This window comes from Pseudoalteromonas sp. SWYJZ12, assembly GCF_015864395.1.
Lineage (GTDB): Bacteria > Pseudomonadota > Gammaproteobacteria > Enterobacterales > Alteromonadaceae > Pseudoalteromonas > Pseudoalteromonas arctica.
Genome location: NZ_JADYXH010000001.1, coordinates 173,014 through 230,684 on the forward strand (window position 1 = coordinate 173,014; position 57,671 = coordinate 230,684).

Sequence of the window (57,671 nt, forward strand, 5' to 3'; positions counted from 1 at the left end):
ATCATGCACAGCTACTACTAAGCGAAAACTACAGTGAGTTTGAGCATATTGACCAAATAAGACGTACGGGATTTTCTAACCAAATTAGTTTAATACTAGAACCTGTAAGCTTAGGGCTGGGTTTTACGGTATTACCTGCTCATGCTGTTGGCGCATTCAATAAACCACAACTTATAAAAACGCATCATTTAGAATGTCCGGTTAGTGAATCTATTTATGTGTGCCATCACCGAAATAGGCCGTTGGCAAAACGTATGAATACAGTGATTGAGCTAATAAAGGCGGGGGTAAATAGTTAAAACGTAAACCCCCTTTACACCCACGGCACTTAATACCATAGGCAAAAGGGGGAACAGAAAATTAGTTAACGCTTTCTAATTTTGCTTTTAAATCGAGTAAGTCGGTTGCGATAGTATTTGGCTGTATTTCCCACGGATCGAAGATTGAGTCTTTAGATCGTTGAATCCACGCCGCGCGCATGCCGTGCGATATGGCACCGGTTACATCAAACGGGTTACTTGATACAAGCCACGTGTTTGCGCCTGTTGAATTGGTTTCGCGTAAAAAGTGACTATAAACCCCTGGATTTGGTTTAAAGGTTTTAATGTCGTCGGCACTTACTACCCCTTCAAAAAGTTCACTAATACCTGCGGTTTCTAATAAGGTATGAACTGCGTCGGCAGCGCCGTTTGAAAATGCAAACAAACGGTAATCCTTCGCTTTTAATTGCTCAAGGCCTGCTTTTACATCGTCGAACGCAGGAAGCGTTTTATAAAGCTCTAGCAGTTGCCCCTTTTGATCTTCACTTAGCTCGGTTTTGTGCGCTAAGCAGGCGTAATCGAGTGCGTGTTTTGTACATAGCGAGAAAGGAATATAATTTTGCATTAATCCACGTCTAAATGAATACTCTAATTGCTTTTCGCGCCATGTATTTGAAAATGCTTGGGCGTTATCGCCAATCATGTCGTCGAGTAAGGACAGTACGCCGTGAGTGTTTATTAGCGTACCGTATACGTCAAATGCAAGTGTAGTTGCCATGTTTGCTCCGCAATAAAATAAATTAAGTTGGTTTTAGAGTACTTGCTTACAGCTTAACTTAATTTGAACGAACGCTCAAATTAATAAAACTTATAAGCATCGAGTGCTAAAATATCCATTTCTATACCTTCATGTATTTTTTTGGCTTTACCGTCACTACTTCCAAGCGCTGCAAAAAGAGGTAAAAAGTGCTCCTGGGTAGGGTGATTAAATAAAGCATAGGGTGCTTCATTTAAATAGTTAAGTAACGCTTGGGTGTTTTGCGCTATTAATTTTTGCTCAACCCAATGAGTAAACTCATTAACCATTTGAACACGATTAGGTGTAGCAGGGCTTTTAAATATTTCACGTAGATTGTGACTAATACCGCCGGAGCCAATAATTAATACGTTATCGCTGCGCAGTGGTGCAAGTAACTGTCCGTATTTATACATCGCCTGAGCGCCTAAACGCGTGTTAATAGACACCTGAACAATGGGAATATTAGCTGTTGGGTACATTAAGCGCAGCGGGATCCACACACCATGATCCCACCCTTGATCTGCACTTTGCACCGTTTTAATACCCGCTTTGTAAAAGTACTCACTAATAGTATTAGCAAGCTTAGGGTCTCCTGGTGCTGGGTATTGAATTTCATACAGGGGCTTGGGGAAGTTATAAAAGTCGTGAATAGTATGCGGCGCATCTCCTGATGTAATAACTATATCGTGCGCTTCATCAAAGTGGGCAGAAAAAACCACAATAGCACGTGGTTTACTAAGCGTTTGACCTAATGATGCAAGAAAATCTGACGTAGCCGATTGCTGAACAGCCATCATTGGCGAGCCGTGAGATATAAATAAAGCAGGCTGAGTCATACTAAAACCTTAAATAAATAGACGTGTTATAAACACTATATAAGTTTCTAATTTGACGATAAATATGATACTTATTTATACATTATCAACAAAGCATTGTTAAAAAAATGGATAAGCTCACCACCATGAAGACCTTTTTAGCCGTTGTGCAAGAAGGCTCGTTTTCAAAAGCGGCCGATAAACTCGATATTTCGCCGCAGTTAGTCAGCAAATATATTTCTGCATTGGAAGATAATCTACGCACGCGTTTATTACACCGTACAACGCGAAAAGTAAGTGTTACAGAGGCTGGAAATCAGTATTATCAGCGTTGTCAGCAGGTGGTTATTGATATTGAAGACATGGAAAACTCCCTCAATAACTTAAGCGAAAATGTATCGGGTGTGCTTAGTATTAGTGCGCCTATGTCGTTTGGTACTAAGCATTTAGCAGGTTTGTTGGTTGATTTTCAAAAGCAGTATCCAAATTTAAAGTTAGATTTACGGCTCACAGACCAATATGTAGATATAGTAGAGCAGGGTATTGATATTGCTCTGCGCATTGGTGTATTAAAAAACTCAACGTTGATAGCTAAAAAAATTGCACCTATACACCTAGCGGTGTTTGCATCACCCGACTATTTAGAACGCCATGGCACGCCACAAACGCTTTTAGATTTACAGTCACATAATTATTTACGCTATTCCCACAGCGAACCCACAAAACGATTATTTGGAGTTAATGAGTTAAAAAGCGAGCTAAAGCTTGAAAGTAACTTTGTGGCTAACAATGGTGATTTGCTACTAAATACAGCCATTGCGGGTGGTGGTATTGCTATGCAGCCAACATTTATAGCAGGGGAAGCACTGGCTCAAGGTAAAGTAGTGCGCATTTTAAAAGACTATGAACCCGAGCCGATGGGGCTTTACATGGTGTATGCAAACAGACAGTTTTTACCCAGTAAAGTACGTGCATTTGTTGATTTTACTAGTGGCTATTATGGCGATGTTCCTTATTGGGATTTAGCGTAATAAAAAGTAAACCGCCTAACAGGCATTATATAAAAAGCTAAATTTTTAAAAAATTCCGTAGTAAATTTCTTAGTACTTTAAACACCTCTTGATTACTGTGTTGCTGATGCTGTAATACATCAACATTAGCCAACCAACCCATTTCTTCAAACTCAAGAGGAAGTTTAACCAGCTCACCACTTTGTACTGCATCTACAGCTACATGGTTTGGTAATAAGCACCACCCGTTACCTTGTATTGCTAGCTCGAGTAATACAAAGTAATTATCGGCATACCAAATCTCTGGGCTAATTTTTAGCTGAAAGCTACTTGTTTGCGTATTGCGCGAACGAAGAAGAAGTTGTCGATGTAGCCGAAGGCCATCCATATTTTCACATCTGATCCCCGCTAAAGGGTGCGATTTAGCAACATATAAATCAAATTTTACTGATCCAATACATTCATAGTCTAAGTAACTCGGTATATTTAATTCACTAAAAATAATACCCGTTATAGGCTTTTCGCTGTTTAGCATGTCAATTATGTCATGGCTGGATGCACTTAAAAACTCAAGCGATACGTAAGGATACTTACTTTGCAGCTTGCTAATAATACTCGCGATAGTTTTAAACGGGATCCCTTCGTCAAGTGCGATAGTGATTTCGGTTGGTGTTTTTTCGTTTAGTGCTAATGCAGAGTTTGTTAATCGCTGGTGTTGATTAAGCACGGCCTTAGCCTGGGGTAGTAACTGTTTACCGGCTTCGGTTAATTGTGGATAGCGCCCTGTGCGCTCAAATAATGTCGCATTACAGTCTATTTCTAAATTAATAATATGCTGGCTTATTACCGACTGCGCTTTACTTAAACCGCGCGCAGCAGCTGAAAACGATCCAGCTTCAACGGTAGCCACAAATGCTTGAAGCTGTTCAATACTAAACATATCGCTTTTCCCGATACTAAGTAACTAACACATATCTTTATAATGAATGAAAATACAGCCATCGTCATCAACTTAAGAAGTTATTTATATATGAACACAGTAGAACGTATTTTTCAGGCGCTAATATTTGAGATGATAGCATTATCTTTTGTTGTACCTGCATCAGTTTATTTTGGTGGGTTTGCAACAGGAAAAATGGCAATAGTAGGTATTGGTTTATCAATCTTCGCCATGCTTTGGAATTACATTTACAACATAGTGTTTGATAAAATAGTTGGGCATAACCGAATCGAGCGAGGTTTAGTAACCCGCATTACGCATGCATGTGGCTTTGAGCTGGGTATGTTAGTAATAACGCTGCCAATACTTGCTTGGTATTTAAATATTACATGGCTAGCCGCTACAGCATTAGAAGCTGGCTTTTTAGTTTTTATACTCATATACACGTATATTTTTAATGTGTTGTACGATAAGTACCAACCTTACAAAAGATGGGTTAATAAATCGCAATGTGCTTGATATTTTTAAGTTTATAAAAGCAACGTTGTGGAGTATTGAGATCGTTTTGGCAAAAGCGCAATGGCAATAAATAACGGTAAATGTGGCTTTTAATTAAACCAATTAGCACTGCTCAATTGACTAAGTAGTGCTAATTTACTATTTGTACTATTTACCAGCTAACTGTAATGGGGGTTTACAGTAACTTTTTGCTTTATATATTTAGCTCCTTCAAAATGTTCCACACGCTCTCAGCACTAGGATGAAGTGCAGCATGTAGAGCTTGCTCACGCGAGAAACCGAGCTTTTGACACCTAATAACTAATTTTAAAAGCTAAGTTTAAAAACTTCGTTTTTAAACGCCAGCAAGCTGCGCTTATATAAATGCCCAACAATCAATATACTTACTACTAAGCGCTGCTTAAAAATCAACCACACTGACTATAACTAGGTGTGCCAAGCAAATGGCACACCTATTTTGTTATGCAGGTATGGGGGCGTTTTCTGCAATAAGCTGTTTAGATTTCAATTCACTCCAAAATTCGCTTGGTATGGTAACTTTCATTGAGGCTACATTAGCTTTAATTTGCTCTGCCGTGCGTGCGCCAGGAATAATTGAGGATACCGTTGAAGGCGCCTCTGCGAATTGCAGTGCAGCTGTTTTAATATCAATCCCATGTTTAGATGCAATGTCGCTTATTGCATTAAACTTTTGCTGCATAGGCCCAGGAATTTTAGGTGAATAATTAAAGCGGTTACGACCGGCTAAAAAACCACCATTAAGCGGAGCACCAATGACTGCTGAAACACCTCGTTTATCAAGCATAGGAAAGGTTTTATCAAGTGCCTGCTTATGATCTAAAATTGAATATTGCAGCGCTAGTAAGCAAATATCAGGGTCTGACATATCGAGCGCTTTATAAATAGCATGAGGTGTATTTACTCCAAAACCCCAGCCTTTAATTATTCCTTCATCACGCATTTTAGTTAACTCAGGAATAGCCCCTTTTGCTGCCTGATCAAAATACTTAAGCCAGTCATCTCCCATATCACTATTTTGCGGTGATAAATCGTGAATATAAACAATATCAAGCGAGGCGACACCAATACGATGCAACGTGTCTTCTATTGAACGGCGCGTACCTGATGCAGAGTAATCATATTTATAATGAAAAGGTGAGTGATCAGCCCAATGCCAGCTATTTTCTAGAGGCTCTGCTGAAGGGGTAAGAAGGCGACCTACTTTTGAGGATAAAACATAATCTTCACGCTTTTTGTTTCGAAGTAAATCACCGAAGCGCCTTTCACTTAAACTCAAGCCGTAAAAAGGTGACGTATCAAAATGGCGAATACCAGAATCCCATGCTGCATTTAGCATTGTTAAAATTTCTGCATCGCTTGATATAGTATTAAAGCCATTCCCAGCGGCAAGACCGCCTAAGCCCATTCTGGATTCAGGCCGGTAATGCTTAGCGTTAGTAACATCGTTTGTGGGCAGAGCAGCGCTTTTATCTATTGATCCTTTAGTTTGCATAACACTGCCGTTAGACATTTTTACTTTTAATTGTTCAGCCAAAGCTGAAGCACTAAAAATAGAGCCTAAACTTAAAGCAGCGCCTGCTTTAATAAAATTTCTGCGAGATACCATGTAACTATTCTCCTTGAGTAAGGTTAAATATCTACGCTATAAACTAGTATAAATACCAACCAAACTCAAGCGAGAGGAAAGCAATAAATGTCAATACTTTCAATAAGATGGTTAAATTAACAAACGCTGAACGCGCACTTTAATTAACATTTTAGAATGATTATTTTCTTTACTCGTACAGTACTTTAATATGCACAAAATAGTGCACTTTAATAGCTTGATAAAAAAGCAAACTTCCAAATTGGTGCACGCCTTAATACTCATTTACACAACATAAAAATGGTTACATTTATTCAAGTGTAAAAATTAGTAAACAAAACCGGAATACATAAAAAGAGTGAATACCAAAGCTTAGTTAATCTCACTAGCAAAGCGATTGCGGTAACGCTTAGTTAATTTAACCGAACGTAGCTGGTCGCTAATTAAAGTAAATATTGGTGAAGCGTTTGTTTTTACAGGTTTACCTTGGCCTAAGCGGCGTATTTGCCTTTTTACCAGTGCCATAGTGGCAAGCCCTGCGAGGGTTTTATCTTGCCAAGTAACATTGGGTAATACGGCTAGTTGCAGTGGCTCATTTTGCCATTTGTTTGGTAAATTTGGTTGGTATGCAAGCGCAGTGGCAATACCCACGAGGGGCACTCCACTTTCAATCACGTTGTTGGCAATAGATAAGCGACTAATGCCGCCGGTGGTCATTATTGGGATTGATGAGCGCTGGCTAATCGCTTTTGCGAACTCTAAAAAGCATGCTTCGCGGGCAAGTGTGCGTTCGTCACCTGTTTTACCTTGCATAGCAGGGGCTTCGTAGCTACCACCCGAAAGCTCTACAAAATCAACATTGAGTTCATTCAATAAATCCACTACAACTTGCGCGCCACTGGGTTCGAACCCACCACGTTGAAAATCTGCAGAGTTTAACTTTACCGAAACCGAAAGGGTGGGGGAGCAAGCTGCTTTAATACTGCGGGTTATTTCGAGAAGTAAACGGGCTCTATTTTGTAAACTTCCCCCCCATTTATCGTCGCGCTTATTGGTAAGTGGCGATAAAAACTGGGCAAGTAAATAGCCATGCGCTGCATGTATTTGTACGCCATTAAAACCGGCTTTTTCGGCTTGTAGTGCAGTTTGTGTAAAGCGGGTAATAACATCGTCAATGTCGGTTTGAGTCATTGCCTTTGGTACGCCAAATAAGTGCGAGTGCTTACCCATATTAAGTGCAACACTTGACGCTGATAGAGCCTTTCCACCCATTTTTTTAAATACTTGCCTACCAGGGTGATTGATTTGCATCACCACTTTGCAATTATTTTGCTTTGATAAACGAGCAAGCTCTGCAAAGGCAGTAATATCGGTACTTTGCTCAAGCACAAGGCCACCTGGGCCTGTCATCGCTAAATGATCAACCATTACATTGCCAGTAATAATTAGCCCTGTACCGCCTTTAGCCCATGCGCTATAAACGTTTTTAAGTGCTTGGGAGGGCGTTTGGTCCTCTTGTGCTAGGTTTTCTTCCATAGCGGCTTTGGCAATACGATTTTTTAATACTAAACCACTTGGCAAGGTAAAGGAGGTAAACACAGGGTTGCGCATAATTATTGGCTAATTAAATTGACATTAAAACAACTATAACCTTAAAGTTAGCTTGAAGGTCAACCTACTAAGTTTATGTAAAGTGGAGTTATTATTAGTTATGAAAATAGGCGAACTTGCAAAACTTACCAACATACCTGCCAGCACTATTCGTTTTTACGAAAGCAAAGGGTTATTAGCACCAACCACTCGCAGTGCTAATGGTTATAGGCTGTACACCCAACAAAACTTAGAAAAACTGCAATTAATTAAATTTTCACAAAGCTTGGGGTTTTCACTCAACGAAATACCTTTATTACGTAACGAAAACGGCGAGCTAAACCACACAATAATAATCGAGCGTTTAGAAAAAAAACAAAAAGAAGCTGACATTTTGATTGAGCAAATGCAGAAAAAGTCACAGCGTATTGGCAATTTAACTACGTTACTAAACTCTTATTGGGACAAAGGCGAATGCCTGCCAGAAAGTAAACTAAATGAATTACTAGAAGTAATTGATTACAAATAAACTAATACAGCTTATTCAGGGCCAGTTTATCTTTTGAGGTTAAATTTGCAGCAGACTGTTTGGTATTCAGGCAAGGCAGAGTCTATGTAGTGTGGTTATTCCCCATAAACAGACGATAACGTAGTATAAATGCCAAACATGCGCTGCCCTAAGGGTTCTGCCTAGGGGCAATTTACTCTTTGTAGCTCGGTTTTTACTTATTATTACATGGATGTAAGCCATTAGAATAACGCAGGAGCAGTTATCGAGCCCACTAAATTACAAACCTCGCGCCGCGATTAAATAGCCCCTAGATTGAACAAATTTTATCCTGAAAGGTCAACAAGCCCCAGTAAGCTGTATTTTATTTATGTTACTTAAGCTTTTTAATGCCAATTAACACACAGATGGCACCGCCAATAATACCCGCCCATGCTTCTATTGGTGTATCACCACTAAATGCGCGGCTTAGCTGCGAAGCCGCCGCATCATACACATCATATCCCCACATAATTAAAGCGATACCTATAACGATTAAAACAATACCTATAATCTTATTATTCATAAACACCTCTGGTTTCTAACGTACATTATTTAACATACTTAATTGAAAACACTCAATAAATCTAATCAAGCTCTAGCTGCGCACGTTCAACGCTCTCACTAGGTAACTCTTTTTGTACCGATACACCAAGCTCTTTAAACTCTGATGCTTGTTTAATTAAATTACCTTTACCACGGTATAATTGCGAGAACGCTTTGTCGTAACTTTCTTTCGCTTTATCAAGCTGCTTACCTACGCCTTCCATACTTAATAAAAAACCATTGAGCTTGTTATAAAAACGCTCAGCCCGATTTGCCAGCTCTTTTGAGTATTTGGTTTGCTCTTCAAAACGCCAAAGCTGTTTAACAATATTTAAACTAGTAAGCAGGGTAGTAGGTGTAGCTACCAGTATATTTTTTTCGATTGCTTGTTGGTAAATATCACTTTGATATTTAAGTGCTTCTACAAAAGCTGATTCTATTGGTACAAACATAACCACAACTTCAGGCGAATTAAGCCCTGGTAAACGGTCGTACGATTTACTCGCAAGCTCATTAATACGTGCTGTAACGGCGTTTACATGCTCTTTAATTGCTTGATTAGCATCTAGCTCATTTTCAGCGTTCACATAGCGTGTATAAGCATTTAATGATGTTTTAGCATCAATGACTAAGTGGCGGCCTTGTGGTAAGTAAACAACTACATCAGGGCGTAAGCGGCCATCTTCAGTGTTAAACGACACTTCGCGCTTATAATCAACGCCAGCACGTAAGCCAGCGCTATCTAAGACGTTTTCGAGCATGAGTTCGCCCCAATTACCTTGGGTTTTCTTTTGCCCTTGTAACGCGTTGCTGAGCTTGTCGGCTTGATCTGTTATAGCTTGGCTTTTAGCTTGCAAATGCAATAGCTCGGTTTTAAGCGCGGTTCGTTGTTTTATGTCTTCAACATGTATTGATTCCATTTTTTCTCTAAAGCCTTTTAGCTCGCCTTGAACCGGTTTTAATAATTGTTCAATGCTTTCTTGATTTAAGGTTTTAAAGCTTTGTGATTTTTCTTCTAGAATCTTATTGGCTAGGTTTTCAAATTCTTTTTTGAGCATATTTTTACTTTGCTCAATTTGCGCGAGTTGCTCGGTAAAGCTTTGTTGTTTTTGCTCGAGGGTGGTGCGCATATTATTATATTCAACATCGCGTTGATTATATTGCTCACGAAGCGCTGCAAGCTCGCCTTCGGCTTTACGCCAAAAGTGATTGTATTGAATGCTTTGTTTTTCTTGTTCGCTAAAACGCGTTTTAAAATGCTGGGCTTCATCGCGCTGTTCTTGGTGAGTATGTTCTAGCAGTTCGTGATCTTCTTGCAAGGCACTATATTGCAGCTCTTTATTATCAAATTGATTTTGTAATAGGGAAAGCTGTTGCTGCTGTTCGCTTATTTGTAGATGTAGCTTTTTGCGAAGCTGTGTTGATACAACGCCGTAAAATACAACGCCTAACGCAACACCAGCACCGGCGCTTAGCCAATCAATATTAGTGAGTACTTGAGTGAGCATAAAATAAACTTATAAAATTTAGAGACATGCCATCATAACCAATAACACGCAATAGAAGTAGGGGAGCAAAGAAATTACAGACATAAAAAAACCAGCTCAAAATAAGCTGGTCAAATATTACTAAATTAAGTAATCAAAGGGAAAATCAACATGTGCCCGAGTAAGCTGCAACTTAAATACATAATCACCAAAATAACTAATATTACTGGGTGAGGCTATATAACAACAGGCATTAGAGTAGACCGGAAAACAAAATAATTAATTCAAATTAATTTACGAAAGATCATTTATTTTTATTCGGGTTGATTTAAAAAAATCAAATTATGGGCATAAAAAAAGCCAGTTCAAAATGAACTGGCTTAATCATTACTAAAATTAGTAATCAAATAGGGGGAAATCAACATAAAACCTGTATTAACTGCAATTAATCAACAAGCATAATAGTAGACGCCGCTCTTTGAATTAAGTTCATAAAAAGATCAAAACTTTTAAAATAAAAATGAATGCTAAATTTTGGACATAAAAAAAGCCAACTCAAAATGGGCTGGCTCAATCATTACTAAAATTAGTAACTAAATGGGGGGAATCAACATGAAAACTTGTATTAACTGCAATTAATCAACAAGCATAATAATAGACGCCACTTTTTTAATTAAGTTCATAAAAAAATAAAAACTTTTAAAATAAGTACTGCACACTAAATTTTGGACATAAAAAAAGCCAACTCAAAATGGGCTGGCTCAATCATTACTAAAATTAGTAACTAAATGGGGGGAATCAACATGAAAACTTGTATTAACTGCAATTAATCAACAAGCATAATAGTAGACGTCCGTTTTTTAATTAAGTTCATAAAAAAGTAAAAACGTTTAAAATAAGTGCCGAACGCTAAATTTTAGGCATAAAAAAAGCCAACTCAAAATGGGCTGGCTTAATCATTACTAAAATTAGTAACTAAATGGGGAATCAACATGATGCTTGTGCTAACTGCAATTAACCAACAAGCATAATAGTAGACGTCCGCTTTTTAATTAAGTTCATAAAAAGATCAAAACTTTTTAAATCAATTTAGTTTTTAATTAGCGATAACATTTGTTGTTCATCAAACTTTGTAAAGCTCATTGATTTATCAGTAAATAACGCATCTACAAGGGCTTGTTTGTCTTGTTGCATTTTAAATACTTTTTGCTCTATTGAATTACTCATTATGAGCTTATACACAAATACAGGGTTAGTTTGGCCAATACGGTAAGCTCTATCAGTCGCTTGTTTTTCTACAGCAGGGTTCCACCATGGATCAAAGTGAATAACTGTATCGGCTTGTGTAAGGTTAAGGCCTGTACCGCCAGCTTTTAAGCTAATTAAAAACACTGATGTTTTACCACTGGTAAACTCGTCGATTACTTTATCGCGGTGGCGCGTTTGGCCTGTAAGCATACTAAAGTTAATGTTTATTTCTTCGAGGCGTTGGGCTATTAAATCAAGTGCCGATGTGAACTGACTAAATATAATAATTTTACGACCGAGACTTAACATAAGCGGTAAGTGTGTTGTTAACCATTCAAGCTTAGCAGAGCCTGCTTGAGTGTCTGGATCTATTAATTTAGGGTGGCAACAAATTTGCCTTAACTTTAAAAGTGCCTCTAAAAATGCAAGTTTACTTTTTTGTGCGCCTTGTTCGGCAAATAAGTCTATTAGCTTCTCTTCTAATGAACGTGTAATACCTTGATACATTTCTTTTTGCTTAGGCTCAAACTCAAACTCTTTAGTTAGCTCTGTTTTTTCTGGCAGCTCTTGCGCTACTTGTGCTTTAGTGCGGCGCATTATAAAAGGCATAATTAACGCTTTTAACTGCTCAGCTCTCTCCATATCAGCTTCACGCTCAATAGGCGTTTGAAAGTGCTGCTTAAAGTGGGCTTGAGACCCAAGTAACGATGGCATAGCAAAATCGAGTAACGATTTAAGCTCAAGTAAATTATTCTCGATTGGAGTACCACTTAAACAAAGTTTAAAGTCGGCATTTAAGCGTTTAACTAATCGCGAAACCTGTGCGGTATCGTTTTTAATGTATTGTGCTTCGTCGAGGATTATATTTTCAAAATATAATGGCGAATAATATGCAATATCACGCTTTAAAAGTGGATATGTAGTAAGTATACACTGCGCTTGCGCTAAGTGCTGTAAAGGATCGTTACGATTTGAACCAAAAATAGTGGTGACTTTTAAGCTTTTAGCAAACTTAATAATTTCGTTTTTCCAGTTACTCACCAAACTAGTTGGACACACTATAAGTGTAGGGCCTGCTTGCGGGCGGTTAAATGTACTGGCTAAAAATGCAATAACTTGCAAGGTTTTACCCAGGCCCATGTCATCAGCTAAAATACCACCTAATTGGTGACGTTTTAAAAAGCTAAGCCAGTCAACACCTTGCTGTTGGTACTCACGAAGTGTTACTGAGTCATTTAAGCCATGTAATGAAACCTTAGTAATTGCTTTATCGGGACTATTTAGCTCTTGTAAGTATAGCTCTAATGAGTCGTCGTGAAGCTCTACGTTTATAGCAGTGTGCTTTACTAATTCAGGTAAATACGAAAGCGGAATATTAAATTCGTCTCGTGTTTTTACAAATTCAAAACGCTCTTTAAATTCATTTAATAAGTTAATTGCTGACTTATTGATAACCCCAAATTCACGACCAAGCGGATAGTAGTAAAATAGTTCACTTTGGCGATTTAATGACTGATATAGCGGGTCAGTATTAGTAAACAACAGCGATGCTTTAGCATCACATAGCAATACTTTGCAGTGCATTTGATGCCCTGCTGCGCGGTGTACATGTAAACTAACTTCACACTGCGGATTAGGACTCGTTACTTTACTTACACTTACTTGCCAACCACGTTGCTTAAAGCCAGGGAATACTTCGTATATTAGCCAATGCAAATGGATTGAAGACTGCTTTGTAAATACCAGTTCACTTTGTAAACCCCCTTTACAAAATTCAAATCCTAAGTTAATTAGCTCGTTAGTTACAGTATTTTCAAATGCACTATTAATCGTACTTGCAGGTGCAGCACCTGCTAAATAGTTTTTATTTTTATACTTAAATAACAACGAAAGAGATAAACCTTGATCGCCCATAGTTACTTTTAAAACAGCATTACTAGAGATTTTAGGCAATGTTGGCTGTAAATTAGTAGGGTGGGGTATTACACCTGCACCAAAGTTATCGGCAAGCTGCTTATATATTCTATCAAAGTTAGCGTCATGCAAAGCAGGCATAGTTTGTAAATGTGCTATTTCGTCTGCACTCAATGGGGTGCGAAGACGGCCCGCTTTTAAATGATCTAAATCGAGGTAAGTAGGTGGTGTTGTTTTTAATAAAGCCCAGTTTTGTGTTTGCTCAAGCTTAATAACTAATTGTGAGAGATCTTTATCTTGCTCCCAACTAAAACTTAATGCTTGGCCCGATTGCGCTTTAATTGGCACTCGAGAACGCTGGAAAAACAGGCGTTCTGTAGCTATCAACTGTTGTAAGGCACTAAAACCCCACTGGCCTTTTAGCTCAATACTTCCCACTGCATTTTGTGAGCGTATCCAACTAAATAATCTAAAATCACTTTCGAGTAAGTCACTCGGCGTTACAAAACTATTTAACTGCTGCTCGGTCAGGTTTCGACCTAGCGTGTAATTCTTTTTAGTCTCAACATTCGCTATTTTAGGTGTTAAGAATACTTTGTTATTTTCAATATCTAATACAAATAATAATACTTGCGATGGCGTGTTTTGATCACCACTTTTAAGTGCGCTTAATTCGCTAAACCAGTCATTAATAAAGTAATCTTCGCCATATTCACCAGAGTGCTCTATTTTGAGCTTAAATAAAATAGCAGCTAAGTGTCGGCATTTAGTTTTTGCATTACACGTACAATGCGTATCAACAGAATAACCAGTTGGTACTTTACTGATCTCAATACGTTGGTTAAACGATGATCCATTATCCACTTGTACAGTAGAGTCGACTACAGAAAAATTAGGGGTGTGTTCTAGCCAAGTGATTTGACCTTTCTTGTAATATTCTTTGCCTTTATCTAAAACATTTTCACGGAAAAGTTTTTTAATAAAGCGTTCAGACAGAGGAAACTGGGTAGCCTGCTCATTTTTAATTTCTTCAAAAATAGCCATTAAATCATTTTTTGATAAGTTAGCAGACATGTCACTCTAAGCATTAAATTTTAAAAATAATCCTGCCAGTATATGCCTTATGTGCTCTGAGCTAAAGCACTATTAACAAGATATAAACTGGTTGGAGCTGATAACTTAGTAAAAAATCGGTTTGTAAGTAAAAATAAGCATCCAATTTTACAAAATAATATTTAAAACAACTGCAATGGTAGAAGTTACATATAGTTAGAAACATAAAAGTAAGCATTACAGATCACGATTTTACTAACAATAATAATAAATGAAGGAATGTAGCTAAAAAGAGGAGATTAGTTAGTAAAAAAGTGATCTTGAAGAAGGAATATGATTATTTGAAGAGGAAATAGGCTAGTAAAGATCAGATTTTTACTAACAAAACAATCTGCCAGATCACTATTTAACTAAGTAAATATGCCTGACAGATCATTATTTAACTAACTAATTAAAAGCACTTAATAACTTAGTTAATTGCTCTAAGCGCTTGTCTGTCATTACTTTATTATCAATTTTGATAGAGACATCACCGCTTTTTAAATTGCGTTGTACCGATATGAAGTTATTTTCTAGTACAGCTTCGCGCTTAACAGCTACTTGTGGCTCTGAAGTTAGGCATTTAGTGATCGCCATTGCACGCTTGTCGTCGCTTGTAATCGCATTTAACTCTTCATCACTAGCAAGGGCACTAACAAGTTGATTAAACGCCTCTTCGTCTCGCTCCTTTGCGCTAACAAGCTTTTTAGCGACTTCGCGACCTACGTGATTAGCAGTCGGGTAAAGTGCAATGACATCAGCAGGAATTTGCTCATAAGCTTTAATTGCATCTGCAATTGCAGTATGCGATACACCTTCTATCGCGGCAATCTCTCTATAAGATCCTTTTTTACCTTGCTCAATAAGTTCATTTTTAGTTTGTTGGTATGCTTGGCCAAGCTCCCATAAACTCGGAGCAATGTATTGATCTGAAGATACCGCTAAAATTTTTGCATCTTGATCAGTAAAATCGCTTGAACTAAGTACTAAATAATCTGCGTTACCTAAAATACAGGCCATACGACGACGTGAACCTGCCAGAACTAAACTTTTGTCACCTTGATCCCAAAGTAGCGCAGGATGTTGATTTCGGCCATCTTCACGAATTGCAGGAAGAATGTCTGATACTGACTTTTCGTTTAGAAGTGCCTGTACACGACGATTTTTGCCATATACACCAGTGGTAGATTCAATATCAGCATGTGCGATCACTTTACAAACAAGCGTAATTTGACGAGCAGGGTCGCTCGGTGCAGGCATTCTAATTACATCGCCAGCATTCGCTTGTTCTAGTAATGCATCAAGACTACTGCTGCCTACAGCAGTTGCAAATGGATCTAAGCGGGTGTCATTTTTACGTTTTTTAGCCATTTTTATTTAACATCCTTACTTAGGGGTATTGAGTGTTGATTGAGTTGACTGCCAATTTGAACGAATAAGCATTTCTAGCTCATCGACCACATCTTTAATATTTTCTTGAGCGCGCATTAATGACTCACGACTTGCTAAGCTGTCTGATGCTTTTTGATCAAAAATAGTGTTGAAAGACGATGAACTAGCGGTAATCGCGGAGCTGTGATTGATTGGGTAGCTCATTACTTGGCGACCAAATGCACTACGAACATCTTTGACGATATCGCGCTGTGAGTGATTACCTTTCACATAGTTGGTCACTAAAAATTGCATAAAGTCCCAGCCCTCATGGCCAAGTGCTGCAACTGTATGGTAAATCTCACCTAGTCGTTTTAAATATTTGTTATTAGCATCAAAATCTACAGCTTCCGGATGAACAGGAATAAGCATCGCAGTAGAGGCCATTAATGCATTATAAAACATAAAGTTAAGGGTAGGTGCTGTGTCAATTAAAATAATATCAAACTCGTCTTTAACCGGATCAATTACTTTCTCAAGTAACTTGTGGTAATGGCGAGTTTGCTCATAATTTGAGGTATCTTTGAGCAATGTTGCCGTTTCGTGCTCAAAGTAAAAGTCATCCATACCCGATGGTAATACACGAATATTTGGGATATGCGTTGGTAAAAATGAGTTAGACACAAATTCAGGCCATGTTTCACCCTCGTCTAAATCTATGCAATCACGCATTAAATCACCAACAGTAATCGGGTCGTGCTCACTTGAAGGAAAAAAGCTTGAAGAAGAGCCTTGTGGGTCTAAATCTATAATACCAATGCGATAACGTTTAATATTTGTAGTTGCAAGCGCTGCCGCTATATTAACCATACTGGTAGTTTTACCGCAGCCGCCTTTGAGAGAATTAATTACAATAACTTGCAGTTTGTCATCACCAGTACGATGATCTGGTTTAATGTCCATAATATCGGCCATAGCAAAAATATTTACTAATGTGTAAGCATAGTGACCGTTAGCACCGCGTTTTATGTTTAAATCATCGAAGTCGCCATTATCATGACGTCTTTTTAAAGTACGATTATTACAACCTAATAAATCAGCAGCTGCTTTTTGTGTATACGTTCTTAATTCTTTTTCTTCTGATTTAAGATGGGCACGGTAGTGCTGAATACGTCCTTCTAATGATTTTTCAGCAACTTCAGCTGTGGCTTTCAAAAGCCGATAGGTACTTAATGCGTTATTGTTGATAGACATACTTTCTTCCTCAAAGTTAGGCAGTTAGTATAATGTCCATTCAAATAGCTGTAAACAACTATTTAAGACGACATGCATTTTAAAAACAAGACATCTAAAAATATTTTTACACCTTTAATATTGCTTAGTATAAATAAAGAAGTTTAAAGGTGGTTAAATATATAAGGTAATAAAGGTTAAGGGTGTAAAATCAGCACATAACATTATGATTTATATGAATAATGTTTAAAAAAGCAGATCAGGTTTATACTTGGTTAAGATCAGATCTTTATCTACCTGCGGATCAGCTTTTTACTAAGGTCTATTTTAAATATAGAGTTATGCACAGGTTACGCATGAAGTTATGAACAAAAAGAGCCCTGCAGATCAGTTTTTTACTAAGTAAATTATAAAGTTATGCACTAGTCGCAACATCAAAATACGCTTTTAATTAGTATAGATCTGATCTGTACTTGGTACAGATCAGATCTATTCTAACTCGATAAGGCTTTATCCACAGGGGAATATATTTTTTGGTGTATTTGTCGTGCTTAATTTTAAAATTAAGCCATTGTAATGGACAAAATAACAGCTGAGTTAGTAAAAATTAGATTTGTGATAGTCCACTTAGTATAAATATGATCTGAAATCGTAAGTAATGTACATCACTTAGTATAATAGTGATCCAAACGTTTTATTTAAAGTCAGATCACTTTTATACTAACTTAAACATTTAACTTTTGTTGCTTAATGTGTTGTTATTAGCTGTCGCAATAAAAATGGAAATAAGAACAATGAGCCGAAAGGTCAACATCTCGGTAGATAACTTGCCCGATACACTTAGGGGCCAAATCCACGGGGTGGAAAGTGCAATAGATAACGAAAGTTTAGCACTATTTACAGACAACAAAGACGTGCGAATTTCTATTGAAAACGCAGCACATGGATTACGTGCATATTCAAACACGTTTAATCACTATGATTTGTGGGGACGCTTTGTTCGCTCGGGCTATAAAAAATTGCCACTTGAAGAAGCGCCTAAAAAAACAATTATTACGCGTAAAATATCTGAAAAAGTAGATGGTATTTTGTACGATGGCGAAATAAAAATAACGCCAGCTGTTGTAAGTACACGCAAAGATGGCGAAGATGTTGAATACCTTGTTTGGCCATCAGATAGAGAAGAAAAAGTAGAGCGAGCACTTATTCGTTTAGCTTCTAAAGGCAAAATAGTTAAAATTAATTTTAAATCCGGTATTCAATACGCGGTTGTTTTTTCTATGAACGAATTAGCACAAGAACTCAAAGCGGTAGGGCAGTCAATGCCATATCCTGCAATAAAAGAGTCACTTGAAGCATTGCAAGGTTCTAAACTTTCATTTAAATATTCGGCAACAGATACTAAAAATTCTGATATAGATGATTCGTTTTACGAGTCAAACATGAACTTTTTATCGTCACTGCATTTTAGTGGCAAAAAAGGTCAGGGTGGCAATGTAAAATGCGTCGCCTGTTTAAATGCATTTGTTCATAACATGATTGATAACCTTGAATACAAAGGGTATTACTTTAATAGCGCTCAAGAATTAAAACGTGGATTATCGCGTTGGATGATGCTTCGTTTGTATCACCTTTGGCGTTATGCAGCACCAGGTAAAACGTACCATTTTAGATTACTTTCTATTATGGAAAAATACGGATCTATTTATTCAACTGATGATATTACCGAAAATAAATTAAAAGCACTTCGTCGTGATATGACCACCACAATGAAAGATTTGATTGAAAAAGGTGCAATATCAGAATACAGCATTACAAATGTTAAAGATGATAAAACCGGTAACATTATCGATTACACATACGAAATGCACCCGTCTGATCAGTTTTGCGATGAAATACTTACATTGAACAAACACAATAAACGCATTGAAATCCAAGGCGGTAAACGCATTGTTGAAAATGCCGTGCTGATTGATGAAGATAAAATTGAAGAAATAGTAGAAAAATAATAACCGTTATTTTAAATAACGTACGGATAACTAAAAAGGCCACACTATGTGGCCTTTTTAACATAATGACTACCGCTCAACCTGTTCTAAATATAACCTATCAACCAAAAAATCATACTCGCGCTTACGAGGGTGAGTTTCGGGTTTTTGATAATCAGGTAATATACCTAATTTTACGTCTGGTTCTGGATTAATCAGAATAAAGGGTAATGCAGCACTCACATGATAGCGATTTTGCGCCGTATATCTCACATTTACCTGTGGACTCACTCGAGTAGGGCGGCGAATTCTAAGTTTTTCCTTTTCGCCTAAACTAGCAACCCGTAATTGTTCTTGAGCTACAAGTGATTGCCATTTTTGTTGATCTATCATTCTTGGATTTCGATAACTGGCCGATTTGTCGAGCATTTCGAGAGCCATTTTTTTAGTAAGCGTTTTAGTTGCGTGTTTGTGCATCCAAGTAAACCTAACTGAAAATGGCGATTCGCTTTCACTATGAATTTTACGATATGCAGCAAGCGTTATTAAATTTGGTATAGCATTGTGAACTGCTTCAAATCGAGCATCGTTGCTATCAATAGATAAAATACATTCTTTAAACGTAGTTTTAGCTTTATTTACTTGAGCTATACGATTATTTAAAGCTTGTTTATCTGCATTTTTAATGACGAGCAAACCAGGGTGTCTTTTTAAAACACGACTGCTTAATCCTGATTTTTTATACATGTCTGAAAAAGAGTTTAGGATTGCTTTTTGAGCAGGTACTCCAGTGATTTTAGAAACAAGTATAGATTCTGGAACTTTACTCTCATCGAAACTACTTACATCTGGTAATTGATAATATTCCGCTTTGGAGAATTCACACTCTTTTAGTTCTTCAATCAACCTCAAAGTTAATTCGTTCATTAAATCAAACTGACTTCTAATTTGTACCTTAGTTACCATTACACACCTTAAAGAACACATCTTACCAGCCTTATATTATTACATGCACTTTGCTTTGTCCAAACAAATAACAAATAGTACTCGAGGCTTATAGTGACACAATAATTAAATTAAGTATGATGTGTTCTTTAGGTGAGAATATATAAATGAAGAAAGATTGAAACTCCTTACTAATTCATATGACATTGGAGTATTTACTTTGTCGTATATAAAAAGGCTAATACGCCAAGTGCTAGATTATCTAAGTAGTAGGTGGTAAAACTAAGTTTAGAAAAATGAGTTAAGCGGAGTTATATAATTTCATATATTTATCTAACCATCTTAGCATTCATTATTATTTATAATTACTGACTCATATTACACAGTGTTGGCAGTACGGTGATCAGGCTAAAGGTTACAATGACTACAAATGCTTTTTGATATCAGTTCCCTTTTAATGGTACTTCTAGCAGTAGGGGCTTTAATCATGATGAATTGTAAATTAGCACTATCACTTTGAAGAGAAAACTTAATGGCCTACCACGCCTTTAAGTTGTGGCACTTGTGAATATAGTTCTGCATACGAGTGCTATACAAGACTATGCGTCTAGATTTTAAAGCGCAGATAAATGATTACCACAAACGCTCATACCATACATTAAGGTCTGCACATAGCACTTGATAGCTATTAATTAATGATTCGCGTAAAGTTAAGATTACAGAAGCTGCCATTTAAGTATGATGTGTTCCTAGCTAAATTACGTATAACATCCCCTTATGTACTATTTATTCTCAATGCGTTAAAATTGTAAATACTTAGCTCTAAACTCATGTATTTAAACACTTTAGTTTCTTCGAAATAAAACTAAAGTGTATGTTATATAACCACCTAGGTTAAGTAAGATTACTATTATACTTAACTCATAACTAAATAATTGGAAAATAGTGAATTTAGTCCTTGAACATAGGGGCCTGCATACGTTAATTTCTTCTTATCAGGTAATGTAGGAATGAGGAAAAATTATGCAATCGTGGAACCCAAATAGCTGGAGAGAGCTGCCAATACTGCAGCAGCCACAGTACCCAGATCAAGAAATACTTAAATCAGTAGAAAGCCAATTAAAAACGGCACCGCCTTTAGTTTTTGCTGAAGAAACAAGAAGCCTATTCAAACAACTTGAAGATGTGTGCGAAGGTCGTGCTTTTTTACTTCAAGGTGGTGACTGTGCAGAATCATTTAGCGATTTTAATGCCGCTAACATTCGCGATACATTCAAAACAATCTTACAGATGGCTGTTGTATTAACTTACGGCGGTAAATGCCCTGTAGTTAAAATAGCGCGCATGGCTGGTCAATACGCTAAACCTCGTTCAGCAGACTTAGAAACAATTAATGGCGTGTCTTTACCATCTTACCGTGGCGACATTATTAATAATATCGAGTTTACAGAAGAAGCACGTATACCCGATCCACAACGCTTAATGACTGCATACCATCATAGTGCCGCTACGTTAAACTTATTACGTGCTTTTGCACAAGGTGGCCTTGCCGATCTTCACCAGGTAAACCGTTGGAACATGGGCTTTGTTGCTGCAAATCCACTTAAAGAAAAATACCAACAGCTTGCTGATAAAATTCAAGACGCACTAGAGTTTATGGAAGTGTGCGGAATTAACTCTACAATTGCGCCAAGCTTAAAAGAAACCGATTTATACACTTCTCACGAAGCTTTACTACTTGGTTACGAAGAGGCGCTTACTCGTCGCGACCACTTATCTGGTGATTGGTACGATTGTTCTGCTCACTTTGTTTGGATTGGTGAACGTACTCGTCAACTAGATCATGCACATATTGAGTTTTTCAAAGGCATTAAAAACCCAATTGGTGTTAAAGTTGGCCCAGGTATGGACCCAGATGACCTAATTCGTTTAATTGATGCATTAAACCCAGATAACATTCCTGGTCGTTTAACGCTAATTACGCGTATGGGTGCAGATATACTTCCTGAAAAACTTCCAGCACTAGTAAGAAGAGTTCAACAAGAAGGCCGTAAAGTAATTTGGAGCTCAGATCCAATGCACGGTAACACTGAAAAAGCGACATCAGGTTACAAAACACGTAACTTCGACAATATTATGCGCGAGATCAGTCAGTTCTTCGCTGTACACAAAGCTGAAGGTTCATACGCAGGTGGTGTTCACCTAGAAATGACAGGCCAGCACGTTACAGAGTGTACAGGCGGTGCTTACGGTTTATCTGACGATGACCTAGCGCAGCGTTACAAAACACAGTGTGATCCACGCCTTAACGCCGACCAAGTATTAGAGTTAGGCTTTTTAGTAGCTGATTTACTAAAAGACGCACGTAAATAATATTTGTTAATACTAAAAAAACCGCTTAGTTGCGGTTTTTTTGTTTTTAATTTTATTAGTAAGTTAGTACTTACGTCGTTCCAAGTCTGTTTCTATCAATATTTTTGCAGATATTTCTTCAACAGAATGATGCGTAGAATTAAAGTAAGCAATTTTATGACGCTTATACAACATTTCCACTTCGCGAACCTCAATACGACACTGTTTAATTGAAGCATACTTAGAGTTCGCCATACGTCGATGCCTAATAGCCGCAAGTCTCTCAGGGTCAATCGTAAGTCCAAATAACTTATGTTTATAAGGGACTAAACATTTAGGCAAACCTTCATTGTCTAAATCTTCTTCTGTAATAGGGTAGTTAGCCGCTTTAATGCCGTACTGCAGTGCTAAGTATAAGCTTGTGGGTGTTTTACCACTTCTACTAACGCCAATTAAAATGATGTCTGCTTCAGAAAAGTTTTTAATATTTCCGCCATCATCATTCATAAGAGCATAATTAACGGCATCAATTCTAAAGTCATAACTTTTTTCGTGGATGGAATGCGTACGATGCATTTTTGGAACTGGGGCTACATTGAGTTCTTTTTCAATTTTTTCGCTATATGTAGTTAAAAAGTCATACGTGACTGCATCAGCCGATTTTATAATTTCACTTAAATTGTGATTAACAAAAGTAAAAAAAACAAATGGCTTTTCGCCTGTTTTTGCAGCGGTTGCATTAATTAATGCTTTAATTTCGTGCGCTTTTTCTTCAGTTTCTACAAATGGAATTGTTTTATGATTAAAATCGATAGGAAACAACGACAAAGTCGCATGCCCAAACACCTCTGAAGTAATAGCGGTTCCATCTGATATATAAAAAGCAGTTCTCATAATTAACCTTTTTATTGCGTTTAAATCCCTAAAATGGGTTTCTCACGGTTTACGTGAGGACTATTGCCAGTGTAGAATGATGATGACCTTTATAAAAGGTTTTCTTTCTTAACTCTCACAGTTAGACCTACAATTTGTTTTTTTTGGAGAAAGATCCGTGCAAGAATACGTTCTCTGGTATCAAGAGCTTGGTATGCAAGATGTTCCTCGAGTTGGCGGTAAAAACGCTTCACTTGGTGAAATGATTTCAAACCTAGCAAACGCTGGTGTACAAGTACCGGGTGGTTTCGCAACTACCGCAGATGCTTTTAATGAGTTTTTAGATCAATCAGGACTCACAGCAAAAATTCACAACATTCTAGATACACTCGATGTTGATGATGTAAATACACTCGCTAAAGTCGGTGCCGACATCCGCCAATGGATAATCGACACACCATTCCAACCAAACCTAGATCAAGCCATTCGCGACGCATATAGCCAACTTCATGGCGATACTGCAGCAGATGTATCATTCGCAGTACGTTCATCAGCTACCGCTGAAGATATGCCAGATGCATCATTCGCAGGCCAGCAAGAAACTTTCCTTAACGTTGTTGGTATCGATTCAGTCATGGTCGCTATTAAACACGTATTTGCTTCATTATTTAACGACCGTGCAATCTCATATCGAGTTCACCAAGGTTACGATCACCGTGGTGTGGCCCTATCAGCGGGCATTCAGCGTATGGTACGTTCAGATAAGTCAGCATCTGGCGTAATGTTTAGCATTGATACAGAGTCTGGTTTTGAAGACGTTGTATTTATTACATCAAGCTACGGCTTAGGTGAAATGGTTGTACAGGGCGCAGTTAACCCTGATGAGTTTTATGTTCATAAACCAACACTCCTTAAAAATAAACCTTCAGTAGTACGTCGTAACATTGGTTCTAAAGCCATTCAAATGATTTACTCAGAAGATAAAGCACACGGTAAGCAAGTAGACATCGTTGATGTTGCACCTGAGCTTTCAAATAAATTTTCGATTACAGATGAAGAAGTGCAAGAACTTGCCAAGCAAGCTGTAATCATCGAAAAGCATTACGGTCGTCCTATGGACATCGAATGGGCAAAAGACGGTAACGACGGCAAACTATATATAGTTCAAGCACGTCCAGAAACTGTTCGCTCAAACGAAGACTCTAACGTAATGGAACGCTTTCAATTAAATGGTACAAGCAACGTTGTTGTTGAAGGCCGTGCAATTGGTCATAAAATTGGTAGCGGTGTTGTTCGTGTTCTTGATTCAATTAAAGAAATGGATCAGGTACAAGTAGGCGACATTTTAGTAACCGATATGACCGACCCTGATTGGGAACCAATCATGAAACGTGCTGCAGCGATTGTTACAAATCGTGGTGGACGTACGTGTCACGCGGCAATAATTGCACGCGAACTTGGTATTCCAGCAGTTGTAGGGTGTGGTAACGCAACTGATTTAATTAAAGCGGGACAAGAAGTCACTGTATCGTGCGCCGAAGGCGATACCGGCTTTATTTACGAAGGTATTTTAGATTTTGAAATACTAACGTCACGCGTTGATAAAATGCCAGAACTTCCAATGAAAGTTATGATGAACGTGGGTAACCCCGATCGTGCATTTGACTTTGCACGCTTACCGCATGCAGGTGTTGGTCTTGCGCGAGTTGAATTTATAATCAACCGTATGATTGGCGTTCATCCTAAAGCGTTATTAAATTTTGATGCTCAAACAGATGCATTAAAAGCAGAAATTACTGACATGATTGCCGGTTACGAATCACCAGTAGAGTTTTACATAACAAAACTGGTTGAAGGTATTTCTACTCTAGGGTGTGCATTTGCACCAGAGCGTGTAATTGTTCGTATGTCTGATTTTAAATCAAACGAATACGCAAACCTAGTTGGCGGTCAGCAATACGAGCCAGAAGAAGAAAACCCAATGATTGGTTTTCGTGGTGCAGCCCGTTATATCTCTGAAGACTTCCGCGATTGTTTTGCACTAGAATGTGAAGCTATAAAACGCGTAAGAAACGACATGGATATGGCTAACATCGAAATCATGATCCCATTCGTACGTACCCTTGAAGAAGGCAAACGCGTAATTGAATTACTAGAAGAACATGGCCTTAAACGCGGCGATAATGGTCTTAAAGTAATCATGATGTGTGAGCTACCTTCAAATGCATTACTTGCAGATGAATTTTTAGAAATGTTTGATGGTTTTTCTATCGGCTCTAACGATTTAACACAGTTAACGCTTGGTCTTGACCGTGATTCTGGTTTAATCGCACATTTATTTGATGAGCGTGACCCTGCAATTAAAAAGCTACTTTCTATGGCAATTAAAACAGCTAAAGCAAAAGGAAAGTACGTAGGTATTTGTGGCCAAGGTCCTTCAGATCACGAAGACTTTGCAGCATGGTTAGTAGAGCAGGGTATTGACTCTGTTTCACTAAATCCAGATACAGTAATAGAAACATGGTTATACCTAGCTAAAAAATTAGCAAAGTGATAAATATGTAGGCTATAAAAATGCCAGCAATGTATTGCTGGCATTTTTTTATGCTCAATTAAAAGTAAATTAACGGGCTAATTTTTTATCTAAATAAACACATGATTTAGTTAACGTCTTTTGACAAAGTGATAAATAATGTCGCGCTTTAGGGTAGTAAAACGAAAAACACAATAAACCCGCCATAAAAAATATAAGCGATGGGCCAGGTACAATCGCAAAAAATAATCCTAGCAAAATAAATAACACGCCACTGATCTGTAATAGTAATTTTTTCATATAATACACCTTATTACTTGTTAACTTGAGTATAATTTAAGCTGCATTAAAATCGACTAAAAGAGTGTTACAAACTGTAAAATCTTCAATTTCTATTCGCCATCACCATGATATAATTAGTCAAATGCCCTAAAATATCGCCGTCATGATAGCAACAATTACACAGCAAGATGCCGCGACAGAACTTGTCGCAAACTACCTAAATACCATTGCAAACCAAGGTTTTACCGGAGACACCGACGCAAGTTATGCAACGCGTATTACCGCTTCAACCGATAACAGTGTGTATCAGCAAATACCGCAAGGTGTTATTTTTCCAAAAAGTGAAAAAGATATTCAGCTCGCATTGCAAACAGCATCTCGCGACCCGTTTTTATCATTAACTTTTGGTCCTCGTGGCGGTGGAACAGGCACTAACGGACAATCGTTAACACCTGGTATTGTTGTAGATTTGTCTCGCTATATGCGCGAAATCCTCGAAATAAATGTAGAAGAAGGCTGGGTACGCGTTCAAACCGGCGTAATAAAAGATCAACTTAATGACTTTTTAAAACCTTATGGCTTTTTCTTCTCACCCGATTTATCTACCAGTAACAGGGCAACTATTGGTGGCATGATAAGTACTGACGCATCGGGGCAAGGGTCGTTAGTTTACGGTAAAACGAGCGATCATGTTTTAGGGCTAACAACTTATTTAGTTGATGGCACACCTATGTGTACCTCCCCAATAGACATCGACAAAGCACAAATTATAGCGAATCAAGACTCACTTATTGGTAGTTTATATAAAACAGTTTTAGATATATCAGTTAATGAACGCGCTGCTATTTTAGCTAAGTTTCCACGGTTAAATCGTTTTTTAACCGGCTACGACCTAGAGCATGTACTAAGTGATGACTTACTTACCTTTGACATGAGCCGACTAATAACGGGTTCAGAAGGCTCATTAGGTATAGTAACTGAAGCAAAATTAAACCTAACGCATATTGCCGAATTCAAAACGCTTATTAATATTAAGTATGATAGTTTTGACTCAGCACTTCGTCATTCACCATTTTTAGTCGATGCACGTGCAACATCGGTAGAAACCGTTGATAGCAAAGTTTTAAACTTAGCGCGTGAAGATATCATTTGGAATTTAGTATCGGACTTAATAACCGACGTACCAAATAAAGATATGCAAGGCCTTAACATGGTCGAGTTTAATGCAGTATCAAACGATGATATAAAAGACAAAGTAGACACGCTTTGTAAGCTTCTAGATGAATGCGTAAAAAATCAAACTAATGGCGTTATTGGTTATCAGTTAACCAGTGATAAAAGCGATATACTAAAAATTTACGCAATGCGTAAAAAGTCAGTGGGTTTATTAGGTAATGTAAAAGGCAGCCAAAAACCTCTCGCCTTTGCAGAAGACACCGCTGTACCGCCTGAAAATTTAGCAGATTATATTGTCGAATTTAGAGCATTACTCGACAGTCATAATTTACAGTATGGTATGTTTGGCCATGTTGATGCGGGCGTTTTACACGTACGCCCAGCACTTGATATGTGTGACCCAGAACAAGAAAAACTACTTAGAACTATTTCAGATCAGGTCGTAAAACTAACCGCTAAGTACGGCGGTTTAATGTGGGGCGAGCACGGTAAAGGTTACCGTAGTGAATATAGCCCTGAGTTTTTTGGTGAGCATTTATATACGCAACTTCGAAAAATAAAAACAGCTTTCGATCCTAACAATCGCATTAACCCCGGTAAAATATGTACTCCTATCGATAGTGAAGACTCACTAGTTAGTGTAGATGGACAAAAGAGATCGCACTTCGATAAGCAAATATCAATAGAAGTTAAAACCAGTTTTAACAATGCAATGACCTGTAATGGTAATGGCATATGCTTTAATTACGATGAAAATTCACCTATGTGTCCATCGTATAAAGTAACTGGCGATCGCCGTAATTCACCAAAAGGACGCGCAAGTTTAATGCGCGAATGGCTTCGTCTACAAGAGTCAAAAAATGTAGATTTGCTCGAAGTAGAAAAACAACTTAACAAAGGTGAAGTCATTACCTGGTGGGAACGTTTTGTTCATAGCCGCGAAAAACGAAAAGGTATTTACGACTTTTCTCACGAAGTAAAGGCGTCAATGGATGAATGTTTAGCGTGTAAGGCATGTACAACTGCATGCCCAATTAAAGTAGATGTACCCACTTTTCGTTCGCGCTTTTTAAATTATTATCATAGTTATTATGCACGCCCGCTAAAAGATTACCTTGTTGGTAACATAGAAAATAGCGCGCCATTAATGGCAAAGTTTGCAAAAGTTATAAATCCAATTGTTAAAACATCATTAGTTAGTAATGTTATTAAAAAAACGGTTGGCTATGTTGATACACCACAGTTAAGTATTCCTGCACTTTCAAAGCGTGTTACTAAAATACAAAAATTCGATTTTGACTTATTAAATAAATTAAATGCAGAGCAACAAAGTGAATATGTATTAATAGTACAAGACCCATTTACGAGCTTTTACGAAGCGGAATTAGTAGAAAGTTTTATTACTTTAATAACCCAACTTGGCAAAAAACCAATGCTATTACCTTTTAAACCAAATGGTAAACCGCAACACGTAAAAGGTTTTTTGCATGAATTTAAAGTTACAGCTAAAAATGCAGCCGAGTTTTTAAATAAATTAAATGATATTAATGCACCGTTAGTCGGTTTAGATGCGTCACTCGTTATGTGTTATCGCGATGAATATAATACAATTTTAGAAAATAACCGTGGCGAATTTAATGTGCAGCTTGCTCATGAATGGCTAGAAACACAATCGTTTAAATCACTAAGCGCAAAGCAAAATACCGATACCGAATTTACATTACTGAGTCATTGTACTGAAACAACTGCGCTGCCAAAAGCAGCAAATGTATGGCAAACAATTTTCAATGATATTGGTTTAACATTAAAAACAACAAATACAGGTTGTTGTGGAATGGCGGGAACTTATGGCCACGAAGCACAAAATCAAGATAACTCACGTGCGCTTTACGAAATGAGCTGGAAACCAATTGTAGATAAAAATAAACCTGAGCAACTTTTATCTACGGGATTTTCTTGTCGTAGCCAAGTTAAACGTTTTGAAAAGTTTAAACCAAAACACCCAATTGAATTACTAGCACAGGTTCTTAAATAACTTTATAAAATAAGCTCACTTAAATAAGAGTACTTAAATAAGAGTACTTAAATAGTTTTATCTAAATACAAATTTTGTAAATTATTTATTAAATACAAAAAGGCGCAACGATTAACTTCATCAGTGATGAAAATAAACGTTACGCCTTTTTTAATACGTATTCTTAATTTACCTAGTTTAAATAATTATTTTTTAACAAAACTATCGGCAATAGGTTTAGTGCTAATACCATGTATAAATACACTAAACAAAATAGTCGTCATTGCTATTGTCGCTATTTGATATTTGTTTTCTATTTGCGTATCTATCACCATCAATGTAAAAACAATTGATGCTAATCCTCTTGGCCCAAACCACGCAAATGTAAAACGCTCTTTAATACTCAATGCCGTAAACTGCAGAGACAGCATAACTGGAATTATTCTAATCAATGTTGTACTTAACAAAGCGTAAATTATAATTTCAGTATTTAATTTAGGAATAACTAAGTAAGCACAAACAAACCCGAACAAGCACCAAATCATTAACGATGTGAAATCTGCGATATGCTCTGAGTCTTCAATTAATTCTGTTCTAACGTCTTCGGTCGAAAATTTATCAAATAATAAGCCTGCAATAAACACCGCAATAAATCCACTGCCATGAAAATACTGAGTGACAGAAAACACAGCCATAGCAAAACCGAGTAATAAAAACGGACTGGTATTTTGTGCAAAGTAATGACGTTTCATTGCAAAGTTTAAACTCGGTATAAAAACAACAATACTTGTAATAGCTATTAATAAAGCCAAGCCAAGCTCTCGGCCAAACACACTTAATGTTTGTGTTGCAGTAATAGCTGAATCAGGATTTTTAGCGAGTAATATAAATATTAAAAATATGGGTACGCATAATCCATCGTTCAAACCACTTTCAGTATTTATTCCTTCGCGTATTTTTTCAGGCACTTGTGTACTTTCTAGTAACCCTTTACTTAATGCCGCATCAGTAGGTGTTAAAATAATAGCGAGCAACGCTGCTTGAATAAGTGAAAGCTCAGCAAAGAAAAATAAAGCAACAGCAATACCAAGTAACAAAGTTAAGGGTAGGGCAACAAACAACAGCAAACTAGGATACTGAAAACTATGCCTTAATACACTCAACTTTGATTTAGCTGCATCAGAAAATAAAAAAATACATAGCGTAAGCTCTATAAATGGTAATAAAAGATCAACGCCTTCTTTTATTTTATGCCCTTCGTTGGGTAGCATTAAAGCTAAACATATTCCGCCAACAACAAAAAACATTGGGCCTGTTACTTCTGTTTTTTCTAACTGGCGAAGTGTTAAAGAATAAATTAAAAATAATCCGCCTATAAATGCTATTACTAAATACTCCATTAAATTTTCCTTTTAAGTCCTGATTTTGCTCGCTCTTTAATATTTGTTTGAATATAAATTTGATCGGTAGTCGCAATTTTAGAATGACCTAAATCTTCTGATAAATGTTTGAGCGGTCTGGTTTGTGCATCATGTGTTGCACCAGTATGACGAAGCCAATGCGCAGTTGCAGCGCCAAGTTGTTCAGCATCATCTTTAAAACCATCATCAAGTAATGATTGCTGTGCATAATCAAAACTTTGTTGAACTAAACGCCTAATTTGCCTTACGGTCATACCACCTTGCCCGCGAATTTTATGAACCAAAGGATCTGATTCATCAACACGGGGAAGGGCAGGTAAACCTCTGTATAGTCTATAACGTTTTAAATATTCAACAAAATCATCGCTTAAGGTTACATCTCGTAATTTATTACCTTTTCCCATTATACGTAAAAACCAAAAACCATCATTATCTTGCCAAAAATGAGACATCACCGGCGACCATTGTGGGCGCTCAGATAATTCTGAAATTCGTAAATAAAGACCTTTTAAGCAGGCAAGCGTAAATAAATTTCGCTCTAAATCAGGGTTATGTTCGCATAAATCACGCGTTACACCAAAAACGTATTCCCATTGAATATCGCTTAATGTGTCTGGAATTTGAATTTGTGATTGAACAACTAAGTACGGACTATTTTTTTTAACAACAGGGACAAAGTTAGCAAATGTTTTTTCTTCTAGTAAAGCAAACTTATAAAACACATTTAATGCTGTAAACATAGACGATAAAGTTTGCTGACTAGCAATGGATTCTTTAAGCATAAAAGGGCGCCAATTTTGGTTTAATCGACGAATTCCTTGTTCATCTTTATAACGCCATTGCACTGAAGTTGCAGCCCATGCTTTATCGGGTTCGACCATAAAATCAACGTAAGCTTCAATATCTTCACGTTTTAAATCGAATACTGATTTTTCTGCGATTAACCATGACCATAAATAAAAGCGTTCAAGCTCATTTCGAAAACGACTATAAGTGGCTTCTGATTTTCGGCCATAAACATATAAAAACTGATACAAGAATGTCAGATCGGCTTTTGATTCAGTTACAGTCAAGCCAATTTCCTGTATAAAGGATGCAAGTTCTGGGTATTCTGAATTGAGAGTACCGTCATCTAGATGGGCAATTTGATATCTTAATTGTTTTAACGTATCAACCAAAGCAACAAGCATAATGTATAAATATTCAATTAAATAATAGACTTACAGAATAACGTTAAAGTCCGATACTGTCTAGTATTGGACATAGTAAAGCTCTAATTATTTTAATACCGTGATTATTCTATGGTTGTTGGTTGCTATATCTTATTAAGGAAAACATTATGAAAAAACTAATTATACTAAGCGTACTTGCTTTAACAGTTGCATTAACTGGGTGTGCTACTACAGGTAGTGCATCACCAAGCGAAAAACGTTCACTTGTACAAAGTATGAAAGCAAACACATTAGATAAATTATACGCTGAAAAACCTGATGTTAAAAAACAAATTGCTAACTCTGCTGGTTATGCTGTATTCGATAACGCGAATGTAAATGTAGTGCTTGCTAGCTTTGGCGGTGGTTACGGTGTTGTTAGAAATAATCTTACAGGTAAATCGACTTACATGAATATGGGCGAAGCCGGTTTAGGACTTGGCTTAGGCGTTAAAGATTTTAACGTTGTAATGGTTTTTCATAACCAAGCTGCATTAAACAGATTTATTGAACATGGTTGGGCATTTGGCGGAAACGCTGATGCAGCAGCAAAATATGAAGATAAAGGCGGTGCATTGGTTGCCGAAGCGATTGCAGATCAAGTTACTGTATATTCTGTAACCGAAAATGGCCTTGCACTACAAGCTGTATTAAAAGGAACTAAGTTTTGGGTTGATTCAGAGCTTAATTAACCACCAAATTACTCTCCTAAAAGCGAGTTGGTTTGTATAACCACGCTCGCTTTATTAAAACCCACGCAATTTAACATAACGTAATTTATGGGTTGTATTGTAATGTATATTACCAGCACACCTAATCTTGTATATAAATCTAAATTTCCCAATGCTTAAATAAACATAGATATAAATGATAAAAAACCTAACTATGTAAAAAATATTTAAAACATAAAATAAGACATAATATTTTATTTATCTTAGCTACAATGCCAATTACTAGATATAATTGATGAATTATCACAAAAACTAGGAAGTTAGAATGATACCAAAAAAAATATTCCCCCAAAATATATACCTAAATTTAGCTTTAATATTCTCTATTTCATCTGTTGTTTTGGTTGGGTTATTTTCTTCGAATATTCCCTCAATAGTAAGCTGGGGTCAAAAATATGAAGATTTACATTTCAATTTATCTGTTTCATTTATTTCCAGTTATATATTCTACTTCATTGTTGTTCATTTAAAAGAAAGGAAAGATTTTCAATATACTTTGCCATATATATCTGGTCTAACAAATAAAGTATTGTCTGAACATAAAAGCCTAATGATTTCTTTAGATCAAAGGTTAACTGGTAATAAAAATTATGATACGGCCACTGCCCCTCAACTAAGAGAAGAAGACTTATATAAAATACTTTCTAATTTAGCACTAGCTGATGAAGCGCCTTTATTACTCGCTACAGAAAATAGAAATACAAATTGGAGAGAATATATTATTTTTAGATGCGAGGAAACTCGATCTTCAATTGAAAAAATAATTTCTTTAACACTTTTTTTGCAAAGTGAATATGCACATATCATCTTAAAATTAGAATCCTGTTCGCTATTAAAAACTTCCGATAACCTAAAGAGTCCTGCTTTCGTACAAATGGTCAATAATTCAGGTATGAATTTTCTTCTTGATGATTTTTACAAATATCATGTAATTTGCTTAAAGTTAGAAAATTATAAAAATAAACACATGACTGTTTTTGGTTAAACTTATTATTTATAAGATGCTTAAGCACTGAAAATAAAAGGGTTTATCACCCTTTTTTTAATTTATAACATAGCATATTTTTTAGTCGTCATGATATTAATGATTTAATATCAAAATTTAAGTTATTTAATTTCTCGTCAAATGTCTCAGCCAATTTTTCAGTTTCACTAAAAACGGTATTCCAATATTTAATACGTGTGTCTGCATCGAGATCAGTAAAATCGTTTCTGTCTGGAATTTTTCCGTAAGGTAAGCTTGCTACAAATTCTTTTGATGGGGTGATCATCACTACGTTGTCGTAATTAAGTGGTGATACTTTACGTTTTAAATTTTTATCGAACCACCCTGCTTTTGGCTCGCTATTAAAATGCGGATATAAAATAAGTCCTGGATTATTAATTTTTAAATCAAAGTGGTAATCAATTATTCCGCCATCGCGATATATTCCTTGCGGCGAGCCTGCAATATTTTTTATGCCTTGCATAACAAGTGGTATTGAACCCGATGCAAGTAACGCATCTTTTAAATTATTTTGAGTAAGCGCTATGTTTTGCGTTTTAAAATTGTAGCTGTCGGTAATTGATAAGTCACTTGTTGCTGGGCCAAATATAAAACGCTCATACTGTGATCCTAATAATTTTCGGTTAACGCGGTTAAGCATGTAACTTTTTGATAAACCCATTAACTGTATTAATTTATTTTCGCTGGCAATAAAGCCATTCGATTTTGCTACTATAAAGTGCGCTTTAAATGTTGGGTTATTTATAATTTCGGTTACGCCGTTATCGCCAAAAACATCTTCAAGTAATGCGCGCGCTTTTATTGTTATTTCACTAGGTGTTGGTTTATTACTTGAATATCGAGTTTGCGAATACGATTTTGCTAAGCGCTCAATCGCAGCAACAGGATCGTTTTGTGCAAAACACGCAGAGCGAAAAGCGCCAGCAGATGATCCAATTAAATTAAGTGGTTGGGTACGGTTTTTAAAAAATTCACCAAAAATATATTTATCTAAGCCAAATAATGTAAACCATTTAGGACCGCCACTTGCACCTAAAAAAGAGGTGAAAATTTCAGGTTTAAAGCCCTGTTCGTTAATAATTTTAGCCGCTGTTTTCCCTGCGTGAATCTCGATCATCTAAAAAATAATGCCTTTAATTTTGGTTTATTCAGTTTTTTTACAATACTGAAAGTGAATATTTATGCAAAATAAAAAGCGACTTTATGTTGCCATAAAACCGCTTTTTAAATTCTAAACTGATATTAAAATACGTGAACTAGTCCCAAATGCCGTCTTCGCATTTGCCCTGTACTTTTACATCTTTTACTTTAAATTCGGGCTCTAAACCTTTGTCTCTTTGTGCGTGGTAATCGCTCGTAACAGACAAAATAGTCGGCGTTAACAGTATAATAGCGATAACGTTAACCACTGTCATTAACCCTAAGGCAATATCGGCTAAATCCCAGACTTCTTTTAATGTGGCCGACGCGCCCCACAACATCATTGATAAATAAAGCAAAGTGTAAATGCCGCGCCCTACTTTGTTGTCGAGCTTAAATAAGTGCAAGTTGCTCTCTGCATAGGCGTAGTTTGCCACCACCGATGTAAAAGCAAATAAGGTAATAGCAGCTGCGACAAAGTAAACACCACCTTGTGCTAAATGAGCGGTCATCGCGCTTTGTGTTAGACGAATGCCTTCCATTTCGCCGCTAATGTCTATATCGGCTAATAAAATGATCACCGCGGTACAGCTACACAGTACTATTGTATCGAAAAATACGCCTAGCATTTGTATGTAACCTTGCGTTACAGGGTGATTAGGAATTGGGCTGGCACTTGCTGAAGCATGCGGGACACTACCTGCACCGGCCTCATTAGAATATAAACCACGTTGAATACCGTTTTTAATGGCTGCGCCCATTGCACCCGCTCCGGCTTCTTGTAAACCAAACGCCGATAAAAATATATCTTTAAGCATGGCGGGTACTTGCGTGAAATTTATAATCGTAATAATAACGGCGGCAAGTACAAACACAATGCCCATTATTGGCACAACACGCTCTGCAAATCGGGCAATTGCTTTAAAGCCACCGAGTATAATTGAGCCGGCTAGTACGGTAATAACCAGGCCTGAATAAAATGTAGGAACTTCAAACGCGTAGTTAAGCGCGTCGGTAATTGTGTTAGTTTGCATTGCGCTAAACGTAAAGCCGTAACCTAAAAATAAACATGCGGCAAACACAATTGCGAATGCTCGGCTACCCAAACCTTGTTGAATATAATACGCAGGGCCGCCTCTAAACTCGCCGCCACTATCGCGCACTTTATATACTTGCCCAAGTACGCTTTCGGCAAAGCCTGTAGCCATACCCAATATGGCTATTACCCACATCCAAAATATAGCGCCGCTTCCACCAAGTGAAATTGCCACTGCCACACCGGCTAAATTACCGGTACCTACCCGTGCACAAAGCCCTGTACACAACGCTTGGAATGAGGAAATGTCGTCTTTTTTACATTTGCTACTGCCTTTTAAAAGGCTAAACATATGTTTAAATTTAAGTATTTGAATTGCTTTTAGTCGTACCGAAAACCATATACCTGTAAACAAAAGTATATAAATAAGTACCTGACCTTCTCCCCATAAAAGGTTGTTTACACTTTTGACGACGGTATCGAACATTGCTAATTCCTTCTTATATTTTTTATATTGATACCCTTTTTTGGGTATAACGGCATTTGCTTGCGACATCGACTAAAAATTTAATGCAAATAAGGCAGCTAAGCTGCCTTGAAACTATACATTATTTATTTTGCAAATGAACTCCTGCAATCATGCACCTAACTGAGCCACCAGCCGACTCAATAGTAGGTATTGGTAAGGGCACAAGCTTAGCCGTTTTTTGTATAACTGTTATTTGTGCCGGTGTAAGTGCATTAAACGCAGTTTGCGATAACGCTAAAATACGACCATTTTTACCTTGTAGCTCAATAGCATTGCCACAAAAGTTATTAATTTGCTCAAGCGTTAAATCGATCACTTGATGATGGCTTTTCAAAAAATGTTTAGCTAACTGTGCACGTTGATCAATTGGCACCATATTTAAACTGATCATTACAAATTTTGTAGCAATACACATTAAAACATTAGTGTGATAAACCGAAGTTCCTTGCTCGTCATATGCGTTAAACACTATGGGTGATAGTTTTAATTGCTCACATATTGTATTAACCACCGACTTGGTAGTTCTTTTTGATTCTACCGCGTAAGCGAGTTTATTTTGATGATCGATAACCAGTGAACCAGTGCCCTCAAGAAATGAATTTTCTTTCGATAAAAATGAATAATCAGTCACTAAAGACACTTTATAGTGATCCGTTAAAAAATCAATAATATCTTTTCGATATTCTAACCTTCTGTTTTCTACAAACATTGGATAGATTATTAATTGGCCACTTTGATGAGTTGAAAACCAATTGTTAGGAAAAACTGAATCGGGAGTGTGTGTTTGCTCATCTTCAAAAAGGTGAACTGTTACCCCTTCATTGTTTAATATTTGTACGGCATTAGTCACTTCTTTAAATGCTTGTTCACTTTGATTTTGTGCTAAGCATTCACTTTGAAATGCGTTATCGAGCATTGTGTGGGGATTAGATGTAAAGTGATGCGGCCTTACCATCACTACAGCATTGGGGGCTTGGTTTACTTCGCTCATGCCACGCGCTCTTTTACTAATGGTTGATCACTAAGCACTGAAAATAAATTACGAGGATCCGCTTGTTGTGTAATTAAATCAAGCAAAGCAAACTCGCCCGTTTTAATTAACTCATCGCGTATAAATACCAGTGCGGTAAAGTCTTCGCTCGCAAAGCCAACGCCGTCAAAAATGGTTAATTCATCTTGGCTAGTACGCCCCAGCGACTGCTTATTAATAACGTTATGAAACTCAGTTACTGTAAAGCTTGGACTCATTTGTTGAATTTCGCCCTCTATTCGAGTTTGTGGCTCGTACTCAACAAATACATTAGCACGCTCAAGCAATCTAGCATCTAACTCTGTTTTACCTGGGCAATCACCACCTATGGCATTAATGTGCACACCTTGTGGGATCATGTCATTTGTTAAAATAGTGGCGTTAGTTTTATCAGCAGTACAGGTAGTGATAATATCTGCCCCTTTTACTGCCTCTTGTACACTATTACAAATAATCACGTTTAACCCGCATGCACTTAAATTAGCAAATGCTTTTTTAGAGGCGCTTTTATCTATATCGTATAAACGAATATGCGTAATACCTAGTACCGCTTTAAAAGCGAGTGCCTGAAACTCTGATTGAGCACCGTTGCCTATTAAAGTAAGGGTTGTTGAGTTTTTAGGTGCTAAATATTTAGCTACCATTGCAGAAGTTGCGGCTGTACGTAGTGCTGTTAGTAAACACATTTCGCTTATCATAACCGGATAGCCACTATCTACATCGGCTAAAATACCAAATGCAGCGACTGTTTGAAGTTCTCTAAAGGTGTTTTTTGGGTGACCATTTACATATTTACAGCTGAACATTTGGCCATCACTCACTGGCATTAGCTCTATTACCCCCTCTGGTGAGTGTGCTGCATAGCGAGGTGACTTATCAAACTCTGTCCAACGGGCAAAGTCGGTTTCTAATTTATGTGTTAGATCTAGCAAAACGTTTTCGACCCCTAAGCTATTTATAAGCTTAGCCATTGCCTGAACGCTAACAAATGGAACGCCTTGTTTTGGCTGTGCTATAAAATGACTCATGTGGAAACCTCTTGAATAAATGTATTAGTTAATTTAAAACAAGTTTAGCGAGGCTACGTGCTATTTAATATGGCAATTAATTACACAAATAGTACTAATTTTTATCATTTTGCTATGCAGTTATGTGCAATTTATGTATTTTGGTCAGTAACTTCTTTTAAAGGTTTGATTTATGACTCCCTATATTTATGACTCTCTTGATAATGCTTTAATAGCTGAATTACGAAAAGACGGCCGCGCTTCTATTTCAGCTTTAGCCGGTTCTTTAAATGTATCACGCGGGACAGTTCAAAATAGGTTAGACAGATTAGTTAGCTCAGGCGCAATATTAGGGTTTACTGTACGCGTTCACGAACACATTCAAACAGAAGCCGTGCGCGCAATTATGATGATAGAAGTCGTTGGTAAATCTACCTCACAAGTAATTAAAACAATGCGCGGAATACCCGAGCTTATAAAATTACACACCACCAATGGTGCATGGGATTTAGTTGCAGAGCTTCAAGCTGCAAATTTAAGTGAGTTTGATGGAGTGCTAAGGCAAGTACGTGAAATTGACGGTATTTTAAATAGTGAAACAAGCATATTACTTTCATCAACTTAAGTTATTTTTAATATTTAAAAGAATACTTAAATGACACCCATTTATAATGTTTTAAGTATTCACAAATTTAGAATGACACCCATTTAAATTTTTTAAAAACTGAGGGACTAAACACTTAAAAATTATTTATTGTGTCTTTATATGCGGTTAATTCCCTTAGCTACATCAACTAATTGATTAGAAGCTTCTATTTATCTAAATCGCAGATGAATTAAAACCTTGAGTACATTCAGTCTAAACTTTGATAAGTTGTATTAAATAGTAAAACTAAGCAGTTAAAGCTTGGCTATTTTTGATATTGGGTCGTCGTTTGAAATGTTGATTATTGCAGTAGATTTCTATATTTTCGGCTTTACCAACAGCACCATGAAATATCTTAGTAAAGCGGGTTGTTAGTTTAAGCCAGTTTTTTTCGGTTATGTTTAATGTTTTTAATATAGGCGTTGTACTTTGATTTATATAACCTGGTTTGTCTGCCCTTATGCACTTTCCTGTTTGCTCTACTAATTCTAGATAGTTTTTAAACTCAAATGGTAAACCTTTACTTGTCTTTTGTGAGAGCTTTCCTACAAATTTAGCTAAAAACTTTGGCTGATTACTTGCTATTGCATGTTCAATTCGTTTTTTAATACTGGTAAATGATGATGTTTGAATGCTCTGTGAAACTTTTGCCCTTATAGGATTTAAGTCAACATATGCCATGCAAGCTAATAGTGCAGGCTCATCCAGTAAAGCTTGAGATTTAAAGCGCCCCTCCCAAAAACGGCCTGTACAATCGTCTTCTTTATTAGCTTGCCTTGCTATATTCTCGTTTAACGAACGCATAAACCAAGAAATATCTTTTAAACGATTTCTAAATTTCACTATACTATGTTTTAGTAACATTTTTTCTATATCTGATAGCGATTCACCTTCAAGGTAACGCTTAGATATATTCGTCCCTTTAAATGCTTTATGCCACCTTATACAAACAGCTTTATCTGTAAGCCTATTTGCTTTTTTATCATCTATATAAAGTACTAAATGTGTATGGTTACTCATTACCGCGTAAGCACAAATATCAATACAAAACACCTTCGCCAAAAATAATAAACGTTCCTCTACCCAATCTCTACGATGCTCATAGCTTTTGCCTGTTTGTGTATCAATTCCACATAGATAAGCACGTCTCACACACCGAGAAATACAGTGATAGTAACGTGTATTGGAGAGGCTTATTTGTCTTTTTCGTGCAGTAGCCACAGGCATCATGCTCACTTTAAAATTTTATAAAGTATAGCCGAGGTTAATAAATGCACAAATTAGGATGGGTGTCATTTAAATAATAAATGCACAAATTAGGATGGGTGTCATTTAAATAAAAGGCAATAAACGTGAAAATTAGGGTGGGTGTCATTTAAATAAATGAATAATACTGCAACTTTAAGTCGCAGTATTATTCATGATTTGGGTATCCAATTTGCTTAATTGTAACGATACTCGCTTTGTGAGTAGTTATGCGTATTGCTGATCTCGTATTGGCTTTGCTGCGCTAAATAAGACCGACCTGCAGCTAAGCCTAATTTATGATCAAAACGTAAATCGTTATTTGAACTACCTAATAATTTGCTATGCAGTTTTTCGTCTGCAAAAATTTGTATTATTTCCACATCACTTGGTGGATTTGCAATAAACTCAAGCTCATCTAAATACGCTTTTTCGTGCTGTATTAAGTAGTCCAATGTTTTTGGACAATAGCCTGATGCTATAGCAAATGTTCTTAGCTTTTGTACCCATGCAGATTGCGCTTGAAAATTAGCGTCAACCGTTCTTATTACCACAATTTTACGAGCACCTCGGTTGTAAGCTTCACGCACTGGTAATGGAGCGGCTAAACCGCCGTCTAGATAAAAATCGCTCTGTACTTGCTCTTCAGCAAGGTGTATTTCGTTAGCTGCTTTTGCGTTTAACCAAGGTGTTAACTTTACACCTTGTTTGTATAAAAACGGGAGTGCGCTGGAAGCCTTTAACAAATCACGCCATTGTCCACTCTCACCTGTTGGCGATAAGTAATATGCTTTTCTGTCTCGTGCATTAGTGGCTGTTATAAGTAGCTCACGCGCGCCTAAACTCGTTTTAGCTGTTTTAAAATCTATGGCTCTTTTTACCTCAGTGGTTTTGTCAAAGTACCAATCTAAATCAACTATGTGTTTACCCACTAATCCGCGACCAAGCTGAAAAAAACGTTTGTTACGCGAAAGCCCTCTAATTAGGCGTTTTGCATAGCCTTTTTGACGCGCTAAGTAACTAGTTAAGTTTTGCGAACCTGCAGAGGTGCCAATGAATAAATCGAATGGGTCATATTCTTGCTCTAACCACGCATCAAGTACGCCAGCTGTGAAGATCCCTCGCTGCCCGCCACCTTCAGCAATCAGTGCAACTTTTGGCTGCGCTGTTTTGTTAACTGAATTAGCTGTTGCGCTATTTAGAGACTTCACGGTGAACCTACCTTTATTTAATGATGTTTGGTTTAATACATACATTATAAAAAATAAAAGTGATATCTTAAAATTGATTATTTAAATCAGTTCGATTGAAAAAACAGAACGGTATGTAAAGCAAAATATATACTAAAAATAGCAATCAAATTTACTTTGAATATTTAAATAACAAATACAGACATCACTTAAAGTTAATAAAATGAGTTAAAAAAGTTTAACTTTTGATGATGTCTGTATGTTAACAAGCCCAGAGTGTACGCTTGCTTAACTAACTATATTTTAGTGCTTTATTTCCATTAAAATTTCGAGTGCACGGTGGCGTTTTTCACTATCGAATACATCATTGGTAAATATAAACTCATCAACTTCTAGCTGTTTCGCTATCATCTCTAACTTGTGTTTAATACTTACATGTCCGCCTACTACGCTTAGACTTAAAAAGTTCTCTACATGAGCGCGTTCTTGTTCGCTCCATAACCCGTCCATGCTTTCAACAGGTGGTTTTAGCCACAGCTCGTTACCGCGTATCAGTTCGAGCACACGTTGCTTAGAAGTAGTCGACAAGTATTGCGCTTCATCGTCGGTGTCTGCTGCCACTAAAGGCAGTGCAAGCATGACGTATGGCTTATCAAGTACGCTTGATGCTTTAAATTCGCGCTTATACAACGCTATTGCGTCGTGCACGAAGCGCGGTGCAAAATGTCCTGCAAATACATACGGTAACCCTTTTTGTGCCGCTAGTTGCGCGCTAAATAAACTCGAGCCTAATAACCAAATAGGAACGTTTGTGTCCTCACCCGGTATAGCACGTATAGGGTGCGTACCGTTGTAAGGACCTAACAATGTTTGCAGCTCAGTTACTTCACCCGGGAAGTTTTCTGCACGGCTCATATCGTTGTTTAATGCACGACTCGTTACAGGGTCGCTGCCGGGGGCACGCCCTAGTCCTAAATCTATTCGCCCTGGATATAAGCTCTCTAACGTACCAAATTGTTCAGCAACAACTAATGGGGAGTGGTTTGGCAGCATAATACCGCCCGATCCAACGCGTATCTTTTTGGTATTACCTGCAATGTGTCCAACCAAAATAGAAGTGGCAGCACAAATTATTCCTGGCATATTATGATGCTCAGCAAGCCAAAAACGGTTAAAGCCAAGTTCATCTGCACGTTGGGCGTATTTAGTACTTTTATGAAGAGTGTTAGTAACGCTGTCCCCTTTGATCATGGGGGCAAGTTCTAATAACGAAAAAGGAATGGAATTTAACAAAATAGCAGCTCCTAAAAATGCATGCTAATAATGAATTACATCATTAGCATAAAACACTTAAATGGGTCTGCTATTAGGTCAATTCAAGTTACGCAGAGGTATTAAAGCAAAATAGGTATATGTTATTTTGCTCTAAGGTATTCAGGCAAGCTGTGCATCACGTTGGCGCTGCTTTTTATAGCCTTCTGAATCTACGCCTTTTTTCCAATAACCTGAGGAAACAATATTACTGCGCGGTATATTAAATTGCTCTGTTAGCAGTGTTTTTGCCCTACGTACAAGCCCAGCTTCCAATGCCATAAATACAATGGGAGGCTCTGCTGTAATGTGCAAATTTTGAAGCGCGCTAAGTAGCACTTCGTCAGCGTTGTCGGTAACAAGCCAATTAATATCGCGGCTTGTTTCTAAATCAATAATGTCTTGCTCAGTGGGCGCATGTACAAAAGCATCAATTTTTGAAGTTAAAGGTAATTGCTGCGCATACCCTTTTATTGCATTTACCGATGTTAAATCGCCTAGTAATACATAATGCGAATGCTCATAATTATCTAGCTTTTTAGGGCCTGGTCCTGCAATACCTAGCTCGTCGCCTACTTTTGCAATTTTAGCCCAGTCAGTTGCAGGGCCTTGGTGCATATTTATAACAAAATCAAGCGTTAGCGCGCCTGTTTGTGCATCTACATGCCTTATTGTATATGACCGTATACAGGCTGTTTTTAAGTTAAAATCTACTTCACCATTTTTTGGGATCAGTACTTTTACATAGTTACCAATGTGCTGTGAGGTTAAGTCGTTAAAATCATCAGAGCCTACAACAATGCGTTGTAGATGTGGTGTGATTTGCTGCGTACTTAATATGTTAGCTTTGCGAATTTGTTTACCCATGCATTACCTCGTTTTACAAAACTTAGACTTTAATACCACCTGCATAAATCTTTGATCAATTTAACGAATTAAATTGCACTATAACGTTGTTAAAAATTTTTATTTAGAACAACTAGATACAAAAATTTTAGCCTAGTTCTAGCGTAATTTTCTTAACGTTAAATAGACCCCATATATAAGCAGATTGGTATAATAATTGGCTGCTATAAAAAGCAGGTATTGCACAACGCCCCATTGGTTGATAAAATCAACTATAGCAAATTAATTGACTTTGTCAACTATATTGAGAGTTCTATGAATACACCTTTATCAAATACGCTGTTTGAACTAATGCAAAATTACCGTGTCACAATTCGTGAAGCAATTAACGCAGGCGAACTTGGTATTAATGCTATGCACGTACGCTGCATACATATTATCGCGAACGTAAATAACTGTACGGCTAACGATATAGTTACTAAAACACAGCGCGACAAAGCGCAAATCGCACGTTTAATTAAAGATCTTATTGGCTTAAATTTAATTAATAAACAGGCGAGTGAGCACGATAAACGCTGTTTTATTTTGTCGCTCACAGAGCAAGGTAAAGTTCTTTTTGATAAGTTATTAGCCTCAGAGAAAAAAATAAATAATCAAATGTGTAAAAACTTAAACCCTCAACAAATCAAAGACTTTTTAGATACCGCACAACAAATGATCAAAAACATGGATTGATCAGCCATACATTTCTTGGCATAACTTACACAAAACGCATATACTGTACACTTATACAGTATATGCGTTTTAGGTTGTGTTATGTTTGTCATTCCCATTTATATAGAAGCAGGCGTGTGTGGTTTTGAATCCCCCGCAGCGCATTACACCGAGCTAGGTGTAACCCTTGATGAGCTTTTAATAAAGCATCCAGATGCTACGTTTATTGGTATTGCATCGGGTAACTCTATGCAAGAAGTCGGAATTTTTGAAGGGGACTTATTAGTTATCGACCGTGCAGAGCCTGCAGAAAATGGTGACGTTATTGTTGCTAACTTAAATGGTCTTTTTGTATGCAAACTACTTGATAAAACCAATGCACGGCTGCTTTCAGCTTCTTCTTTACATAAGCCTGTACAACTAACCTCTACAGACGAGTTTCAGCTAGAAGGCGTAGTAACGCTATCAATAAGAATGCACAGGCAAAGCCCAGAGTTACTAAAATGTATGCCTTAGTTGATGCTGTGTCATTTTATGCCAGTGCCGAAAAAGTATTCGACCCTGCTATTCGCTCCAAACCCGTGGTTGTACTTACCAATAACGATGGCTGTGTATGCGCTATTTGTCCTATTGCTCGGCGCTTAAATATTCCTAAATTTGGCCCGTACTTTAAAGTTAAGCATTTACTTGAGCAAAACAACGTTGTTATTCGCTCTAGTAATTACGAGCTTTATGCTGATTTAAGCGACAAGATGATGAATGTTATTGGCCGCTTTTGCGATACACAACACATATACAGTATTGATGAATCGTTTTTGCACTTTAATGGCTACACATCATTAATTAAAGACTGGCATGAATACGGCCATACAATAAGGCGCACAGTATGGCGCGAAACAAAGCTTCCTGTGGGTGTTGGTTTTGGCCCGACCCCTACTTTAGCAAAAGCCGCTAACCACGCTGCTAAAAAGCTCAGTGGTTTTAATGGTGTAGCAGTAATAAATAGCGAACAAACTCGCCAAGCTATTTTACAAAGAATGAGCTGCGAAGATGTGTGGGGAATAGGCCGGCGACTAGCTAAAAAGCTTAAAATAATGAATATACACACCGCTTGGGATCTTGCTCAGCAAAACCCTAAAGCAATGCGCCGTGCATTTAGTGTGGTTGTTGAACGTACAGTAAGCGAACTTAACGGGATAACATGTTTAAACTGGGATGATGTACGACAAGACAAGCGAGAGATTTATTCAACCCGTAGTTTTGGAGAGCGCATATGCGAGCCAACAGCCCTTAAAACAGCGCTAATTAACCATGTAACCACAGTGGCTAATAAACTAAGAGCGCAACGCTCGCTTACTCACCAGCTTTATATTTTTGCAGCCAGTGGTGCGCACGAAAACAGATATTATAAAAAGTCGTTTGTGTATAAGTTCCCCTCACCCACTAACGACACCTGCGTGATGGCTAATGCTGTATCTGAGGTATTTAATAATATTTACCAACCGGGGATCCGATTTTATAAGTGTGGTGTGGGCGCGGTAGAGCTAATATCAGAACAGTTTCAGCAAAATGACTTATTTAATAAGAGCCCGGATAATCCAAAGCTTATGCAATGCCTAGATACAATTAACAATCGATACGGAAAAGGGATGCTCAGCCTTGCAAGCAGTAAATTAAATGACCGATGGCACATGAACCGTGATTTTTTATCGCCGCAGTACACTACGCGTTGGCGCGATATCCCTAAAATATACTGCGAATGATTTACTACTTACTAGATGCTTTATTTGCTCTCGTCTGCTTTTTTAAATGTGCACTCTACACTAGGTTCGCTTAATGTGTATTTTAGTGTGTTATCAGCTAAGAATTTGATACTTTGACTGATTGTTTTTTCGTTTGCAGGGTTTTCACAACGGCTCATTCTTAAACCGTTTTCAAGGCCATCACTTTTATATTTAAGCGTACTGGTTATAAAACAAAAGTTTGGTTTTTTAATAGTGCGAGTACCATTGTGGAGCGATCCAAATACAATTTGTTCTCCAAGTTTAAAACCTGCACTTAAATCACTTTCGTCTGTCAAACTCAAATCGCTATTAACGCATAACCCTGAATTGGTCGACACAACTTCGTATGCCCCCAGTTTTGACTTTAAAAACGGTATAAATCGTGTTTTATTACTCGGCTCAGAAAAAGCATTTGCACTTGTAAAAGCGACAGTTAATAAAGCGAGTGTTAAATATTTCATTTCGTGGGTGTATCCTCGTGAGTCAGCGTGTTAAATAATAGCAAAATGCCTAATCACTTAGCTTTTATAACTTTTAACAACTATAACAGAGATTTACTATAAAAGGAGAGAAGTCGTATTACAGGAGCGAGCGCGTGAGTAGGACGCGGAAGCTTTGCTCGGTTTTTATTATTCTTACATGGATGTAAGCCATTAGAATAACGCAGGAGCAGTTGTCGAGCCCACTAGGTTACAAATCTCGCGCCGCGATTAAATCCTTCTTGGATTGAACAAATTCAACCACCAAAGGTAAACATGCCCTAGATACTCATTACAAACCATTTTGTTGTTAAGCACTTTACTCAATACGTACTTAAACAACAAAACGATTTATACCAATGCGCTTAATTGTAAGGGTAAATTGAACTCATTAGATTGTTTAACTAGTTATACGAATTGGTATTTATTTTATTGCCAGTACTTTGCAAATAATAAAGGGTAGCTTTGCTTTAAAAACTTAGGTTTGTCTTTAAAACGTTTACCTTTGGGTTCATCACTGCCAGATGGGATAAACGGCAATTCGTCTTCGTTACGTTCTTCAAATAATAAACCGGCTATTAAGTCGTACTCATCAATGTACGGATAAGGCTGCTCGTTTAAGTAATAAACAGGTGTACACTGCGCTATAGAATCAGCATTTTCTAAGGCGTTTTCGAAAACTGTTTTACCGCGCGAAATTAACCAACATCTAAATTCGCTAAAGCCGTAATCGTCGTTACATCCAGCCATCACAAAAGCGGCACCAAATAAATCCCAGGTAAAACACTTGCGCATATGTATGCCAAAATGCTTATCAAAATCAATAAGGTGTTGATCGCTTAAATCATTAAGTTTAGTTTTTAGGTTATCGCTCACACTTTGCGGATCGAGCCCTAAATCAGGCGTTGTTACTAATTCCCAAAAAGCCTGTTCTGTTAACGCTGCCATTATAAAATCTCTTTTACTCGGCCAACTTGACCATCTTCTAAACGTACTTTAATGCCGTGTGGGTGATTTGGTGATTTTGTTAAAAGGCGCTCAACAACACCCTCAGTTAATGTGCCGCTGCGTTGATCTTCTTTTAATACAATATTTACTGTGGTACCTGGTGAAATTTGCGAACGCGTAGGAACAGCCATAATTGAAACCCTAAAAATAATTTATCTAATTATAACGTCCATGTGCTATCAAACCAACAAAAGCTCTATTAATTGGCGGAAAATGAAATATGTGCTGGTTTTGCGTTCAACTTAATACCCGTAAGCTCTTTGAGTATTATATCTGTTAATTCGTTAAGTTGCGGTTTTGCACTTTCAAGGGCTATATCATCATTAAAATAGCACTGTACTTTTAACGTATTGGCCTCGTTATTTAAATCAATGGTATGCGTTAAATAATCAAAACCAATTACGCTTTCTTTTATTGCCTCGCATGCATTAGTAAGTGCTAGTCGAATGTGCTTATCGCGCTGCTTTTGAGTTTTAGTCATAAATATAAAGGTTACTTATTTAGTTTCTGCTTGTTGCTGTTTTTTAAACTCTTCGTAGTTAGAGTCTTGTTTATCTAGGCATTCGTAATATTCTTTGTCGGCTTTATAGTTACATTCATCAAGGCGCGCCGATTGAACTTCATGAAAACGCGCGTCAGAGCTGCAACCAGCTAAAACACATAATCCAACAATAAGTAATGCGCTACTTTTTAGTTTATTGATAAACATTAAATTTCCTTACACTTTCTATATCGAAAAAGCGTTAAATTATTACAATATTATTGTATATTAGCGCCATAAAATCTTAATCTCCAAAGGATCTATTTCTATGATGTCGCAGTTACAAAAGTTGTTTCAGCGTATAGACAAAAGCAAGATATTTCAATCATTTGTTATAGCTGTAATTATTGTTTCTGCCCTGACAGTCGGTGCGCACACTTACTCACTACATCCTACCGTAGAGCTTGCTCTAAATTGGATGGACGTTGGCATTACCGCATTCTTTTTAATTGAGCTAGTAATCCGCTTTATTGCAAGTAAAGGCATAAAACACTTTTTTTCTAAAGGATGGAATATATTCGACACCATCATAGTATTGGGCAGTTTATATCCTGCTGCTGGATCTACTATGTTAATTGCTCGTTTACTGCGTATATTTAGAGTGCTGCGATTGGTATCGATGATCCCAGAGCTGCGCTTATTAGTTAACTCATTGCTTAAAGCCATTCCGCAAATGGGTTATATAGCCCTATTAATGTTTGTTATTTTTTATATATACGCTGCAATGGGCAGCATGATGTTTGCGGAAATAAACCCCGTACTTTGGCAAGACGTCTCAATCTCAATGCTTACCTTGTTTAGGGTGGCAACATTTGAAGATTGGACCGACATAATGTACGAAACAATGGCGGTGTACGAATTAAGCTGGATTTACTACCTTACGTTTATATTTTTAACCGCATTTGTATTTTTAAATATGATGGTAGGTGCCATTTTAGAAGTTATGAGTGAGGAGCACCGCAAAGCGCGAGAAGAGCTCGCAGACGACAGCTCATTACCTGCAACGCAAGGGCAAGTAAACGAACTAAAATCCCAAATTGCTGAGCTTAAAGAGCTATTGAGTAACCGCAAAAACTAATCTGATAAGAGTACTAAAGCACCCACTTAAAGTTTAAAAGTGGGTGCAGCTTAAACATTTAACTCAAACATGCATTCCCAAAGTGCTTTAATTCCCATTGTTATCAGGTTTGTTATTCGTATCTTCAAAAGAAATAACGTTATCTACTTTCATCTTAAACGCATCAAAAAAAGCATTTTTTAAAACCGAAGTAACTGCTTGGAAAGTCGAAACATCCGCGTTGTCTAATTGCCCTTCTATAGGAATGCGTGCAGCAACAAGTTTAGACTCATTGTTTTCGAGGATAGAGCCCAGTAAATCAACACTGCCTTCAAATATGGCCGTAAATATGCCGTCGTCATCTTTTTCTATATCTTCGCGCCACGAAAAAACACGCAAGTTTTGAACGCCCGCTTTTACATAACCATTTAAGTTATTATCTTTAGCCACAAGTTCCATAGCGCCATCAATGCCTCCCGCTTCAATATCAAACGGTGTATACACTTTAAATACAGTGTCTAAATTTTTAACTGAAAAGCGCTGTACCTCTGCGTTAAAATCAAAATTAGCCTGCTTGCTAAAAGGGTCTAATTTGCCATTAAGCTTCAAAGCTGCCTCGCCCATTAATGCTCCCTCTACGTTTAGAGTAGTCACAAGTGTTTTTGATAGGTTTTGCGCATTCGTTATATTTTTAATTTCGGCATTGATATTTGATATAAAAGTGGGGTTTTCACCACTGTTAGTTGAATTAACTAAGGTTAACTTGCCTTGCTCAATTGTTAAGGTATCAATAGAAAACAGTACTAAGTTATTGGCGAGCCCTACCCAGGTAGTTTCATCTTTTACTTGTTGATTTTGCTCAGAAGCATTGGGGTCTTTATCGTAAATAACTATCTCAGGACGCGTAAAAGCCATATTTGTGACTAAATTCCCTTTTAAAAGGGCTGACCACGCGAGTGAAAAATCGAGAGTTTGAATACTCAGTAAAGGCTTAGGAGCTGAAGTTGCATCAACAGCGTAAATTTCAACGTTGTCAATCGCGTAGGCACCGCGATATAAAAACAAATCTACATCACCAACATGTCCCGTAACACCTTGCGTATGCTTTAACTGATAATTTACGTAATACTGAACTACATAAGGCGCGGCTATTCGCGTTATTATAAGCAATACAATCAGCGCTATTACACCTTTAAAATATTTGGCGTGAAATGTTGTAGATGAAAAATGCATTCTAACTTCCTTTGCTAAAAACGAGGGCCTATTGACCTTTAAGGATTAAACTCTGTTCTATGTAGGGCTGCGTATGTTTGGCATTAATGCTGCGTTATCGCCTATTTATGAAGAACAACCACACAACATAGACTCAACCTTGCCTAAAAACCAAATGTACGGCTGCACATTTAATCTCGAAAGATAAACAGGCTCTAATTAGTTAAACTTTTTAATTAAGTACATAAATAAACGTGTAAAAATTACTAATATTTGTAACTTAAGTACCTGTTAGGTATAAAATTACAAATAGAGCAAAGCCATATAAGCTTAAAACTTTAAACTACAATCACTACAGCAAAGGATATACCACTATTCAAATACACCGCTTAATGAAGTGATTCCCATGCTTATCTATCTATAATTTTGCCAACTAATAACCTGCATTGATTCGAATAAACCGCTTTCATCTACTAAAGTAAAATTAACGCAAACAAGAATAAAAATACATGAACCCTGTTTTTTATATATTAGTTACCCTCTTTTTAACCAGTGTTATTTGGTCTGTCATATTTTTAATGTCGTGGTTTACGTTAGGTAAAAAGCAATATGCCATGCTTTGGACAATCGCATTCGCACTCTCTGCATGCCAATGGGCAACAATATTAGCAGAACCATTATTTGACTCTCATACACTATATTGGATGTTAGGAAGCAGCTTCTCAGTAGGCTCTGTGCTACTTGGTACATGGGGGCATTGCATTAGGGTAAATTCGAGTATAAAAATTCGCTATTTAATCATCTCGGCAATAGTAACTCTTGCTGCTGTTTATTATTTTACAGCCATAAATGTGCATGTTGGCTTATTTATGTCGTTGTATGTGTATTACGATGTGATCTTACTGATACTAAGTGCGGTTATTATTTTCAGGCATAAGCAAAAATCACTCCCTGCTGAAATAGGCGCTAGTATCACTTATTCGCTATGTGGATTACTTTTATTTGTTGCAGCAAGCATAGCATTACTGCAAGGCAGCCAAGTGAATGAAGAATATATAGCGCTATATACATTAATTAATTTTATGACTGTCCCTGCTGCTCATGTCGGCATGGCCGTATTTATGATATTCATAATGGCGTCTGATTTAGCCGAAAAAATGAACCATCTTGCAATGACTGATGTACTTACGGGCTGCTTAAATAGGCGTGGGTTTTATAATAAAAGCCAAGAGCAACTAAAAGATAAACTTAATAATTATAAGTACGTAAGCTTAATTTATTGGGATATAGATAAATTTAAAAAAATAAACGATGAGTTTGGACATGCAGGAGGTGATGTGGTGTTAGTAGAAGCGGCGAAAATAATGCAAGACTGCATAAATCCAGATGATTTGTTTGGCCGAATTGGTGGCGAAGAATTTACCTTATTAATAGCACGTAACGACGAGCCTACAGCTAAAGCATTCCCCGAAAAACTAAGAAACGCACTCGCCAGTAGTCCGATTCATTTTAATGATAAAGTAATTAATGTTACGGCAAGTTTTGGTGTAATAAATATTAAATGCAATAAAACCGCAATTGAAAGCGCAATAAATGAGGCAGATAAAGCACTCTATCATGCTAAAAATGGAGGGCGTAATCAGGTAGTTCATATAAGCGAATTAAGTCAATAAAAGTTCATTATTACTAAGGCCTACCTATCTTTTTAGGTTGAATTTTCGGCAGCATCTTTAGGCAAATAGCATAAAAAAAACGAGGCGGATTGCTCCGTTTTAAGTTATTTTCATATGAATGTAAGCTAATAGAATAACACAAAAGAAGTTACCGCTCGCAGCGAGCCAGAAACGCACGGCACGCTTAAATCGAACCTAGATAAAACAAACTTTGTGCCTGAAAAGTCAGCGCTCTAACTAATAAGTTTAAGCGCATCGGCAAATCTAACTGGTTTACTGAATATAAAACCTTGATACTTATCAATTTGTAAGCTTTGTAATAACGTTAGCTGAGCGGGGTTTTCTACGCCCTCCGCTATTACTTGGCATCCAATCATATGCGACATGTTAGTTACCGCAGATACAATACTTTTATCTTTTGAGCATTCACAAATGTTATCAATATAAGATTTGTCTATTTTAATGTAATCAACTGACAGCTCCTTTAAAACCGATATAGAAGAAAACCCAGTACCAAAATCATCAATAGAGATACGCACACCGGTATTTTTTATGGCCGTAATCACTTTTGACAAATACGGTAAATTTTTGATCATGACTGTTTCTGTTATTTCTAAATGCACATTGTATGGTTTAACTGCGTATCTATTTAAAAGCGCAACTAAAAAATCTAAAAAGTTATGGTTTTCTAGTTGCAACACCGACACATTAATCGACAATCCAATCTTACTATTCACAGCGTTTAACTTACTTAAACTCGCAATGGCTTGTTCTAGTACAAATTCGCCGAGGATATTAATTTTTCCATATCGCTCTGCAATATCTATAAATTCTGAAGGGGGAATAAATTCATCATTAAACTGCCAACGAAGTAGTACTTCAAACGTGGTTATTTCATTTGTACTTATATCAACAATAGGTTGATAACACAGATGAAAGTCACCTTTTTCTACGCACTCTTTAATTGAGCTGCGAAGTACTTCTTCTCTTTTAAGCGATTCATGCATTCGCTCGTCAAATACCGATATTTCATTACGGCTTTTCTTACCTTCATACATAGCAACATCAGCGTATTTAATCGCGTCTTCAAGATTAAAGTTTTCACGCGTAAAATACAGCCCAACCTTAAAAGAAGGGTTTACTTGATAGCTATCCATGCTTACTGTTTTCGTTAAAGTTTTAACTAATCTAAAAACACAGTCAAAAAGTTCGTCTTCGGTGTTACTACGAGAATAAAAAATAAACTCATCCCCTCCCCAACGACAAGCAATAAAATCGCCCTGAGTTTGTGTTTCAACTAATCGTTTACCTGTTTGGGCCAGAACAAAGTCACCAAAATCGTGACCGTATTTATCGTTGATGATTTTAAAGTCATCCATATCTAAAAATAAAACGGCTTTAATATCATCATTTTGATTGGCTAAATCAAGTTCAACATTAGAAACAAAGCTCCCCCTGTTAAACAATTTAGTTAAATTATCTTTTTGCTCTAAAAGGATTATTTGTTCGGTACGAAGTTGCACTTCGTTTTCTAAGTTTTCAATAAATTGATCTAACTTAAGTTCATTATTAATTGATGACTTTACATCTTTAGCAGAACGTACAGCGGTAACAAAACACAAAATAAACCATAAAACGAGCCCTAAAACACCTAGTACATTCTCATCTTCAATAGGCTGTAAAAGTAATAAAATACTAAAAGGAACCAGTAAACAGGTTATATACGACAAGGAGGAACGAATATCAGAAGCTAAAACATTTACACCGCCACCAGCAAGGGAGCTAAAAACAACGAGTGATACAAACTTCTCCTGCATTGGCATATTTTCATAAAACAAAATGGGGAAAGCAGCCCATGTTAAAGCCGTTAATAATAAACCTATAAAATACAGATGATATTTAAAAGCATGGGTGTTGTTAACAAATACATGGCTGGCTATTCGAAGTAATGAAATAAATGATAACGTAAAAAGCCAGTAAAGTTTTTCTTGCGAGGCGCTGTGGTTAATACTGCTAAAAATAAGAAAACAAGAAACAACCGTGTTTATAGCAATTGCAGAACTAAAATAGGAGCTAACAAATGCTAATCGCTTATTGGCAAAGTTATTTATATGAGAGGTCATTAATGTTACTTGAATAGGCTGTTGCACAATGTAAACAGTTTACTTAAGTTCAATAATAAACAACAGTGAACATTCATAAAAAAGTATTGTTTAAGCCTCTTAAGCGGTTTTATAAGCCATTAAACTAAAAAGGGCTGGCAAATTGCCAACCCCTTTTGTTAATACTGATTATATATTATACCAATTCGCTTAATTAAGTGATCTATTTTGAGGGAAGAAAAATAGTGTCGATAACAAGGCAAAGATTTCGTTATTTAGTTGTTCTATATCAGAAATATTTAACGTAGTTAGCGTCAGATTTAACCCCTCAAATTGATTAAGTATTATTGCGAATTGGTATTACTCACCATCAACAATTATGCGTAGCATACGACGAAGTGGCTCTGCCGCTCCCCACAAAAGCTGATCGCCTACTGTAAATGCGCTGATGTATTTTGGCCCCATCGCTAATTTACGAATACGGCCAACAGGAATTGTTAAAGTGCCTGTTACTTTAACGGGTGTTAAGTCTGTTGCGCTAATTTCACGCTCGTTAGGAATAACCTTAACCCACTCGTTATGAGACGCTAAAATTTCTTCAATTTTTTCTACGCTAATATCTTCACGTAATTTAATGGTCATCGCTTGTGAATGACAACGCATAGCGCCAATACGTACACATAAACCATCAATTGGCACTGGTTGCTTTGAAGAACCTAAAATTTTGTTCGCTTCAACCTGTGCTTTCCATTCTTCTTTAGACTGACCACTTGGCATAGGTACGTCAATCCAAGGGATTAAACTGCCCGCTAATGGAACACCAAATTGGTCTTGTGGTAAGTCTTTAGACGCCATTGTTTCACTTACTATTTTATCAATTTCTAAAATAGCAGAGCTTGGGTTATCTAGTTTATCTGCAACACTTGCATGAATAGCGCCCATTTGTGCAATAAGCTCTTTCATATTTCGTGCACCAGCGCCCGACGCCGCTTGGTAAGTCATTGGGCTTACCCATTCAATTAGGTCTTGCTCAAATAAACCACCTAATGCAAGTAGCATCAGCGATACAGTACAGTTACCGCCCACAAAGGTTTTAACGCCTTGCTCTAAGCCTTGTTCAATAACATCTTTGTTTACGGGATCAAGCACTATAATGCTGTCCTCACTCATACGCAGCGCTGAAGCTGCATCAATCCAGTAACCATCCCAACCCGACTCTCGAAGTTTTGGATATACCGCATTGGTGTAGTCACCGCCTTGGCAAGTAACAATAATATCCATTTTAGCAAGTTCGCTAATGTCACTTGCATCTAGTAATGGTTTTGCGTCGCCCGCTATATCTGGGCCTAGTTGACCCGCTTGTGAGGTGGTGAAAAAGGTGGTGTCGATATGGGCAAAATCACTTTGCTGCTGCATACGTTCTAATAACACAGAGCCAACCATGCCACGCCAACCGACTAATCCTACTTTTTTCATTGTTTGTTCCACTGTTTGATTCATAAAAGATGCCTTAATACATTAAAAATTAAATTCATTGCGTGAGATTTAATTTTCATTAACGCTAAACTAACACTGGCTGAAAGCTAAAACTAGCGAATAAAACAGAACTTAAATATTTTTCATACTGAGCATAAACGCAAAAAAGCTCTGCATTAAAAATACAGAGCTAATAGATAGTGAAGTTTATTCTTTCATTCCTTGAGTTTTATTTTAAATAAAGCTTAAAACTCATAGCTATAACTTAAACTAAACTCAGTGCCGGTGTCTTGTCCCCAAAGGGTAAGACCTTCTTGTTCAATTTCTTTTTCTTGGCCAAGCATGTTCTTAACCTTAAAATTAACTTTGGAGTTAAAGTTAGGGAAGTAAGAATAGACTAAATCAACTGAGTGAAAGGACTTTTCTTCTGCATCTTCATTACCACGTGTACCAGGTACAATTATACGAGGACCAAACACATTATAAATTAATGAAGTAGAGTGAAATCCATCATCCGAGTCATAGCCCATTTGTAAGTTTGCAACCCACTCAGAATGACCAACTAAACGACGCTCATTGTTAGTTACAATATTCGATACCGTATCGGCCTCAAGGGCTTCTTTAAGCTGTGTTTCAAACAGTGAGTCAACACCGTCTGAATCATTAATCCCCAAATTAACACTTGAGTCAGATAGCGTAACGTTGCCTGACAAAAATGCTGAAGACCAATCTTTATTTATAAAGCCAAAGTCAGTTAAAAAATCAACTTCAATACCCGACAATTTACCCGACTGAGCATTTGCTGTTAATAACTGTGGAGATGCTCCCCCTACGCCCGCAAGCTCAACCATTTCAATTGGGTTTTCAATGTCTTTATAAAATAATGCAACAGAAAGATTATTACCTGATGGCATATACCATTCAAACCTAAAATCAACATTTTTTAAATTAGAACTTTGTAAACTAGGAGACCCTCTCACCAGAAACTCAGTTAACGGGTCAACAAAGAAAGAAGAGCTTACATCACGTAGATCAGGGCGAATGGTTGTTTCACTTAAATTTAAGCGAAATTGCATTTCTTCATCCATGATGTACGTAACAGCTAAAGAAGGAAAAAAGTTATCTTCATTAATAGCTACATCTTGGATTTCTTGTAGTGTATTTTCAAAGAAATTAGTATGCGCTTCATAACCGACTGAGACTTGCGAAAAATCTTCCCATCGAACGCCACCAGTAAAACGCCAAGTGTTTTGATAGAAGTAATCGGCCATAAAATAATAAGCATCTAATTTATGCGCTGCACTGTACTTATCACCATCAGTGGTGCCGTCATCAAAAATACCTGAACCAGTTACACTTGCATAAAAAGCGTCATTCGCCGTGTTTTCATCAGCAAAAATATCGCTTACGTTAGAACCGAACGAGTACTCATCGCTTATACCACGGTGCGTAATGCCAAACTTCACATTACTTGCATCACGTTTTTTCTCTGAAAAATCGCCGCCTATTTTTAACTCAAGCTCATAGCCGTCACCATAAAAAGGCATACCCATATTCCAACCAAATGTTTCAACATCGTCGTGTAATACTTGATACTCACGGGTGATATTTGTTGCAGCTACATCTTGCAGTTGTTCAGATTCAAGCACGCCATCAACTAAGTTTTGCTGATAAACAACATCTAAACCACCTGGTGCATTACGGTTTGCTCGACTTAAACCGCCATACCAATCAAAAAATAAATTATTTAGCTCTGGAAAGTTGTGCGTCCCCTTAAGCTGAGTCGAAAACATTTCGCGCTCTTCGTAGGTAATATCTACTCGGCGTAATTCGGTGACACCTTCTTCGGTTTCATTTGCATCAAAGTAATCGCGGTTACGTACGCGGTCACTCATGTCATGAAGTGCAATATTAGTAAGCTCAAACTTATGGTTTGAATTTAACTCATATCCTAAATTTAATGTACCGCTCCAACGTACATTTTGCTCAGTCGATGTACCATCGTAATACTGGGCAAAACATTTGTCTTCACAGCCTAAGCTACCAAGGCTTGAGCCGCTTTGCTCTTGAACTACTTCCCATTCGTTATCGTAAGATACGGCTGCAAGCACACCAAAAGTACCGGCCTCACTTTCA

48 protein-coding genes (2 of these 48 only partly in view) are annotated in these 57,671 nt (G+C 37.2%); 16 read left to right on the top strand and 32 right to left on the bottom strand.

The window, feature by feature from the left end; all coding sequences use genetic code 11:
- Positions 1 to 299, top strand: partial view of a LysR family transcriptional regulator gene (locus tag I6F42_RS00720; RefSeq protein ID WP_197150005.1) — the final stretch only. The gene continues 577 nt to the left of window position 1, outside the view; 299 of the gene's 876 nt are visible here — the last part of the coding sequence; its start codon lies off the left edge, out of view; its stop codon occupies positions 297 to 299.
- 61 nt (positions 300 to 360) lie between these two features.
- On the opposite strand, the gene I6F42_RS00725 is transcribed toward I6F42_RS00720, so the two are convergent.
- Both I6F42_RS00725 and I6F42_RS00730 read right to left on the bottom strand, forming a co-directional pair.
- The gene (locus tag I6F42_RS00725) at positions 361 to 1,038 is read right to left on the bottom strand and encodes a haloacid dehalogenase type II (RefSeq protein ID WP_197150019.1); all 678 of its coding nucleotides are present in this window, start codon (positions 1,036 to 1,038) and stop codon (positions 361 to 363) included.
- Positions 1,039 to 1,118: 80 nt separating this feature from the next.
- On the bottom strand, positions 1,119 to 1,895 hold the full coding sequence (locus I6F42_RS00730; RefSeq protein WP_197150023.1) for a class III extradiol ring-cleavage dioxygenase: 777 nt from the start codon (positions 1,893 to 1,895) through the stop codon (positions 1,119 to 1,121).
- Positions 1,896 to 2,002: 107 nt separating this feature from the next.
- Here I6F42_RS00730 and I6F42_RS00735 point away from each other — a divergent pair, with 107 nt between their 5' ends.
- Entirely contained in the window at positions 2,003 to 2,905 is a 903-nt protein-coding gene (locus I6F42_RS00735; RefSeq protein ID WP_169044021.1) for a LysR family transcriptional regulator, read from the top strand.
- A 37-nt stretch (positions 2,906 to 2,942) separates the two neighbouring features.
- Here the strand turns inward: I6F42_RS00735 and I6F42_RS00740 are convergent, their stop codons facing one another.
- On the bottom strand, positions 2,943 to 3,824 hold the full coding sequence (locus I6F42_RS00740; RefSeq protein ID WP_007583664.1) for a LysR family transcriptional regulator: 882 nt from the start codon (positions 3,822 to 3,824) through the stop codon (positions 2,943 to 2,945).
- Positions 3,825 to 3,914: 90 nt separating this feature from the next.
- Here I6F42_RS00740 and I6F42_RS00745 point away from each other — a divergent pair, with 90 nt between their 5' ends.
- Positions 3,915 to 4,343 (top strand): PACE efflux transporter, encoded by a 429-nt coding sequence (locus I6F42_RS00745; RefSeq protein WP_197150026.1) that lies wholly within the window; start codon positions 3,915 to 3,917, stop codon positions 4,341 to 4,343.
- Between the two features lie 460 nt (positions 4,344 to 4,803).
- Here I6F42_RS00745 and I6F42_RS00750 read toward each other — a convergent pair whose 3' ends face one another.
- Positions 4,804 to 5,970 (bottom strand): aldo/keto reductase, encoded by a 1,167-nt coding sequence (locus I6F42_RS00750; RefSeq protein ID WP_169060505.1) that lies wholly within the window; start codon positions 5,968 to 5,970, stop codon positions 4,804 to 4,806.
- A gap of 351 nt (positions 5,971 to 6,321) precedes the next feature.
- Positions 6,322 to 7,560: an NADH:flavin oxidoreductase/NADH oxidase family protein gene (locus tag I6F42_RS00755; protein WP_197150030.1), complete on the bottom strand. Its 1,239-nt coding sequence runs from the start codon at positions 7,558 to 7,560 to the stop codon at positions 6,322 to 6,324.
- A gap of 100 nt (positions 7,561 to 7,660) precedes the next feature.
- Here I6F42_RS00755 and I6F42_RS00760 point away from each other — a divergent pair, with 100 nt between their 5' ends.
- Positions 7,661 to 8,068 carry a MerR family transcriptional regulator gene (locus I6F42_RS00760; RefSeq protein WP_197150033.1) on the top strand — a complete coding sequence of 136 codons (408 nt, stop codon included), beginning with the start codon at positions 7,661 to 7,663 and terminating at the stop codon, positions 8,066 to 8,068.
- 352 nt (positions 8,069 to 8,420) lie between these two features.
- On the opposite strand, the gene I6F42_RS00765 is transcribed toward I6F42_RS00760, so the two are convergent.
- From I6F42_RS00765 to I6F42_RS00785, 5 genes are all read right to left on the bottom strand, one after another.
- Entirely contained in the window at positions 8,421 to 8,612 is a 192-nt protein-coding gene (locus tag I6F42_RS00765) for a DUF3185 family protein (protein WP_007583678.1), read from the bottom strand.
- Between the two features lie 61 nt (positions 8,613 to 8,673).
- Positions 8,674 to 10,140 carry a DNA recombination protein RmuC gene (gene rmuC, locus I6F42_RS00770; RefSeq protein ID WP_007583680.1) on the bottom strand — a complete coding sequence of 489 codons (1,467 nt, stop codon included), beginning with the start codon at positions 10,138 to 10,140 and terminating at the stop codon, positions 8,674 to 8,676.
- 1,068 nt (positions 10,141 to 11,208) lie between these two features.
- Complete coding sequence (locus tag I6F42_RS00775) at positions 11,209 to 14,355, bottom strand: DEAD/DEAH box helicase (protein ID WP_010552907.1); 3,147 nt, start codon at positions 14,353 to 14,355, stop codon at positions 11,209 to 11,211.
- A gap of 426 nt (positions 14,356 to 14,781) precedes the next feature.
- Complete coding sequence (locus I6F42_RS00780; protein WP_010552908.1) at positions 14,782 to 15,744, bottom strand: transcriptional regulator; 963 nt, start codon at positions 15,742 to 15,744, stop codon at positions 14,782 to 14,784.
- Positions 15,745 to 15,759: 15 nt separating this feature from the next.
- Positions 15,760 to 16,998, bottom strand: coding sequence for an AAA family ATPase (locus tag I6F42_RS00785; RefSeq protein WP_007583176.1), 1,239 nt, complete (start codon positions 16,996 to 16,998; stop codon positions 15,760 to 15,762).
- A gap of 773 nt (positions 16,999 to 17,771) precedes the next feature.
- Here I6F42_RS00785 and I6F42_RS00790 point away from each other — a divergent pair.
- A complete protein-coding gene (locus tag I6F42_RS00790; RefSeq protein WP_024591590.1) occupies positions 17,772 to 18,986 on the top strand; it encodes a hypothetical protein in 1,215 nt (404 codons plus the stop codon).
- Between the two features lie 69 nt (positions 18,987 to 19,055).
- Here the strand turns inward: I6F42_RS00790 and I6F42_RS00795 are convergent, their stop codons facing one another.
- The gene (locus tag I6F42_RS00795) at positions 19,056 to 19,931 is read right to left on the bottom strand and encodes a DNA replication terminus site-binding protein (RefSeq protein WP_197150036.1); all 876 of its coding nucleotides are present in this window, start codon (positions 19,929 to 19,931) and stop codon (positions 19,056 to 19,058) included.
- Between the two features lie 1,002 nt (positions 19,932 to 20,933).
- Between I6F42_RS00795 and I6F42_RS00800 the strand changes: the two genes are divergently transcribed.
- On the top strand, positions 20,934 to 22,283 hold the full coding sequence (locus I6F42_RS00800) for a class II 3-deoxy-7-phosphoheptulonate synthase (protein WP_008167282.1): 1,350 nt from the start codon (positions 20,934 to 20,936) through the stop codon (positions 22,281 to 22,283).
- 63 nt (positions 22,284 to 22,346) lie between these two features.
- Here the strand turns inward: I6F42_RS00800 and I6F42_RS00805 are convergent, their stop codons facing one another.
- On the bottom strand, positions 22,347 to 23,156 hold the full coding sequence (locus I6F42_RS00805; protein ID WP_007583184.1) for a pyruvate, water dikinase regulatory protein: 810 nt from the start codon (positions 23,154 to 23,156) through the stop codon (positions 22,347 to 22,349).
- Between the two features lie 157 nt (positions 23,157 to 23,313).
- On the opposite strand from I6F42_RS00805, the gene ppsA reads away from it, so the two are divergent.
- The gene (ppsA, locus tag I6F42_RS00810) at positions 23,314 to 25,689 is read left to right on the top strand and encodes a phosphoenolpyruvate synthase (RefSeq protein ID WP_007583187.1); all 2,376 of its coding nucleotides are present in this window, start codon (positions 23,314 to 23,316) and stop codon (positions 25,687 to 25,689) included.
- A 69-nt stretch (positions 25,690 to 25,758) separates the two neighbouring features.
- Here ppsA and I6F42_RS00815 read toward each other — a convergent pair whose 3' ends face one another.
- Positions 25,759 to 25,968, bottom strand: a complete 210-nt coding sequence (locus I6F42_RS00815; RefSeq protein ID WP_197150038.1) for a PGPGW domain-containing protein — start codon at positions 25,966 to 25,968, stop codon at positions 25,759 to 25,761.
- Between the two features lie 145 nt (positions 25,969 to 26,113).
- Here I6F42_RS00815 and I6F42_RS00820 point away from each other — a divergent pair, with 145 nt between their 5' ends.
- Entirely contained in the window at positions 26,114 to 29,161 is a 3,048-nt protein-coding gene (locus tag I6F42_RS00820) for an FAD-binding and (Fe-S)-binding domain-containing protein (RefSeq protein WP_165722007.1), read from the top strand.
- A gap of 185 nt (positions 29,162 to 29,346) precedes the next feature.
- On the opposite strand, the gene I6F42_RS00825 is transcribed toward I6F42_RS00820, so the two are convergent.
- Together I6F42_RS00825 and I6F42_RS00830 are read right to left on the bottom strand one after the other, a co-directional pair.
- The gene (locus I6F42_RS00825) at positions 29,347 to 30,540 is read right to left on the bottom strand and encodes a sodium:proton antiporter (protein ID WP_197150043.1); all 1,194 of its coding nucleotides are present in this window, start codon (positions 30,538 to 30,540) and stop codon (positions 29,347 to 29,349) included.
- Positions 30,540 to 31,751, bottom strand: coding sequence for a tyrosine-type recombinase/integrase (locus I6F42_RS00830; protein ID WP_007583195.1), 1,212 nt, complete (start codon positions 31,749 to 31,751; stop codon positions 30,540 to 30,542). The genes I6F42_RS00825 and I6F42_RS00830 overlap by 1 nt, the downstream gene beginning before the upstream one ends.
- 149 nt (positions 31,752 to 31,900) lie before the next feature.
- Here I6F42_RS00830 and I6F42_RS00835 point away from each other — a divergent pair, with 149 nt between their 5' ends.
- On the top strand, positions 31,901 to 32,464 hold the full coding sequence (locus I6F42_RS00835; protein ID WP_007583197.1) for a YSC84-related protein: 564 nt from the start codon (positions 31,901 to 31,903) through the stop codon (positions 32,462 to 32,464).
- Between the two features lie 304 nt (positions 32,465 to 32,768).
- Complete coding sequence (locus I6F42_RS00840) at positions 32,769 to 33,488, top strand: hypothetical protein (protein WP_197150046.1); 720 nt, start codon at positions 32,769 to 32,771, stop codon at positions 33,486 to 33,488.
- Positions 33,489 to 33,576: 88 nt separating this feature from the next.
- On the opposite strand, the gene I6F42_RS00845 is transcribed toward I6F42_RS00840, so the two are convergent.
- From I6F42_RS00845 to I6F42_RS00860, 4 genes are all read right to left on the bottom strand, one after another.
- A complete protein-coding gene (locus I6F42_RS00845) occupies positions 33,577 to 34,626 on the bottom strand; it encodes a patatin-like phospholipase family protein (RefSeq protein WP_197150050.1) in 1,050 nt (349 codons plus the stop codon).
- Between the two features lie 139 nt (positions 34,627 to 34,765).
- Positions 34,766 to 36,172 carry a sodium:alanine symporter family protein gene (locus I6F42_RS00850; RefSeq protein WP_076924661.1) on the bottom strand — a complete coding sequence of 469 codons (1,407 nt, stop codon included), beginning with the start codon at positions 36,170 to 36,172 and terminating at the stop codon, positions 34,766 to 34,768.
- Between the two features lie 121 nt (positions 36,173 to 36,293).
- Positions 36,294 to 37,205 carry a citrulline utilization hydrolase CtlX gene (gene ctlX, locus I6F42_RS00855; protein ID WP_197150051.1) on the bottom strand — a complete coding sequence of 304 codons (912 nt, stop codon included), beginning with the start codon at positions 37,203 to 37,205 and terminating at the stop codon, positions 36,294 to 36,296.
- Complete coding sequence (locus tag I6F42_RS00860; RefSeq protein ID WP_197150052.1) at positions 37,202 to 38,272, bottom strand: ornithine cyclodeaminase; 1,071 nt, start codon at positions 38,270 to 38,272, stop codon at positions 37,202 to 37,204. The genes ctlX and I6F42_RS00860 overlap by 4 nt, the downstream gene beginning before the upstream one ends.
- A 172-nt stretch (positions 38,273 to 38,444) precedes the next feature.
- Here I6F42_RS00860 and I6F42_RS00865 point away from each other — a divergent pair, with 172 nt between their 5' ends.
- The gene (locus I6F42_RS00865) at positions 38,445 to 38,876 is read left to right on the top strand and encodes an Lrp/AsnC family transcriptional regulator (RefSeq protein WP_149603724.1); all 432 of its coding nucleotides are present in this window, start codon (positions 38,445 to 38,447) and stop codon (positions 38,874 to 38,876) included.
- Between the two features lie 267 nt (positions 38,877 to 39,143).
- On the opposite strand, the gene I6F42_RS00870 is transcribed toward I6F42_RS00865, so the two are convergent.
- The 4 genes from I6F42_RS00870 to I6F42_RS00885 all read right to left on the bottom strand — a co-directional run bounded on the left by I6F42_RS00870 (position 39,144) and on the right by I6F42_RS00885 (position 43,510).
- On the bottom strand, positions 39,144 to 40,118 hold the full coding sequence (locus I6F42_RS00870) for a transposase (protein WP_197150054.1): 975 nt from the start codon (positions 40,116 to 40,118) through the stop codon (positions 39,144 to 39,146).
- Positions 40,119 to 40,339: 221 nt separating this feature from the next.
- Entirely contained in the window at positions 40,340 to 41,353 is a 1,014-nt protein-coding gene (locus tag I6F42_RS00875) for a patatin family protein (RefSeq protein WP_197150056.1), read from the bottom strand.
- Between the two features lie 282 nt (positions 41,354 to 41,635).
- Complete coding sequence (locus I6F42_RS00880) at positions 41,636 to 42,625, bottom strand: LLM class flavin-dependent oxidoreductase (RefSeq protein WP_007583209.1); 990 nt, start codon at positions 42,623 to 42,625, stop codon at positions 41,636 to 41,638.
- A 141-nt stretch (positions 42,626 to 42,766) separates the two neighbouring features.
- Entirely contained in the window at positions 42,767 to 43,510 is a 744-nt protein-coding gene (locus I6F42_RS00885) for a siderophore-interacting protein (protein WP_197150059.1), read from the bottom strand.
- Positions 43,511 to 43,804: 294 nt separating this feature from the next.
- On the opposite strand from I6F42_RS00885, the gene I6F42_RS00890 reads away from it, so the two are divergent.
- From I6F42_RS00890 to I6F42_RS00900, 3 genes are all read left to right on the top strand, one after another.
- A complete protein-coding gene (locus I6F42_RS00890) occupies positions 43,805 to 44,224 on the top strand; it encodes a MarR family winged helix-turn-helix transcriptional regulator (protein ID WP_010552917.1) in 420 nt (139 codons plus the stop codon).
- Between the two features lie 81 nt (positions 44,225 to 44,305).
- Complete coding sequence (locus tag I6F42_RS00895; protein WP_197150061.1) at positions 44,306 to 44,719, top strand: S24 family peptidase; 414 nt, start codon at positions 44,306 to 44,308, stop codon at positions 44,717 to 44,719.
- The gene (locus I6F42_RS00900; protein WP_197150066.1) at positions 44,707 to 45,966 is read left to right on the top strand and encodes a Y-family DNA polymerase; all 1,260 of its coding nucleotides are present in this window, start codon (positions 44,707 to 44,709) and stop codon (positions 45,964 to 45,966) included. Before I6F42_RS00895 ends, I6F42_RS00900 begins: the two co-directional genes overlap by 13 nt.
- 20 nt (positions 45,967 to 45,986) lie before the next feature.
- On the opposite strand, the gene I6F42_RS00905 is transcribed toward I6F42_RS00900, so the two are convergent.
- The 5 genes from I6F42_RS00905 to I6F42_RS00925 form a co-directional block, all read right to left on the bottom strand.
- Complete coding sequence (locus I6F42_RS00905) at positions 45,987 to 46,448, bottom strand: hypothetical protein (RefSeq protein WP_010552920.1); 462 nt, start codon at positions 46,446 to 46,448, stop codon at positions 45,987 to 45,989.
- A 447-nt stretch (positions 46,449 to 46,895) separates the two neighbouring features.
- The gene (locus I6F42_RS00910; protein ID WP_007583221.1) at positions 46,896 to 47,414 is read right to left on the bottom strand and encodes a DUF4240 domain-containing protein; all 519 of its coding nucleotides are present in this window, start codon (positions 47,412 to 47,414) and stop codon (positions 46,896 to 46,898) included.
- The gene (locus I6F42_RS00915) at positions 47,414 to 47,605 is read right to left on the bottom strand and encodes a YwbE family protein (RefSeq protein WP_007583223.1); all 192 of its coding nucleotides are present in this window, start codon (positions 47,603 to 47,605) and stop codon (positions 47,414 to 47,416) included. Before I6F42_RS00915 ends, I6F42_RS00910 begins: the two co-directional genes overlap by 1 nt.
- Positions 47,606 to 47,673: 68 nt before the next feature.
- Positions 47,674 to 47,955, bottom strand: a complete 282-nt coding sequence (locus tag I6F42_RS00920) for a hypothetical protein (protein ID WP_197150069.1) — start codon at positions 47,953 to 47,955, stop codon at positions 47,674 to 47,676.
- A 15-nt stretch (positions 47,956 to 47,970) separates the two neighbouring features.
- A complete protein-coding gene (locus tag I6F42_RS00925; RefSeq protein ID WP_007583226.1) occupies positions 47,971 to 48,183 on the bottom strand; it encodes a hypothetical protein in 213 nt (70 codons plus the stop codon).
- A 100-nt stretch (positions 48,184 to 48,283) separates the two neighbouring features.
- Between I6F42_RS00925 and I6F42_RS00930 the strand changes: the two genes are divergently transcribed.
- The gene (locus I6F42_RS00930) at positions 48,284 to 49,093 is read left to right on the top strand and encodes an ion transporter (protein ID WP_010552921.1); all 810 of its coding nucleotides are present in this window, start codon (positions 48,284 to 48,286) and stop codon (positions 49,091 to 49,093) included.
- A gap of 87 nt (positions 49,094 to 49,180) precedes the next feature.
- Here I6F42_RS00930 and I6F42_RS00935 read toward each other — a convergent pair whose 3' ends face one another.
- Positions 49,181 to 50,305, bottom strand: a complete 1,125-nt coding sequence (locus tag I6F42_RS00935) for a DUF748 domain-containing protein (protein ID WP_197150074.1) — start codon at positions 50,303 to 50,305, stop codon at positions 49,181 to 49,183.
- A 488-nt stretch (positions 50,306 to 50,793) separates the two neighbouring features.
- Here I6F42_RS00935 and I6F42_RS00940 point away from each other — a divergent pair, with 488 nt between their 5' ends.
- Positions 50,794 to 51,957: a GGDEF domain-containing protein gene (locus tag I6F42_RS00940; RefSeq protein WP_010552923.1), complete on the top strand. Its 1,164-nt coding sequence runs from the start codon at positions 50,794 to 50,796 to the stop codon at positions 51,955 to 51,957.
- A 233-nt stretch (positions 51,958 to 52,190) separates the two neighbouring features.
- Here I6F42_RS00940 and I6F42_RS00945 read toward each other — a convergent pair whose 3' ends face one another.
- The 3 genes from I6F42_RS00945 to I6F42_RS00955 form a co-directional block, all read right to left on the bottom strand.
- Positions 52,191 to 54,080: a bifunctional diguanylate cyclase/phosphodiesterase gene (locus I6F42_RS00945; protein ID WP_231616279.1), complete on the bottom strand. Its 1,890-nt coding sequence runs from the start codon at positions 54,078 to 54,080 to the stop codon at positions 52,191 to 52,193.
- 339 nt (positions 54,081 to 54,419) lie between these two features.
- The gene (gene asd / locus I6F42_RS00950; protein ID WP_033012476.1) at positions 54,420 to 55,559 is read right to left on the bottom strand and encodes an aspartate-semialdehyde dehydrogenase; all 1,140 of its coding nucleotides are present in this window, start codon (positions 55,557 to 55,559) and stop codon (positions 54,420 to 54,422) included.
- Positions 55,560 to 55,780: 221 nt separating this feature from the next.
- Positions 55,781 to 57,671, bottom strand: the 3' portion of a protein-coding gene (locus tag I6F42_RS00955; RefSeq protein ID WP_197150088.1) for a TonB-dependent receptor domain-containing protein. Its footprint extends 812 nt past the window's final position; only the last 1,891 of its 2,703 coding nucleotides appear in the window; its start codon lies off the right edge, out of view — the gene reads right to left on this strand; it ends in the stop codon at positions 55,781 to 55,783.

What these genes read in the sequence shown, in the direction of transcription:
- I6F42_RS00725 (WP_197150019.1), bottom strand. Translation starts at nt 1,038, where the DNA reads ATGGCAACTACACTTGCATTTGACGTATACGGTACGCTAATAAACACT.
- I6F42_RS00730 (WP_197150023.1), bottom strand. Translation starts at nt 1,895, where the DNA reads ATGACTCAGCCTGCTTTATTTATATCTCACGGCTCGCCAATGATGGCT.
- I6F42_RS00735 (WP_169044021.1), top strand. Translation starts at nt 2,003, where the DNA reads ATGGATAAGCTCACCACCATGAAGACCTTTTTAGCCGTTGTGCAAGAA.
- I6F42_RS00740 (WP_007583664.1), bottom strand. Translation starts at nt 3,824, where the DNA reads ATGTTTAGTATTGAACAGCTTCAAGCATTTGTGGCTACCGTTGAAGCT.
- I6F42_RS00745 (WP_197150026.1), top strand. Translation starts at nt 3,915, where the DNA reads ATGAACACAGTAGAACGTATTTTTCAGGCGCTAATATTTGAGATGATA.
- I6F42_RS00750 (WP_169060505.1), bottom strand. Translation starts at nt 5,970, where the DNA reads ATGGTATCTCGCAGAAATTTTATTAAAGCAGGCGCTGCTTTAAGTTTA.
- I6F42_RS00755 (WP_197150030.1), bottom strand. Translation starts at nt 7,560, where the DNA reads ATGCGCAACCCTGTGTTTACCTCCTTTACCTTGCCAAGTGGTTTAGTA.
- I6F42_RS00760 (WP_197150033.1), top strand. Translation starts at nt 7,661, where the DNA reads ATGAAAATAGGCGAACTTGCAAAACTTACCAACATACCTGCCAGCACT.
- I6F42_RS00765 (WP_007583678.1), bottom strand. Translation starts at nt 8,612, where the DNA reads ATGAATAATAAGATTATAGGTATTGTTTTAATCGTTATAGGTATCGCT.
- rmuC (WP_007583680.1), bottom strand. Translation starts at nt 10,140, where the DNA reads ATGCTCACTCAAGTACTCACTAATATTGATTGGCTAAGCGCCGGTGCT.
- I6F42_RS00775 (WP_010552907.1), bottom strand. Translation starts at nt 14,355, where the DNA reads ATGTCTGCTAACTTATCAAAAAATGATTTAATGGCTATTTTTGAAGAA.
- I6F42_RS00780 (WP_010552908.1), bottom strand. Translation starts at nt 15,744, where the DNA reads ATGGCTAAAAAACGTAAAAATGACACCCGCTTAGATCCATTTGCAACT.
- I6F42_RS00785 (WP_007583176.1), bottom strand. Translation starts at nt 16,998, where the DNA reads ATGTCTATCAACAATAACGCATTAAGTACCTATCGGCTTTTGAAAGCC.
- I6F42_RS00790 (WP_024591590.1), top strand. Translation starts at nt 17,772, where the DNA reads ATGAGCCGAAAGGTCAACATCTCGGTAGATAACTTGCCCGATACACTT.
- I6F42_RS00795 (WP_197150036.1), bottom strand. Translation starts at nt 19,931, where the DNA reads ATGGTAACTAAGGTACAAATTAGAAGTCAGTTTGATTTAATGAACGAA.
- I6F42_RS00800 (WP_008167282.1), top strand. Translation starts at nt 20,934, where the DNA reads ATGCAATCGTGGAACCCAAATAGCTGGAGAGAGCTGCCAATACTGCAG.
- I6F42_RS00805 (WP_007583184.1), bottom strand. Translation starts at nt 23,156, where the DNA reads ATGAGAACTGCTTTTTATATATCAGATGGAACCGCTATTACTTCAGAG.
- I6F42_RS00815 (WP_197150038.1), bottom strand. Translation starts at nt 25,968, where the DNA reads ATGAAAAAATTACTATTACAGATCAGTGGCGTGTTATTTATTTTGCTA.
- I6F42_RS00820 (WP_165722007.1), top strand. Translation starts at nt 26,114, where the DNA reads ATGATAGCAACAATTACACAGCAAGATGCCGCGACAGAACTTGTCGCA.
- I6F42_RS00825 (WP_197150043.1), bottom strand. Translation starts at nt 30,540, where the DNA reads ATGGAGTATTTAGTAATAGCATTTATAGGCGGATTATTTTTAATTTAT.
- I6F42_RS00830 (WP_007583195.1), bottom strand. Translation starts at nt 31,751, where the DNA reads ATGCTTGTTGCTTTGGTTGATACGTTAAAACAATTAAGATATCAAATT.
- I6F42_RS00835 (WP_007583197.1), top strand. Translation starts at nt 31,901, where the DNA reads ATGAAAAAACTAATTATACTAAGCGTACTTGCTTTAACAGTTGCATTA.
- I6F42_RS00840 (WP_197150046.1), top strand. Translation starts at nt 32,769, where the DNA reads ATGATACCAAAAAAAATATTCCCCCAAAATATATACCTAAATTTAGCT.
- I6F42_RS00845 (WP_197150050.1), bottom strand. Translation starts at nt 34,626, where the DNA reads ATGATCGAGATTCACGCAGGGAAAACAGCGGCTAAAATTATTAACGAA.
- I6F42_RS00850 (WP_076924661.1), bottom strand. Translation starts at nt 36,172, where the DNA reads ATGTTCGATACCGTCGTCAAAAGTGTAAACAACCTTTTATGGGGAGAA.
- ctlX (WP_197150051.1), bottom strand. Translation starts at nt 37,205, where the DNA reads ATGAGCGAAGTAAACCAAGCCCCCAATGCTGTAGTGATGGTAAGGCCG.
- I6F42_RS00860 (WP_197150052.1), bottom strand. Translation starts at nt 38,272, where the DNA reads ATGAGTCATTTTATAGCACAGCCAAAACAAGGCGTTCCATTTGTTAGC.
- I6F42_RS00865 (WP_149603724.1), top strand. Translation starts at nt 38,445, where the DNA reads ATGACTCCCTATATTTATGACTCTCTTGATAATGCTTTAATAGCTGAA.
- I6F42_RS00885 (WP_197150059.1), bottom strand. Translation starts at nt 43,510, where the DNA reads ATGGGTAAACAAATTCGCAAAGCTAACATATTAAGTACGCAGCAAATC.
- I6F42_RS00890 (WP_010552917.1), top strand. Translation starts at nt 43,805, where the DNA reads ATGAATACACCTTTATCAAATACGCTGTTTGAACTAATGCAAAATTAC.
- I6F42_RS00895 (WP_197150061.1), top strand. Translation starts at nt 44,306, where the DNA reads ATGTTTGTCATTCCCATTTATATAGAAGCAGGCGTGTGTGGTTTTGAA.
- I6F42_RS00900 (WP_197150066.1), top strand. Translation starts at nt 44,707, where the DNA reads ATGTATGCCTTAGTTGATGCTGTGTCATTTTATGCCAGTGCCGAAAAA.
- I6F42_RS00905 (WP_010552920.1), bottom strand. Translation starts at nt 46,448, where the DNA reads ATGAAATATTTAACACTCGCTTTATTAACTGTCGCTTTTACAAGTGCA.
- I6F42_RS00910 (WP_007583221.1), bottom strand. Translation starts at nt 47,414, where the DNA reads ATGGCAGCGTTAACAGAACAGGCTTTTTGGGAATTAGTAACAACGCCT.
- I6F42_RS00915 (WP_007583223.1), bottom strand. Translation starts at nt 47,605, where the DNA reads ATGGCTGTTCCTACGCGTTCGCAAATTTCACCAGGTACCACAGTAAAT.
- I6F42_RS00920 (WP_197150069.1), bottom strand. Translation starts at nt 47,955, where the DNA reads ATGACTAAAACTCAAAAGCAGCGCGATAAGCACATTCGACTAGCACTT.
- I6F42_RS00925 (WP_007583226.1), bottom strand. Translation starts at nt 48,183, where the DNA reads ATGTTTATCAATAAACTAAAAAGTAGCGCATTACTTATTGTTGGATTA.
- I6F42_RS00930 (WP_010552921.1), top strand. Translation starts at nt 48,284, where the DNA reads ATGATGTCGCAGTTACAAAAGTTGTTTCAGCGTATAGACAAAAGCAAG.
- I6F42_RS00935 (WP_197150074.1), bottom strand. Translation starts at nt 50,305, where the DNA reads ATGCATTTTTCATCTACAACATTTCACGCCAAATATTTTAAAGGTGTA.
- I6F42_RS00940 (WP_010552923.1), top strand. Translation starts at nt 50,794, where the DNA reads ATGAACCCTGTTTTTTATATATTAGTTACCCTCTTTTTAACCAGTGTT.
- I6F42_RS00945 (WP_231616279.1), bottom strand. Translation starts at nt 54,080, where the DNA reads ATGACCTCTCATATAAATAACTTTGCCAATAAGCGATTAGCATTTGTT.
- asd (WP_033012476.1), bottom strand. Translation starts at nt 55,559, where the DNA reads ATGAATCAAACAGTGGAACAAACAATGAAAAAAGTAGGATTAGTCGGT.